The sequence below is a fragment of the Algiphilus sp. genome (assembly GCF_023145115.1).
GTDB lineage: Bacteria > Pseudomonadota > Gammaproteobacteria > Nevskiales > Nevskiaceae > Algiphilus.
This window is the reverse complement of the sequence record NZ_JAGLEJ010000040.1, coordinates 1-56,674: the sequence shown is the minus strand read 5'-3', so window position 1 is coordinate 56,674 and position 56,674 is coordinate 1. Positions and strand designations below refer to the sequence as shown.

Sequence of the window (56,674 nt, the reverse complement as noted above, 5' to 3'; positions counted from 1 at the left end):
GTTCCTCGGCGTCAAGCACGCGGTGCGCGCCATGCGGCCCGGCGGCGCGGCCGGGCGCGGCGGCAGCATCATCAACCTGTCGTCAGTGGCCGGGCTGGTCGGCTCGCCCGGGCTGTCGGCCTACTGCGCCTCCAAGGGTGCCGTGCGCCTGCTGACCAAGGCCACGGCCGTGGAGTGCGGCGCGCTCCAACTCGGTATCCGGGTCAATTCGGTGCACCCCGGCGTCGTGCGCACCGACATGGGCGCCAGCGTGGTCTCGGGGATGGCGCGGCTCGGCCTGGTGCCGGATGCGGAGGCTGCCGAGGGCCTGGTGCAGACGATGCACCCGATCGGCATGAGCGAGCCGGACGACGTGGCGCAGGCCGTGCTGTTCCTGGCCAGCGAGGCTTCGCGCAGGACCACCGGCGCCGAGCTGCTGGTCGATGGCGGCATGGCCGCGCAGTAGCGGGAGCGTGATGATGAGCAGAGTGCAGGGCAAGCGCTGTCTTGTGAGCGGCGCCGCGCGCGGCATCGGCCTGGCCGTCTGCGAGCGGCTGATCGAGGAAGGCGCGCAGGTCATGATGGCCGACGTGGACGCCGCATCCGGCGAGGCGCAGGCGCAGCGGCTGGGCGAGCATGCTGTGTTCCAGCCGCTGGATGTCACCCGCGATGAGCAGTGGGACTCGGCCCTCGACGCGATCGAGCGGCGCTGGGGCGGTGTGGATGTGCTGGTCAACAACGCCGGCATCGCCCTGATGGGCGACATTGAAAGCACCACGCCCGAGCAGTGGCAGCGCACGCTGGAGGTCAATCTGTCGGCGGTCATGCTGGGCACGCGCAAGGCCGTCGCGCGCATGAAGGGGCAGGGCGGCGCCATCGTCAACATGGCCTCGATCGAGGGTCTGATCGGCGAGCCCCTGGCGCTGGCCTACAACGCGGCCAAGGGCGGCGTGCGCCTGTTCACGAAATCAGCGGCCGTCCACTGCGCGCGCGCGGGCTACGGCATCCGCATCAACTGCGTATGCCCCGGCTTCATCGACACCGAGATGGTGCGCGGCGCGGTCGGCGGGCTGGACGCGGAGGCGGCAGGGCAGTTCCAGCAGGCGCTGATGGCGCGCGTGCCCATGGGGCGCCTCGGGCAGGCGCGCGAAATCGCCAACGCCGTGCTGTTCGTGGCCTCCGACGAGGCCAGTTTCATGACCGGCGCCGACCTGGTGGTCGACGGTGGTCACACAGCCTGCTGAAGACGCCGAGCGCTTAGCGGGCAGCAAGTACCACGCGGTTCAACACACAGGAGACGCAAGCATGCACACGATAACCGGAAAGACCGCCGTTGTGACCGGCGCCGGCAGCGGCATCGGCCGCGCAACCGCCCTGGCGCTCGCGCGCAAGGGGGCGGCCATCGCGCTGGCCGATATCGACGAGGCGGGCCTGCAGGAGACGGCCAGGCAGATCGCCGCCGACGGTGGGCGCAGCAGCCAGCACCGGGTCGATGTCGCCGATCGCGAGCAGATGGCCGCGTTCGTGCAGGCCGTCGAGGCCCGGCACGGGCGCATCGATATTGTCGTCAACAACGCCGGTATCGGCATTCTCGACGATTTCGCGGACGCGCCGCTGGAGGACTTCGCCAAGGTTGTCGACGTCAATCTTTGGGGCGTGGTCTACGGCTCCAAGCTGTTCCTGCCGGCGCTGCAGCGACAGGGCGGCGGCCACATCGTCAACATTTCCAGCCTGGCGGGCATCATTTCCACACCGGGCATGGTGTCCTACGGCACCACCAAGTTCGCGGTGCGCGGGTTCTCCGAGTCCCTGCGCGCGGAGCTGGCGCCGCACGGCATCGGCGTCACCTCCGTGCATCCCGGCATGATCCGCACCAACATCGCGAAGGTTAGCCGCTGCTCGGACTCCGCCATGCAGCAGCGCATGGTCGAATGGTTCGAACGCTGGGGGCGCCCTCCCGAGCTGGTGGCGAACAAGATCGTGCGCGCCATCGAGACCAACCGGATGCGGGTGCTGGTCACGCCGGAGACCTACGTCATGGACCTGTTCAAGCGCGCGACGCCGGCCCTTGCCGAGCGGGTCAGCGGGACGCTGATGCATCGCCTGCGCAACGTGGTCAACCCTGGCCGTCAGCAGCGCGACCGGGGACGCGACGGCGCAGCCGATGAACCCGGACGGCGAGCGGCCTGATGGACGAGGCTGCCGGCAGGCAGTCGGGAAGTTGACAGCAGCTGCCGCCTCGTGCACATTGAGCACGTAGCGCGGCAACGCGCTACGTGTTCCGGGCTGCCGCCGAAAGGATCCGAATAGGCAGGTGCCGGCTTCATCTAACTAACGTTCGGAGGCTCCCCATGCCAGCTACTCCGTCTTCCTCGAACCGCACCATGATTCCGCGTCTGCCGCGCGAACTGGAGTTCGACGACAAGATTCCCGTGTACTGGGCGAACGGCGATGTCTTCAAGTCGCGCTTCTTCGACGCCTTCTCCACGACGCTGCCGGAAGGCGAGAAGTTCTTCATTGTCTCGCTGCGCCAGTTCAAGGACGAACTGAAGAGTCCCGAGCTCCAGCAGGCGTTCAAGGACTTCGCGCGTCAGGAAGGTGCCCACGGCATGCTCCACAACGCCTACAACGCCCGGCTGCATCGCCAGGGCGCGGACGTGCCCGCAATCGAGTCATTCCTGAAGAAGTTCTTCGCGCAACACACGAGCCTGCTGTCCCCGCGCATGCAGATCACCTTGACTGCCTGCGCCGAGCATCTGACCGCCAGCATGGCGCACTGCCTGCTCGACAGGGGCAGTGATCTCATGAGCGGCGCGGACGAGCGCGTGCGCGCGCTGTACTTGTGGCATGCCGCCGAGGAGATCGAGCACAAGTCCGTGGCCTTCGAGGTCATGCGCGACGTGGCCAAGGTCGGGTACCTGCCCCGCGTCGCGATGATGCTCTACATCAGCGTGCTGTTCAACGCCCTCGTTTTTCCGATCCTCGAGCACCTGCTCCGTGTCGATGGCTGCACCCGCCGCGAGCGCGCCCGGTACTGGGCGCAGGGTCTGTGGTGGCTGTTCAAGCCCACGCGCGGTGGTTTCTTCCGCGATCTGGGCGGCCACTATCTGGCCTGGTTCAAGCCCGGCTTCCAGCCCTGGGATGCGGGCGAGCTTGAAGGCTACGACGCCTGGCTGCGCCACTACCAGGCCCATGGAGACGCGCTCGCCGCCGGCGAAGCCACCTATGCCGAACTGGCCGAAGCGGCGTAGGAGCGAGCCATGAGATTGAAGTCCTTCCAGGGCAGGCTCGCGGTGGTCACAGGCGCCGGCAGCGGCATCGGTCGGGCGCTGGCGCTCGATCTGGCCCGGCGGGGCTGCAGGGTGGCGGCCTGCGACATCCAGCCGGAGGCTGTCGAGGGGACGGTCGCGCTGGCCGGGGGTGCGCGTGGCGATCGGGTCAGGGGTTATGTGTTCGATGTGTCCGATCGCGAAGCGTTCTTCCGGCACGCCGACATGATCAAGGCGGACTTCGGGCAGCCCGCGAACCTCATCGTCAACAACGCCGGTGTCGCGCTCGGCGCGAGCGTGCGGGAGATGCGCTGGGAGGACTTCGAGTGGTTGATGGGCATCAACTTCTGGGGCGTCTGTTACGGCACCCAGGCGTTCCTGCCGCAGCTGATCGAATCCGGCGACGGGCATGTGGTCAACGTGTCGAGCATCTACGGCATGATCTCCGGGCCGCTGACGAGTGCCTACAACGCCGCCAAGTTCGGCGTTCGCGGCTACACCGAGTCGCTGCGTATCGAGATGCGGGCCGAAGGCCTGCCGGTCTCGGTGAGCTGCGTGCACCCCGGCGGGATCCGCACCAATATCGCCAACAGCTCGCGGCTGGCCACCAGTCGCGGGCCGGACCAGGCCGAATTCTCGAAATGGTTCGAACGCATCACGCTGACCACTCCAGCCAAGGCTGCGGCGATCATTGTCGACGGCATCCGGCGCAAGCGGCCGCGGATCCTGGTCGGCCCCGATGCGCATGTGATCGACCTGATGCAGCGCACCCTGGGCATCCGCTACCAGTGGGTGGCGGGTGCGCTGCTCAATCCGCTGATGTACGGAAAATCGAAGAATGCGGTAGCCGCATCGCCGCAACCCGCGCCGCCGGCGGCGGCCGAGAAGCCCGCAACAGAGGCGGAGGCGCCGCGCAAGCGCGCCGCCAAGGCCGCCAAGGCCGCGAAGCCGGCTGCGGGCAGCGCCAGGGCGGAATCGGGAGGCGTGGCCTGAGGCTCTATAGCGGAATCATCCTTGCGCGGAGCAGGGGCATGGCAGACGGCGGAGAAGCACTATGGCAGACGATGTGATGACAACCGATCAGGTCGCCCAGGGCGCACCGGTGCGGGCGAGCGCCAAACGGGGCGCGCGAGGCGGCGGCGCTCGACGCCCCGTTCCCCGGGTGCCGGATCACGAGGTGATCATCGTCGGTGCCGGGATTTCCGGCATGGGCCTGGCGATCGAGCTCCGCAAGGCGGGCATTGAATCGTTCCAGTTGCTCGAGCGCGCGGACGACGTCGGCGGCACCTGGCGCGATAACCGCTATCCGGGCATCGCGGTGGACATCACCTCGTTCACCTACTCGTTCTCCTTCGAGCAGAATCCGGACTGGTCGCGCGTGTTTGCGCCGGGCACTGAGCTGCAGCGCTACGCCCAGCGTGTGGCCGCCAAGTACGGCGTCTATCCCAAGGTCCGCTTCCGGACCGAGGTGGACAAGGCCGTTTTCCTCGAGGATCGGGATCTCTGGGAGGTCCAGCTCAAGGGCGGGGAGCGTCTGTATTCGCGCTTCCTGATCGGGGCCACGGGCGGCCTGATCTCGCCCAAGAAACCCGACATCAAGGGCCTTGAAAGCTTCAAGGGTACCGTCATGCACACGGGTTACTGGGACGACAGCATCGATCTGACCGGCAAGCGCGTCGCCGTCATCGGCACCGGCGCCACGGCGGTGCAGCTCGTGCCGTCGATCGCAACCAAGGTGGCCCAGCTCGATGTCTACCAACGCACGCCGATCTGGGTGCTCAAGAAGCCCGACGCGGAGATCCCGACCTGGCTCAAGTCCGCCTTCCGCACACTGCCGGTCCTGCAGAAAGGCGTGCGCGTCTGCACCGACGTGCTCAGCGAGGCCCTCATGGTGGGCGCGGTTATCTACTACCGGCAGATTCCCGGCCTGGTCCGCTGGGCGGAAAGCGCGGGCAAGAACAATCTGCTCGAACAGGTTCCCAACGATCCCGAGCTGCGTGCGAAGCTCACGCCGAGCTACGGTTTCGGCTGCAAGCGGCCGACCTTCTCGAACGATTACTTCAGGACCTTTACGCGCGATAACGTCGAACTGGTCACCGACCCGATCGAATGCGTCACCGAGCGCGGCATTCGTACCCGCGAGGGTACCGAGCGCGAGATCGATGTGCTGATCACCGCGACCGGTTATCGCGTGTTCGAGAAGGGCAACCTGCCGGCGTTCGAGGTCCATGGGCGAGACGGGCGCGAACTCGGCCAGTTCTGGGACGAGAACCGCTACCAGGCCTATGAGGCGGTCAGCGTGCCCAAGGTGCCGAACTATTTCGGCATGCTCGGACCCTACGGGCTTACCGGCACCTCCTACTTCAAGATGGTCGAGGCGAATGCCATCCATGCCGTGCGCTGCATCAAGGAAGCGCGCCGGCGTCGCATGACGCGGGTCGAGATCGGGCAGGGGCCGCACGAGCGCTACTTCCTGGACGTGCAGCGCCGCCAGCAGAGCACCGTGTTCGTCAATCACAGCTGTGCGTCGTCGAACAGCTATTACTTCGACAAGCATGGCGATGCGCCGATGCTGCGCCCGTCCACGACGATGGAGATGCTGTGGCGGGCCCAGCATTTTCCCATGGAGCACTACAGGTTCAGCCGCGCCGGGGCGGCTCCGGAGGTTGGGTCGCAGGGCCGCGCCGCGGTCGCTGCTGCATAGGTTCGATTCGGACAGGAGAGCATCATGGCACTCGCAAATCGAAAGATCGGCTACGACGAAGTCCTGCCGCGCGATCTCCACTTCGACATGACCGATGTCCCGAAGTACTGGATGAACCGTGATCCGTGGACCACGCACTGGTGGAATGCGCTGCTTGCGGCGGTTCCCGATGGCGAGCGCTGGGTGATGCAGTGCGTGCGCAGTCACATCGTCAAGCTCAAGGACGAGAAGGTGCGCAAGGCGGCTGTCGACTTCATCAAGCAGGAGCACTACCACGCGCGCGAGCACGACATCATGAACGCCGCCGTGGCCAAGCACGGCGTTCCGGTCTCCGAAGTCGAGCAGGCCTTCAAGAACATGCGCGCCTTCCTGCAGAAGATCCTCAGCGACGACATGCAGTTGTCGGTGATGGCGGCCGGCGAGCACTTCACCGGCACGATCTCGGCTGTGTTTGTCGAGCATCCAGAGATCTTCCGCGACTTCGATCCCAAGCTGGGAGCCATGATCGCCTGGCACATGATCGAGGAAACCGAGCACAAGTCGGTTTCGTTCGACGTGTATCAGGACGCCGTCGGCAGCTACTCCAAACGCATTGCCGGCATGATCCTGATGACGGGCATCTTCTTCTCCATCTCCGAATACCAGCGTCTGAAGCTGGTCGCCCGGGATGGCCAATTGTTCAACTGGCGCTCTGCGCTCAAGGCGCTGGACTTCCAGTTCCTCCGCCCGGGTTTCATGCGGCTGCTGGTCAAGCACTACCTGCCGTACTACCTGCCCAGCTTCCATCCCTGGGATCACGACAATCGCGAGGCGATCCAGGTCTGGAAGAAAACCTTCGACGCGACCGGCGACACGATGCAGGCCTTCAAGGCCTTCATCGCGGGGCGGCCGGAGCTAGAGGCCGCGGCCTAGGCCGGGAGCGGTGCTTCTCCGGCAGGGCGGGGCGTCACCGGCGCTGCCCTGCCGGCGGTCGCGCACGTCGAACTGCCTTGTTCGGCGGGCCTACACAATACCAATAAACGAGCGGAGTGCGTTCCATGCCCAAGGTGTCATCATTACGCAGCTACAGTCGCGGCGCCGCAGCGCTGGTCACGGGGGCGGGCAGCGGCATCGGCCGCAGCTTCGCCTGCGAGCTGGCGCGCCGCGGCAGCAGCGTGATCTGTGTCGACCTGCATGCAGAACGCGCCGAACAGACAGCGGCGCTGGTGGATCAGCTCGGCGGGCGCGGCATCGCCTACATCTGTGACGTCGGTGACCGGGCCCAGTTCTCCGAGTTGGCAGAGCAAGCGGACAGCCTGCTGGGCCGGCCGACCACGCTGGTAGTGAACAACGCCGGCGTCGGAGTCGGTGGGCGCATCGGCAAGATCAGTCTCGAGGACTGGCACTGGTGCCTGAACGTCAACCTCTGGGGCGTGATCCACGGCTGCCATTCCTTCGCGCCGCGCTTCCGCGACGCGGGCCACGGCGCCATCATCAACACGGCCTCGGCGGCCGGTTTCGCGGCAGCGCCGGAGATGACGACCTACAACGTCACCAAGTCGGCGGTGCTGTCGCTGTCCGAAACCCTCTCCGCCGAGCTCGCCGGCAGCGGTGTGCACATCAGCGTGTTGTGCCCGACCATCGTCCCGACCAACATCATCAACGAGAGCCGTTTCCCCTCCGAGCGCAAGGGCTTCGCGGCCAAGGCCATGGAGAGATGGGCCTTCACCGACAGCGGCGAAGTCGCGCGCATGACGCTGGACGCCTGTGATCGCAATCAGCTCTACGTGCTGCCCCAATGGGACGGTCGGCTCATGTGGCGCTTCAAGCGCGCCGCGCCCGTCTCCTATGCCCGTGCGCTGGGAATGGGCTACCGACTCGCGGCGGGCTGAAGGAGGAGGGCGGGATGGCCAGTGCCAGCGCAACGGCCGCCAAGGCGACCTTTCGCGCGCTCCTCAAGCGCGACTTTGCATCCGACGAGGCCGCGGTAAGCCACTTCCGCCGCGTGCTCGCATTTCCCTTTCCCGCGCCGGTGCCGCGTGGGCTGTCGGTCAACCAGGTCAGCATCGCCGGCGTGCCCTGCGAGCGGGTGGCGGTGCGCCGCCCCGAGATGACCATCCTGCACCTGCACGGCGGGGCGTTCATCGGTGGCAGGCTGCGGACCTATCGCCCCTTTGCCGGGGGGCTGGCCAAGCGGCTCAAGGCCGAGGTGCTCCTGCCCGACTACCGCCTCGCGCCCGAGCATCCCTTCCCGGCGGCCCCGGAGGACTGCCTGGCGGTGTACCGGAGCCTGCTCGAGTCCGGGGTGGAAGCGAACAAGCTGGTCGTTACCGGCGACTCGGCCGGAGGCAACCTGACCCTGGTCACCTTGCAGACGGCGCGGGATCACGGCATCGCCCTGCCGCGTTGCGGCGTGGCCATCTCCCCGGGTGCGGACGTCAGCGGTCGGCTGCCGAGCTGGCGCGAGAACGACCGGCGCGACGCCATGCTGTCATACGACACGATCCAGATCATGGCCAGGGCCTACCTGGGCGAGCACCCGCGCGACGACCCGCGTGCCTCGCCGCTCTACGGCGACTTCACCGGGCTGCCACCGCTGCTGCTGACGGTCAGCGACCAGGAGTGCCTGCGCGACGATGCCTACGCCGTCGCCGCCAAGGCGCGCGCACAGGGCGCGCGCGTGGAGATGCTGACGCGGCCAGACCTGCCGCACGCCTGGCCGGTGCTGAACGCGCTGATCCCCGAGGCGCGCGAGGACCTGCGGCGCATGGCCGACTTCATCGACAATCCGGCCTGAAGCCTCTGTGGCTGCGCCCGGAGGTTTCCTGCGCGATGCCGGCGCCCGCGGACACCCTCCGGAGCGTCATCGCTCCAGGGAATCTTCGTCACTCTCGTGCCGCATCGCAACATTGCATCCAAGCCTTGGACAGTGACCGAAGGAATGTGCTACGGTCAGCCTATCAAGCGTTTGGCAGGCGGCCTTAGACGCAAGAGCATTCTGAGAGTTACCCAAGACGAGGAGGAGCAAGGTGCATATTTCACACAAGTTGGTGCAGTCCATGCTGTGCGCAGGATTGCTGACTGCTGTCGCGCTGCCCGCCGCAGCCAAGGCGCCGCCGGATGAGGTCGCGAAGCTCGGCGAGGAACTGACGCCGGTCGGTGCCATCCGCGCCGGTAACGAGGACGGAACCATTCCGGCATGGGAGCCTCGTCCGCAGGAGGGTCCTCTCAAGGGCTTCTGGCCGAGCTATCCGGACCTCGAGGCGGAGGAGCCCAAGTTCACGATCTCCGCAGAGAACATGGACAAGTACGCCGACAAGCTCACGCACGGGCACAGGGAGCTGCTCGAGCGCTATCCGGATTCCTACCGGATGAATGTCTACCCGAGTCACCGCATCGCGAACTTTCCCCAGGAGATTCTCGACGGATCCATCGAGAACGCGGACAGCGCGGTGCTGGATACCATCGACGAGCCGCGCAATGCGTCTCTCGGCTTTCCGTTCCCGATTCCGCAATCGGGCGCCGAGCCTATCTGGAACCACAAGACGAAGTACCGCGGCGCCTCGGGTCGGCGCTACAACAACCAGATGATCGTTCAGCTCGACGGCGAATACACGTTTACCAAGATCGTCGAGGACGTCAAGTTCTTCTACAACAACATAGAGATCGAGCCACCGCTCGAGCTCGAGCCGGGCGTGACGTCGATCAAGTACGTCTCGGAGATCGTGGCCCCGCCAAGGCTGGCCGGCACCTTCATCCTCGCGCACGAGAAGGCGGGCACCGGGCCTCAGGGGCGCTCTGCCTGGCTGTATTCCCCGGCCCTCAAGCGTATCCGGCGTGCGCCCGCGGTCTGCTGCGACAACCCTTACGAGGGTACCGATGGCCACCAGTTCTACGATCAGGTCGACATGTTCAACGGCGTGCTCGAACGCTTTACCTGGAAGCTGATCGGTCGGAAAGAGATGTACATCCCGTACAACTCGTACCGGATCGCCGGCAACAAGATCGAGTACGCCGACATCGCGCACCCCCGGCACGTCAACCCGGAGCTGCCGCGCTACGAGCTGCATCGCGTCTGGGTGGTGGAAGCCGAGAACCGGCCCGACCTGCGTCACACGTTCGGCAAGATTCGCTTCTACCTTGATGAGGACACCTGGAACATCGTCGCACGCGACAACTATGACCATCAGGGCCAGTTGATGCAGTTCCAGGAAGGGCATCTGCTCTACGGCTCCAACATCATGGCGAGCACGACGATCCCCGAAGTGATCTACCACTTCAACAGCGGGCGCTATTTCGTCACCGCGATGGCCAACGAGGACAAGCCGTTCGATGCCACCGTGGATTTCCCGGACGGCTACTTCCAGCCTTCAGCCATTCAACGGCGCGCTGCGAAGTAAGCGGCGGCTGGAGGGGCGTTCCATCACGGTCTGCCCGCCAGCGAAGTGGTGCTGCGGGCGGGCACGGGTGATCGAGGCGCTCCGATGGGGGCAATCGGGGCGCCCGGTTGTCGACCTGACTTGACTGGTGAAGGTTTCGCGGCAGACGCAGCCCGCAACAAGATCGATCCATAACGATCCGGGGCATTTTCGAGGAGGAGACACAACGATGACGATGAAGAGAACGGGGCGGGTGGCCGCAGCGGCGCTCGTGTTCATGGTCTGCACCAGCGCGTCAGCGCGCCAGTTCGACATTGACCTGCTCGGACAGGACGTTACGGCGATTCTGAACAACAGTCTCACCGCGGGGGCGCAGTGGCGCCTCCATGACCGCGCGGGCTACCTGGTTGGCAAGGCCAACCGCAACCCGGACGTTTGCACTGGTGTCTTCCAGCTCTGCCAGGGCGTGGTCCGTGACCAGATCTATCCGGCCGAGCGCTTGCGCGACGCCCCGGGCCAGGCCTCGATGAACTTCGACAACGGCAATCTGAACTATGACAAGGGCGACATCGTTCAGGCACCGATCGTCCTGAATACGGACCTGAAGCTCCGCTTCTTCGGAGACTGGGAGCTGTTCGTGCGCGGGCGCGGCGTCTACGACCCGGTCAACTACGACTTCGTGGAGACGCATCCGAACAAGACCACCCCGGAAAACTTCGATGAGGTGGTCACGCGTGGCGATCCCTTCGGCAATCGCTATTTCGATGCGGTGCTCGCCCGGGGGGCGCTGGTGCGCGAAAAGCGATCGGACGAGATCGCGGATGAGTACCGGTTCTACGATCTGCTCGACCTGCATCTTACCGTGCCCTTCACGCTGCCGCTGGTGGATCAGGACGTCACGCTCCGCGTCGGCAAGCAGGTCGTGAACTGGGGCGAAAGCACGGTCGCGGTCATCAACAGCCTGTCCCAGGCCAATCCGGTGGACGCCACCAACATCTTCCGGCTTGGCAATGCCCTGCTGGAGGACCTGTTCATTCCGGTCAACATGGCCAACGTGTCCTCCTATCTGGGAGGCAACGTCACGCTGCAGGCCCACTACGCCTTCGAGTGGCAGCCGGTGGCCATCCCGGCACCCGGCACCTTCTTTTCCTTCCTGGATGCCGGAACGAACAACCTGGGCGATGAGCGCCTCAACGCCAGCTTCGGCCAGGCGACGGATGACCCGGATCAGCTCGGCACGGCCATCGCCAACCCTCTCGGCCTGGTGTCTTCGACCACGCTCTCCGTCGGTCGCAGGCCCGATGACGAGGCGCGCGATGGCGGGGAGTACGGTATCAGCCTGAAGTACTACGCCGACTGGCTGAACTACGGCACCGAGCTGGGCTTCTACTTCATGAACTACCACTCCAAGCTGCCCTATGTGGACGCCTATGCAGCGAACGCGAGCTGCATGCGTGCGGCGGGCAACCCGCAGGGGCGGAACGCCGAGAACACCATAGAGATCCTCACGCTCTGCCCGAATCTGGCCCTGGTGACGGGTGACAGCTATCCGCGAGGGGTCCTTCAGGCGGTGAACGATATCGCGGGCCTGCTGACCGCGCGGCCCGAGGTGCTCGGGACGCTGGGGCTTGTTGACAGCACGCCGCTCGACGCCATACCGGGAGTGGCGAATCTGCTGGTTCCGCAGCCGGGCCGGCCGAATAGTGAGGTCATTCCGCTGGACACGGCCGAGTTCCAGCTCACCTACCCGGAAGACCTCAAGATGTTCGGGTTCAGCTTCAATACCACGTACGGCAACTATTCCTTCCAGGGCGAGCTCGCGTACCGACCCGACCAGCCGCTCCAGGTCGCGCTGGTGGACGTGCTGTTCTCGGCGCTGCAGCCCACGCTCGGACACTGCAACGGCCCCGACGACGGCTGCGACGGAACGGTCGGGGCCGTGGGCTTCGGCGAGGACAGCGGAGGAACGCAGCTCGGAAACGGCCAGAACATCACGGGCCAGTACTTCGTCTACGACGGCAGCGACGCGACCGACGCCAACGGCAATACGTATTTCAATGACACCAGCTTCCTGCTCCTCGCCGGCGTTCCGTCACCGGCGCGCTCCTTTCCCAGCTTCCTGGTCCCGTATCGCGGCGGCACGCTCGGCGACGATCCGGCACCCAACAGTCGCATCCGCGGGTGGGAGGAATTCGACGTCGCGCAGTACACCCTGGGCGCAACCCGCCTCTACAGCCGGTCGGACTGGCCATCCCGGCTGATCGGCGCCGACCAGGTGCTGATGGTCTACGAGCTGGCCGCGACGCACGTGCTGAACATGCCGGCATTCCACGAGCTGCAGCTCGAAGGCCCGCTGACCGCGTTCACGCACGCGTCGGCCGGCGCCGACGGCAGCGGTGCGGACGGTTCGCAACTGGCCTGTTCGGCGAACATCGCCTGCACGATCGGCCCGGACGGGATCCGCTTCAACCCCTTCCAGGCGCCGCGGGATGCCTTTGCCGACGAGTTCTCGACCGGGTACCGCGTTGTATCGCGCATCCTCTACGAGTCGGTTCTGCCGTCCATCAGCATCGCACCGCTGCTGCTCTGGCAGCACGATGTCTACGGCAATTCGCCGGCTCCGTTGTTCAACTTCGTGGAGGGGCGCTACTCGCTGACTTCGATCCTGGAGTTCCGCTATGAAAAGGCGCTCACCTTCAACGTGGTCTACAACCTCTACGGGGGCGCCGGTGAGAACAACCTGATGGCGGACCGCGACAACCTGGGCTTCTACGTCAAGTATCAGTTCTGACCGGGGGAGAGTCATGAAAGAGATCGTGAAACTGAATTTCTGGCGCAGCGCGCCATCCGGCGCCGTATCCGGTACCGATGAAGCGCCGTGCCACGCGGGCATCCGCGCAGAAGCTGCGTCGCGGTCGCGAAAGGCGCCGAGGCTGACCGGTGCCGCCGGTCTGCTGGCCGCGGCGCTGGCGCTCGGCTGCACCGATCCGGACAGTCCCAACGGCGGCGGCAGTACCGGCTTCGCCAGGGCGCCCGAGCAATGCGCGCCCGGCAACGCCTTCGAGCCCCTGCGCGCGCCGCGGGCCGTCCTCGAGACCGGCATCAGCGGAGTGTGCGCACTCTGCTCGGTGATCGACGCGGAGGCCGCGGTCGACGACGATCCAACGAACTTCGCGACCTTCAACGTGCCCGTCTCGGTGGCCGGCACGACCTTCCTGTCCGTCTTCGATACGGCGCGCACGCACCCGCCTGGCAGCCGGATTGCTGTCGCAGTGGCTGGCGAGGAAGACGCGATCCCGCTAACGATCGGACTGAACCAGCAGATCAGGATCACGACCTTTCTGAACGGAGAGGAGCAGGAGTCGAGCACGCCCGACGCGGGGCAGGTTCCGATTACGCTGAGCCTGCTCGACCTGCCCACGATCCTCCCCACGCCGAGCAACCCCGGGCGGCGCACCGTCGGCGGGACGCTCAGCAAGGAATTCGATGAGGTGCGAGTGGATTTCGGTGGCGGCCTGCAGGTGCTCAATGCGTTGCGGCTGTTCGAGGTCTGCGTGAGAGACGGCTGATTGCGGGAAACCGCAGCGCTACCCCCTCGATGTGGTGCGCGGATCCGGCGTGTCCGGCCGCGTGATGGAACCTTTGTCTCCCGATGCGGGCACGGTCGGAAACTAGCCAGAATTACTTGCGGAGATCATGAATGCACGGTGAGCTAAAGGGCGGGTTCGCGAAGTGGTACGTGGACACCACCCTCCCGATCATCTTTCACAAGCGCGCGCGGCTGCTGATAGTGCTGTTGCTGACGACGCTCTTTCTCGGCTGGCACGCCACCCAGCTGAAGCTGGACGCCGGCTTCGAGAAGCAGCTTCCGCAGGGGCATCCCTACATCGAGACCTTCAAGGAATACCAGCGCGAGTTCGGCGGCGCCAATACGGTGTTGATGGCGGTCATGCAGAAGCCGGGGAACGGCGACATCTATCAGCCGTCCTTCATGAAGACACTGCGCAAGGCTACCGACGCGATGTTCTTCCTCCCGGGGATGGACCGATCGCGCGTCAGCTCCATCATGACGCCGGATGTGCGCTACCTGGAGGTGGTCGAGGGCGGGTTCCGCGGCGGCGATGTCGTGCCGGCGGATTTCAAGCCGACGCCGGAAATGCTGCAGAAGGTCCGGAGCAATGTGGAAAAGGCCGAGGTGATCGGCCGGCTCGTGTCCAACGACGAGCGGGGCGCAATGATCATCGGCGAACTGATCGAGCGCGATCCGGTCAGCGGAGAGAAGCTGGACTACTTCAAGACCGAGGGCCGGCTGGAACAGATCCGGCAGCGCTTCACCAGCCCGAGGATGTGGGAGTACCGGCTTCGCGAGGATTTCCCGCCGCTCAAGGCCGGCGACGTCGCGCACGTTTCGTACAGCGATCCGACCGGGGTACTGTTCCGCTTCTCCGACGTCGAGTTCCGCTACAAGGATGAGAGCGGCGACTTCGCCATGGCGACGCTCTCGGGTAGCGACTTCAAGGTGCGCGAGGCCGACAACCCCGACTACAACCCGTCGATCAGCATTCACAACATCGGCTTCGTCCAGATCGTCGGCGATATCGCGGAGAAGTCCGGCGAGGTCGTCGGCTTCTTCGCCCTGTCGATCCTCTTGGTCTGGATCGTGCTGGCGATATACACCGGGTCCTGGCTGGTTGCGCTACTGCCGCTGTCCTGCGGACTGCTGGCCGTGGTGTGGGAGCTGGGCCTGCTGCACCTGTTCGGCTACGGGCTCGACCCCTTCGCCATTCTCGTGCCCTTCCTGGTGCTGGCCATCAGTACCTCGCACGGCATCCAGATCACCAACTTCTGGCTGCTGGAGATCGCCAACAAGCAGCTGGACAGCTACGACGCCGCGATCGGAACCTACAAGCGCCTGGTCATTCCCGGCATCACCGCCCTGATCACGAACTTCATCGGCTTCGGCACGCTGCTGTTGATTCCCATCGGCATTGTCCAGGAGATGGCGATCAACGCCTGTTTCGGCCTGATCGCTGTGGTGGTCTGCAAGAAGTTCCTGCTGCCCTGTCTTCTGTCGTACGCACCCATCCGCAATCCCGAGAAGTTCCGCCGTCACCAGCATCGCCGGGACCGCGCGCTCGCGCCGCTCTGGCAGCTGGCGTCGGCCGTGATCCTCAAGCGCACGGCGGTCTTCGTGCTGCTGGCCACGGGCGTGGCCTGGGGCATTTCGCACCACATCAACCGTGATCTGGCCATCGGCGAATTGCACCCCGGCACGCCTGAGCTGCGTACCGATTCGACCTATAACCGCGACACGGCCGCCATCGTGGAGAACTTCTCCATCGGTGTCGATTTGCTGAAGATCATCGCCGAAACCGGGGCCGACGCCTGCATCGACCATTCCGTCGTCGGTCTTATCGACCGTCTGGCCTGGCGCATGGAGAACACGCCCGGCGTGCAGTCGACGCTGTCGCTGCCCAAGATGCAGAAAGTCGTCTACAACGCCTACAACGAGAACCACCCCAAGTGGAACGTGCTGCCGCGCGAGCCGGGTGCGCTGGTGGTGACGGTGCAGCCGTTCCCGAGCTCGACCGGTCTGCTCAACACGGATTGCAGCGCAATGCCGCTGTTCGTGTTCACGGCGGACCACAAGGCCGAGACTATCGACACCGTCATCGAGTCCTTCGAAGCCTTCGTAGACGAGATGCCCGAGGATGCGCCGGTGACCTTCGAGCTGGCGACCGGCAATGTCGGTGTGATGGCAGCGGCGAACGACGTGGTCGAGTCCACGGAGCTCACCGTGTTGTTGTGGCTCTATGCCGCTATCGGCCTCAGTATCTGGGTCTCCTTCCGCAATTTCACGAGCGTGATCTGCATCCTCACGCCGCTCATCATCGTGTCGTCGGTCTTCATCTACACGGTGATGGTCTTCCTGGAGATCGGGCTGAAGGTGACGAACATCGCCACGGTGGCTTTCGCGGCCGGCATTGCTGTCGACTACGGCATCTATATCTATTCGGTGCTGGAGGAGAACGTGAAGGAGCGGGGCATGACCATGCGCGAAGCCTATGCCGATGCGCTCGGTCAGACCGGCAAGGCCGTGGTCTTCACCGCGCTGGCGCTGTCGGCCAGCGTGGCCACCTGGCTGTTCTCCGGGCTTCGCTTCCAGGTGGATATGGGCATCATGCTGAACCTGATGATTCTCGCCAACGCCGTCGCCGCCATCTTCATGCTGCCAGCCTTCGCGGCCTTTCTGCTGCGGCCGCCACGAACGCCACCGGCTGAGTCCGACGCGGCCTCGTCCGAAGCGGACTCGAAGCCGGCATCGAGCTGATGGATAAGCGAGGCCGCGACCAGGGCCCCGGGTCGACGACAACCATAGCAAGTGAGCAATATTCCGTGACCAAGCATATGAACAATCTGATGGGCAAGCTGATGTGGGTCGTGGGCACGGTTGCAGCTGCAGTCGCGGTGGCCGCACCGGCGTCGGCGAGCAAGCCGACGCCGGCCGCGCTCGAGCCGCTCGCCACCGAGGCGCACATCAACGATGTGGCCGCAGCCGGTGAGAGGCTGATTGCCGTCGGCGAGCGCGGCATCATCCTCAGGTCCGAGGACGGTGAGCAGTGGACACAGGTTCCTTCACCTGTGAATGTGATGCTCAATGCCGTGACCTTCGCGGACGATCGGCACGGTTGGGCGGTCGGCCACGACGCCAGCATCCTGCACACGGCCGACGGCGGGGAGAGCTGGTCGGTGCAGGCCTATGGCAGCAATGGCGACGGCAACCCGTTCCTGGACGTTCTGTTCACGGATGCGGCGTCGGGCTACGCCGTCGGCGGCTTCGGGATGTTCATGGTCACGCAGGACGGCGGCAGGACCTGGAGCGACCTAGCCGATCCCACCCTCAGTGAGCGCGGGGTCCATCTGTACGATCTGCTGCAGCTGCCCGATGGGACCTTCGCGCTGGTCGGCGAGCTGGGGCTGGTGGCCACCTCGCCGGATGGGCTGAGCTGGGACATTCTCGATGCACCCTACGAAGGGTCGCTCTACGCCGCCCTGCCGCTGGGGCAGCGGGGGCTGCTGATGGTCGGCATGCGCGGCAACGCGTTCCGCACAGAGGATCTGTCCGAGCCGCAGTGGGAGGCCGTACCAACAGGCATCGAGAAGCCGCTGTTCGACCTGGCGCGTCTGGGCAACGGGCGGGTCGCGGCTGCTGGAAGGAGCGAGCAGGTGGTGGTGCTGGAAACGGGCAAGGCGCCGTCACGTCTCGAGCTGGCCACGCGATCGGGCGGTGTGAGAATGGATGATACCTTCACCGTGTTGCTGCGCTGGAAGGGCCGGCTGTACGCCGCGACCGACAGCGGGGTTCAGCCCATCGCGGCGCTACGCTGAGAGCTTGTGAAGAGCGCGTCCCGATTGACGGGGCGCGTCATGACTCGCGAAGCGAAGCAAGGGGCCTGTGTTGAATGGCATCGCTGGCTGCGAGCCGTCGCCGAAGCGCGGGATGTCAGGCGCAGGAAGCAATTCACCAACTCCGCGGCTGGCGGAAGTCCACGCCAAGCCATCCGCGCCAGGGCGTTTCATCGCTCTTGCGCCACGCCTCTGGCTAGCGCCGATGACAGAAGGACGGCGTCGCTTGTGGATTGAGCAGGACGGCTACGGTTCTTCGGCCGCGGTGGCGGGGTTCGCAGCGGTATCGCTTCCCCCCTGGGCGGCATACCGCGCAACGAAGGCGCGGAGCTTACGCGCGTGCAGCAAGCCGAAGATCCGGTTGATGGCCGGGACGACGCGTTCCATGATTCCCGGAATCTCGTCGTCGCGCAGATTGTCGAGCAGGGTCTGGAACATGCGCAGCTCCTGATCGAACAAGACGTCGGCGGACGCCTGCACGATTTCGATATGTTGCGGCGAGAAGCCGCGCTCGGCGCTCATGCCACTCTGGCGCAGAATGGCGAACTGACGGAGCAGGTCCTCTTCATCGCGCGTCAGTGGCTCGTCTTCGGAACGAATGAGCCCCATGTCCAGCAACTGGTCGTAGTCGTCATCGCTCAGCCCCAGCGCGCCCGCAAGCCTACGTCCGGGTGGGCGCGGGAGGCTGCGACGCGATTGCGTATCCATTTCGGCCAGGACACTGGCAAAAATCTCGCGCTGCCGCGAAGTGAATTCGTATTCCTGGTCGTTGTTGAGCAGCGACTTGATCGCCTTGAGCGGAAGGAACTGCTCGTCCTGAAGCACGCGGATGAGCTTGATCAACTCCAGGTGCCGGTCGGAATACCACGCCATGTTCCGGGCGGTGCGGTGGGGCGGCGGAAGCAGGCCTTCGCGGATGTAGTAGCGCACCGTTTCGCGGCTGGCGCCACTGCGCTTGACCAGTTCCGCCATGCGGTAAGTGGCTTTCTCGGCCATGTTCGAGTCAGGCTACCGAGCAGCGTTCATGAATGGCCGGTTAAGTTTACATGAACGGCCTCGGTCATGGTGTTCTGGCCAGCTTGCGGATGCCTTGTGTCAGGGCCACGCGCATCAGGCGCCGGATGAGCCCGCCGGTAAGGGGGATCACGCAATTGAAGCTGATCACCCAGCGAACCTCGGTGCCGCCGCCGCTCGGGGACAGCAGGATGACCGCCTGGTGATTGCGCAGCGGAGATCCGCGGGTGATCGCGTACGCGATGCGTCCCGGCGGCTCGAAGGCCGTGATCGTTTCATCGAAGTCCAGCGGCCACAAGCCGAGGGTGCGGACCGATGCGCGGCCGTTGACGTCACCCTCGCCATCGCGGGTGCGCTTGACGGGCACACCGAGCACCTTGCCGAGGTTCTCATGGTCGGCGAGCCGCGAGAACATTTCGTCCGGGGAAAGACCGACGTTCTCGACAATCTGTAGCTCTTGCACGATATTCTCACTCTCTTGTGATGTCGGATGCGCCCGGCGTGGGCGGGAACACCGAAATGCCCGGCGACCCGTCCCGGCCACCGGGCGCAGCGGTTTCGCGCCCGTTGCCTGTGCCGACCGCCATCTACCATCGGGCGGCCGGGACGGGGCAATGCGCCAGTCTACGCGGCCTGCTCGACGAGGTCGGACCTTTCCGGCAGCCCTGCGGCCTCGCGGAACCCCGCGTAAGCAGCGAGCGTGTCCCCGGTGGCAGCGAAAGCCTGCTTCCATGAACTGATCCTGGAGCGGTTGTCCGCGTCCCAGGGATGGAAATTGCGACCGTAGTACGGGAAGTAGTGCCCCAGCAGGCGCGTGAACACGCCCTTGCGGCCGAACTGGGTATCGAGGCAGCGCAGCGCCGAGCGCCAGTTGCGCAGCTGTCCATCCTTCCAGGCGAGGTACAGCATGTGGCCCTCGATCAGGGGCAGAAAGAGGGCGCTGGCGATCAGCATGCCGAGCACCCGCTGCGGATAGCTGCCGACCGCATCCTGGAATACATCGAAGGTCACCGATTTGTGCTCGGTTTCCTCGACGAAATGCCAGAACAGCATCGCCGCGATCTGCGGATCGGAGTCGTCGAGCATCTCGGGGTGATCGATGAAGACCGCCGCGATGGTGGCAGTGAAATGCTCGAAGGACGCCATCATGGAAAGATGCATGCTCGGCGGCGTGAGCCTTTCCAGCACGGCGCGGACCCGCTTGAAGTTGGCCTCCACCACATCCAGCGGCACGCCCTGCTGGATCAGCGCCCGATTCATGTCGTCGTGCTCGCGCGCGTGGTAGTGCTCCTGCTTGATGAAGGCGATGCCGGCCTTGCGCACCGACTCGTCCTTGAGCAGGGTGAGACTGCGTCGCACGCACTGCATGACCCAGCGCTCGCCGTCCGGCACTGCCGCCATGATGGAATTGAAGAAGTGGGTGGTCCAGGGATCGCCGTTGATCCAGTATCGTGGAACCTGGTCCCTGCCCAGATTGAAGCGCAGGTCGCGCGGTTCCACCTCGTCGTAGCCGATCTTTCGATTTGCAAGCGCCATCGTGAATCTCCTGCTGTGGGTAAACCTTCACGTCGTGCGGGGCTGCACTACGCAAAAAGGTAGCGCGCCAATGGCTCGGATGCAAGTGCCGGTGCGCCGCTTCGGCGGCGGCCTTGGCAGGGATGCGCTCGGCGCGGAAGCCCGCGGTCATGGCCGACCGGTGCAAGCGCGAGATCGCGGAGCCGGATTCGGACTGCCGGTCGGCGCACCGCCGCGGAGAGGGTGCCGCGACGGTGCACTGGGTGGACCGGGCGACACCGCTCTCGGGCTGATCGTGCAGCGTCGGCCAGGCCGCTCTCATCGATGAGCGCGCGCAGCATCGCTACATGGCCATTGTCGGCAACCGAGTCGGGTCACTCCACGAGCGCTTCGATTTCGACGCACGACGAACAGGGTCCTCATGTTTCGGCCATGGCTTTCTGTTGAACGTCAGTTGTGGTCGTCCCGACTGACCGGCGGGGCGCTGGCGAGGATCTCGTCGCGAGCACGGGCAGGCTGTGTCGCGGCCACGGATCGGGAGTCGGGATGGGCGCCGCGCGGCAAGCGGACTGACCGGAATGCATGAGGATTGCGAGCAGCGCCGAAACGCCGGGGCGCCGAAACGCCGGGGCGCCGGGGCGCCGGCCGAGACGCCGAGCGCAGCAGGAGAGTTCACATCCTCTCAGCCATCCGGCGCACGGGGTCGCTCGGCATTACAGGAACGCGACCAACCGAGATGGCGTGCCGGCCGATGCGCTACGTCGGCGGCAAGAAGGTGATTCTGCCCGGCTTCGATCCGGCCGGCACGCTCAGGACCATGGCCGAGCACCGCGCGACCGTCCAGTTCACGGTGCCGGCGATGTGGGCCGCGATCACGCAGGTGCCGGGCTTCGACAGTTTCGATCTGTCCTTCCCGGAAATGGCCGTGGGCGGTGGCGCGCCCTGCCCGTTGCCGATGATCGGGTTCCTGAACCAGCGAGGCGTCCCGGTCATCGAGGGCTTCGGCATGACCGAAACCGCACCGCTGTTGTCCATTCTCGACGCGGCCCACGCGACGAGCAAGGCCGGCACGATGGGGCGGATGGCGGTGCACGTCGATGCCGGCATCGTCGACGACTACGACCGTCCTGTCCCGACCGGCACCGTCGGCGAACTCGTGGCGCGCGGCCCGACATTTTCGCCGGTTGCTGGACGTGCCCGGACGCCACCGTCGAAAGTCTTCCGCAGCGGCTGGATCCACCCCGGGGATCTCGACCGCATGGATGAGGAAGGCTATATCGCCCTGGTTGATCGCAAGAAGGACATGATCATCTCAGGTGGCGAGAACGTGCATCCCATCGAGGTTGAGCCGGCGTTGTTCAAGAACCCGGCCGTTCTGGATGCCGCCATCATTCGCGGTCGTGATCCGGAATGGGGTGAGCGCGTGGTCGCCGTCGTGGTGGCCGACCCCTCGGGCGGGCAGGCACCGGAACCGGAAGAACTCATCACCTTGTGTCGTGAGCGACTGGTGCACTTCAAGTGCCCCCGGGAGGTCCACGTTGCCGACGAATTGCCATGTCATGCCACGGGCAACGTGCTCAAGACGGTATTGCGTGCGCAATACACCGGTGTCGTCGACGGCGTTGCGCTCCGCTGAACAGGCGCGGCCCGGAATCGGTGCGATGCCCCCACGCGAGGGCCGCTTCTTCCGAGTACCGGAGATCGGGGGCATGCTGCCGCGGCGGGTTGACGATCGATGTGGCAGGATCCCACGGCCCCCGGTTCCGGGAAGCGATAGCATGCGCTGTGCCTGACCGAACGGTTTCCTTCCATCGGGTGCCTGCCACTGCGCGAGCCGATGCCCGGGCGTCGCGCATCCGCTCCCCCGCCGTGAATCCAGCCAAGGCATTCTCGTCTTGGCTGGACGCGCAGCGTACCTGGAAGATGCCGCAGAAGCCGCATTGCTCCGCCTGCTGCCTCCGCCGGACCTGACCATCGTCCGGGAAGCGCTGAGCGCGGGGCCGGCCTCCATCCTGGCCGTACCCGCGGGTGCTACACGGGCTACGCCGAGACCGCCGACGCGCCGGACGTGGACAACCCTCGCTCCGGCATCCGCGACATCGTGCACGAGGACTCGCCGGCCGGCCGCCGGCTGAGGCCGCCCCTAGAGCGCCCCCGCTCAGCTCACCTTCCGGTTGTGTTCTTCCCAGAACGGCTTGCGCAGCTCGGTCTTCAGGATCTTTCCGGCGCCGCTGACCGGTAGCGACTCGTTCTGGAAGGACACGCTGCGCGGCTGCTTGTAGCCGGCGATGCGCTGCCGGCAGTGCTCGATGATCTCTTCGGCGGTCAGCGAAACGTCCGGCCCGGGCACCACCACCGCATGGACCGCTTCTCCCCACTGCTCGCTGGGCACGCCGATCACCGCGCATTCCTGAACGCCCGGGTGCTCGTAGATCGCGCCTTCGACTTCGACGCTGAACACGTTCTCGCCGCCGGTGATGATCATGTCCTTGGCACGGTCCACGATGTGGACGAAACCGTCCTCGTCCATGTAGCCGATATCGCCGGTATGCAGCCAGCCGTTGCGCAGGGTCTGCTCGGTCTGTTCCTTGAGTCCCCAGTAGCCCTGCATGACATTCATGCCGCGCGCGCAGACCTCGCCAGCCTGGCCGCGGGGCAGCTCGCGGTCCTCGTCATCCACGACAATGACTTCGACGCCGTAGGCGGGGCGCCCGGCACTGGTGAGCTTGGCGCCGCCCTCGACGTGGAAGCGCGGTTCCAGGAAGGTGATGACCGGCGCTGCCTCGGTCTGACCGTACCCCTGTGCGAGCTCGACGCCGGGCAACAGGGTCATTGCCTTCTTGAGCACCGCCTCGGGCATGGGCGAGGCGCCGTACATCAGCCGCTTCACGCTGCCGAGATCGTAGTCGCCGATGCGGCCGGAGCTCACCAGCAGGTTGACCATGGTCGGCACCAGCAACAAGTGCGTGACCCGGTGCCTTGAGGCCGTGTCGAGTACGGCCTCGACATCGAAGCGCGGCACGGCGACGTGCGTGCCGGCGCCCATCGTTACCGCGAAGGTGTTGGCCATGTCTGCGAGGTGGAACATCGGCGCGGCGTGCAGGTAGACCGACTGATCGTCGTAACCCAGGGCCGGCAGCACGTTGAGCGCGTTGTAGACGATATTGTCGTGCGAGAGCATGACGCCCTTGGACTTGCCGGTGGTGCCGCCCGTGTAGAACAGGCCGGCAAGATCGTCCCCGCCGGCGTCGGCGTCCGGCACGGGGGCGCTCTGCGCGAGCAGTCGCTCGTAATCGAGACAGCCCTCGGGGCAGGGGCCGTCGCCGATGAAGATCACGTGCTGGACGGCCGTGAGCAGTGGCCGCAGGGCGGGCAGCATCTGGGAGAAGGCGTCGTCGATCAAGAGTACAGCGCTCCCCGAGTCCTCCAGCGTGTAGGCGATCTCGGGGGGCGCGAGGCGGATATTGATCGGATTGCATGCGGCTCCTGCCCAGGCCACGCCATAGAGGTACTCGAGGTAGCGGTCGCTGTTGAGCGCCAGGATGGCGACGCGATCCGCAGCCCCGACGTCGAGCTCCTTGAGCGCCCCCGCCAGCCGCGCTACGCGCTCCTGGAACTGCTGCCAGGTCTGCCGGCGCTCGCCGAAGATGGTGGCAGTGCCGCTGGCGTTGATCTGGACCGCCCGGCGCAGGGTCTGGGTAATGAACACGATTCCTCCTCCACGTTCTGTGATTGCTTGCGATGTCGCCTAACGAATGTTAGATTGCCATGCAGTCGCGCATGAGCGCAAGCCTCCCCGGCTTCTGTGCCGGGGCCATGTGAGTCACGCACCGCGTGACGCCTGCCGGTTCTCGCCCGCGCGGGCGGTACGGGGGCAACGCGCGGATGGGGACGATGGGCGACGGAACCGTTATGCCGCGCAAGATTCATGACGTTTGGGCGCCCGGTCCGGGGTGCCGATGCCGCTTGGCCGTTAGGCTTGGCTGCGGGGCGCCGACGGCGTTCCGCGCGCCGGCCGGCAGCCGCGGACACGGTTTCCGCCCTTGCACCAACATTTCCCGAGCCGGCCAACGGCCGGCCACCAGGAGGCACGCGGGATGAAAGCCCTGCACGCGCCGCGATTCGAGGCCCCCGAAGCCATCGTCGCCGGCCTTGCCGAGCAGCAGTACGTCGCCGGCGCGCGCATTGCCACGGCGGTCTACCTCGGCATGCATCTGGAGAAACCCCTGCTGGTGGAGGGGCCTGCGGGCGTCGGCAAGACGGAGCTGGCCAATGCGCTGACCGGGATGCTCGGCGTCCCGCTGGTGCGCCTGCAGTGCTACGAGGGCCTGGACGAGGCCAAGGCCCTGTACGAGTGGAAGTACGGCAAGCAGCTGCTGTACACCCAGTTGCTGCGCGACAAGCTGAGCGAGCTGATGGCCGGGGCGGGGTCACTCGATCAGGCCATGGAGCGGCTGCTGGCGCACGACGATCTGTTCTATTCCGAGGCCTTTCTCGAGCCCCGGCCTCTGCTGCGCGCGCTGCGCGAGCCTCGAGGCTGCGTGCTGCTGATCGACGAGATCGACAAGGCCGACCCGGAATTCGAGGCCTTTCTGCTCGAAGTGCTGTCCGACTACCAGGTCTCCGTCCCGGAGCTGGGCACGCTGGCCGCCGTCACCCGGCCGATGGTGCTGCTGACCAGCAACGCCGCGCGCGAGCTGTCCGATGCGCTGCGCCGCCGATGCCTGCACCTGCACATCGACTACCCCGAGCCGGCGGTGGAGCGGCGCATCCTGCGTTTGCGCTTCCCCGAGCTGCCGGAGCGGCTCGGGGACAGTCTGGTGGCCTTCGTCCAGGGCCTGCGCGGCCTCGACCTCAAGAAGCTGCCGGCCGTCAGCGAGACGCTCGACTGGGCGCGCACGCTGATTCTGCTCAATGCCGGCGAACTGGGGGAGGATATGGTGCGCGACACTCTGGCCGCCCTGCTCAAGCACGAGGAGGATGTGACCACCGCCACCGCCGCGTTGCCGCAGGTGCTGCAGGCGGCGCGCGAGAGCGCCCGCCGTGCAGCGCACGCTTGAAGGGTTTCTCCGGGCGCTGCGCGGCAGCGGCCTGGAGTCAGGGCTATCGGAGCGCCTCGAAGCTTACCAGGCCGCCGTGCTGGTTGGTCTCGATGACCGCGGCCGGCTGCGCGAGGCGCTGGGGGCCACGTTGGCCAAGAACGCCGAGCAGCGCGCGCTCTTCGACCAGGTCTTCGAGCGCTTTTTCGCCTTCGACCTGTTCCAGCCCGAAGCCGGCGAGGCGGCCGGCGGCGTGGCCCCCGATGATGCCGCGCCTAGCGAGCAACCGGCCGATACGCTGCTGCGCATGATCGAGACCGGCGACCGCGCCGGATTGGCGCGGCGCCTGCGCCAGGCCGAAGAATCCGTTGGTCTGGCCGGGGGCTGGCTGCCGACGCAGCGCGGCCTGTACACGCGGCGCATGCTCGACGCCATGGGCGCGCCCGCCCTGGCAGCTGAGCAGATCGAGCAGGAGGCGGCAGCGGCCGACGGCTCCGCGCCGGCGCAGGCGCGCCTGCAGCGGCTGCGCCGGGGGCGCGAACGCCTGTTCGTCGAGGTGCGCGGGTATGTCTCCGAGCGCCTGCAGCTCAACGGCAGCGCCTCGCTCGAACAGCTGCGCGACGGTCTGCTTGCCGACGCTCCGCTGGCGCGCATCGACCGGCGCGACTTCGAGCGCATGCGCCAGCTGGTGCAGCGGCTCGCGCGCCGGCTGGCCGCACGCCATGCCCGGCGCCTGCGCCGCCAGCGTCGCGGCCGGCTCGACCTGCGGCGCACGCTGGCGCGCAATGCGCCCTATGGTGGGGTGCCCTTCGAAACCTGCTGGCGGCGGCGCCGCATCGACAAGCCTCGGCTCATCGTCGTCTGCGACGTGTCGCGCTCAGTACAGGCGCACGCACGCTTCCTGCTGCTGCTGGTCTACGGGCTGCGCGAACTGCTGCCGGATCTGCGCAGCTTCGCCTTCACCGATCATCTGGTCGACATCAGCGCCCGCTTCGACGCCGATCCGCCGCAGCTCGCCATCGAGGGCGTGCTCGACCAGGTCGGCGGCAGCGGTACCAACTACGGCAGCATGCTGCGCGACTTCGCGGTGCGCGAGCTGCCCGGGGTGGATCGCCGCAGCGCGGTGATCTTTCTCGGCGATGCGCGCAACAACCGTGCGGCCCCGGAAACCGCGGTGCTGCGCAGCCTGCGGCAGCGGGCACGGCGCGTGGTCTGGCTCAACCCCGAGCCGCGCAGCCATTGGGGCCTGGGCGACTCCGAAATGCTGCGCTATGCGTCGTGCTGCGACGCGGTGCACGAGTGCGGGACGCTCGGCCAGCTGGCGCGGGCGGTCGACCAGCTGCTGACCAAGGCTGCGTAGCGCGCGTCCGGCGCTGCGGCGCCCTCCTTCTTCCCTCCACCTGCTGATCGGAGTTCCCTCAGATGAACACCAATCCCCTCCTGCGCGGCACCCGCGTGCTGGATCTTTCACGCCTGCTTCCCGGCCCCTTCGCCACGCTGTACCTGGCCCAGCTCGGCGCCGAGGTCATCAAGATCGAGGAGCCGGGCACCGGCGACTACGCGCGGCAGATGCCGGGGCTGTTCGAGCAGGTCAACCGCGGCAAGAAGTCCGTGGTCCTGGACCTGCGTCAGGCCGCGGATGTGGAGCGCTTCAAGGCCATGGTGGCCAACGCGGACGTGGTTGTCGACACCTTCAGACCGGATGTGATGCCCAAGCTCGGCTGCGGCTATGACACGCTCAAGACCATCAATCCGCGCCTGGTCTACGCGGCCCTCACCGGCTACGGCCACAGTGGCCCCTACCGCGACCGGCCCGGCCATGACATGAACTATCGCGGCTACGCCGGCGAGCTGGAACAGAGCGGCCCTGCCGACGGCGCGCCGCTGGTCGGCGGTTTCCAGGTGGCCGACCTCGCCGGTGGCGGCCTGTCCTGCGCCATCGGCATCCTGGCTGCGCTGAACGGCGTGCGTGCCGGCGGGCCAGGCTGTTTCGTCGACGTGGCCATGCTCGACTGCACGCTGGCGCTGCAGGTCGCCACCCTCGCCGAGTTGCGCGAGCTGGGCCGGCCGCCGCGCCGGGGCGGCGGTCTGCTCTCCGGCGCCATGCCCAATTACCAGGTCTACGAGTGTGCCGACGGTCGCTACCTCGCCCTGGGGGCCTTCGAACGGAAGTTCTTCGTCAACTTCTGCAAGCTCGCCGGCCGCCCCGATCTGCTCGAACTGCCGCATGCGCCGGGTCCGGAGAGCCTCCCGCTGCGCGAAGCGGTGGCCGAGCTGGTCCGGACGCGCAGCCGGGACGAGTGGGAGTGCCTGCTCGCCGGCGAGGACACGTGTGCGTCGGCGATCCTGAGCATGGACGAGGTGCTGGAGAACGAGCAGGTGCGCGCCCGCGAGCTGATCCAGTGGGCCGAGGGCAAGCCGGCCTTCGGCATGCCCATCCGCTTCGACGGCGAGGCCCGGCCTGCGCTGGATCCGAGCCCGGCGCTGGGCGAGCACGACGAGGACCCGCCCGCCCGCTGAAGCGCATCCGTCGGCGCATCCCCTACCGCCCGCTGCAGCGGGTCGGCGCCGCGGCGCATCGCCATCTACGGGGCCTTGCTCCGCACGCGCCACACCGAGCGCGTTGCGGTCCGCGAGCTTGACGGGTTGGGGGGGGGGCAGCCCCGATTGTCGCGGAGACGGCAGGTACGACGCCGAAGGACCGCCACCGGCCACGGGCGACCGTTGCCGGCCCGGTCGGCATCAGGCTACTTCGGGGAGTAGGTCGGTTCCGAAGATCAGGCGTTCGCGGAAGGCCAGGTAATCCTGCGCGGCTTTCGCCGGGGTCTCCAGCATGGGGATGTGGCCGACGCCCCTGAGCACCGTCGCGCTGCTGTTGGGCAGCAGTTCGCGCAGCACGCGCACGCAGTCGACATGAATCAGGCGGTCTTCCTCACCCCAGAGAATGTGCGTGGGCGTGGGCAGTTCCTTGAGCCGTTCCTCCAGGTGCGGGGATTCCTCCAGAATGTCCGCGAACTGGCGCTGGCGCAGCGCGCTCGCGGCCAGCGCGCGGCGCGCCATCGCGTTGAGCACCAGAGCTGGGATCGGAGGCGGCCTGGACATGGCGTAGCGCAGGACGGTGCCGAATTGCTCGGGGGTCTGGGGCAGCAGCGGGTTGTGGCCGCCGGACTCGAGGGTTCTCAGCAACTCGCTTGGCTCGGCGGTGAAGATGCCGGCGCTGTCGATCAGCCACAGGCTGGCCAACTCGTCCGTGTACGTTGCCGCGTACAGTGCGGCGATATAGCCACCCATCGAATTGCCGCCCAGGTGCGGTTGCATCACTCCCAGGTCGGCGAGAAAGCCGCGCAGCCGCTCGACGTGGTCCTGGACGCGGTAGCGCAGCGCGGCTGGTGCCTCGCTTTCGCCGAAGCCGGGCAGGTCCGGCACGATGATGCGGAAACGGCCGCGCAGGTGGCGGCACATGCGGGTCCAGTTGGACTTGTCGCCGCCGAATCCGTGGAGCAGCACCAGCGGCGTCCGGTCGCCGCCGCTGTCGAGGTACACCCAGTTCAGCCCGCCGCTGCGCCGCTCGCGGCGTCTGAGCCCGGCGCAGATCTGTTCGGCGTGCGTCGCGACGTCGACCGCGGTGTCGGACAGCAGATTGGGGATGGTCTTCATGACAGTACTCCTTCGCTGGCGGCACTCAGCCGCCGTAGAGATCGCTGTAGCGCTCGCGCAGCGGCTGCTTCTGCACCTTGCCGGTGCTGGTCATCGGCAGCGTCTCGAGCTGGTGGATGGCCTTGGGGACCTCGAAGCCGCCGAGGTGGGCCTTGCAGTGCTCGAGCAGTTCGGTCTCGCTTGGTGAGCAGCCGGGCTTGAGGGTCACGAAGGCCGTGACCGCTTCGATCCAGCGCGCGTGCGGCAGACCGACGGCGGCGGCATTGGCCACGTCCGGATGCTGCAGCAGTACCGCCTCAACCTTCACCGAAGGCACGTTCTCGCCGCCGGTCTTGATCATGTCCTTCTTGCGGTCCTTGAACAGCAGCTGGCCGTCGTCGTCCCACATGCCGAGGTCGCCGGTATGGTGCCAGTCGAAGGCACGCGCGTTGGCGGTCGCCTCCGGGTCACGGTAGTAGCCGAGCATGACGTTGGGGCCGCGGTGGACGATCTCGCCGACCTCTCCGCGGCCGAGCAGGCGGCCTGCGTCGTCCATGACCGCGGTATCGTTGAGCACCGAGCTCACGCCCCAGTACGGCCCGAAGCGGCGCAGTTGCTCTTCCGGCCGGAAAGCCACCGTGAGCGGGTACATCTCGGTCTGCCCCGAGGCCAGCATGAAGTTGGGGCAGAAGCATTCGATCAGCCGCCGCAGCAGGCTCTCCGCCATCGGCGCCATCGCGTACAGGCAGGTGCGCAGGCTCGACAGGTCGCGCTGCGCGAGGTCGGGGTGCTCCAGCATTGCCTGATACATCAGTGGCAGGGCGAACAGGCGCGTGATGCCTTCGCGCTCGATGGCATCGAGCACCTCCGCTGGATCGAAGCCGCGCATCAGGATCGTGGTCGCGCCGGCCATCAGCGAGGTGCACAACAATGTGTGCTGGGCGCAGTGGAACAGTGGCAGCACGGCGTTGGCGGTGTCGTCGCGGTGCAGCCCCAGCTCGACGGCGTTGGCGAGCGCCGCCATCACCACCGCCAGATGGCATTGCATGACCCCCTTGGGGCGCCCGGTCGTGCCGCTGGTGTACATGATCTGGGCGACGTCGCGGTCGCCGATCGCGACCTCCGGCGCACGTGCGGACTGGGCTTCCCGCGCCGCGGTGAATTCGGCATAGATGCCATCGGCCGCGCCTTCCACGATGAAGCGGCTGCGCACGGGGATGTCGTCGAGCAGCTCGCGCAGACCGGGGCGGGCCAGCACGGCGGCGTCGACCAGCAGGCAGCTGGCCTGCGCGTGCTCGAGGATGTAGCGCACATCGTCCAGGCCCAAGCCAGTGTTGATCGGCACCCAGATCAGACCGGCGCGGTGGATGCCGAAGAAGGCAGTCACGAAATCGGCCGAATTGTTGCACAGCGTCGCTACCCGCTCGCCCGGTGCAGGGCCGGTCGCCAGCAGCGCGTTGGCGGCTGCCGACACGCGCTCGTCCAGCGCGCCGTAGCTCAGGCGCGTGCCGCCGTCCACCAGGGCCGTGCGTGCGGGATCGCGCTGCGCCGTGCGCCGCAGGAAGTCGCCGATGGCCACGCGCGACAGGATCGCGGGCGGTGGCTCAATGCCGCCCATTACCGGCGCTGGGCTGGGGGTCGTCGTTGCGGTCGTCATCGTCAGTTCCTCAGGTTGTCGTCCGGCTCACGAGTCGGCTCGGGGGCGGCCGCCTCCCGTTCGAAGTCTCCGCTGGGGGCTTGCCCGGCCCAGCCCGACATGCCGGGATAGACCTCGGCCCAGACGCGGAAGATGTCCTCTACCGGCACGTCGACATGGCTGCCGCGATCGCGCAGGTACTCCATGTGCTGGCGGCCGGAGCGGTCGATGGGATGAAACACCGAGTCCTCGATGCCGTCGAACTCCAGGGCGTGGATGCCGGCCTTGTCGCACAGGCTTCTGTTGAACGCCGGCGTGCACTTGCGCCAGCGCTGCTCAACCCACAGCTCGGTATAGCCGTGGTAGACGAACTCGTCCGTACCCATCATTGCGCGCAGGCGCGGGCTGGTGAGATGGTTGCGCACGTCGGCGAAGCGCAGGCGCGCCGGTATGCCGGCGGCGCGGGAGACGGCGGCGAGTAGTGTGGCCTTGCCGATGCAGAAGCCGGCGCCGGCTTCGAAGACCTCGCTGGCCTTGAAGCAGCGCCCGGACATTTCAATGGTGTAGGGGTCGTAGCGGAAACCGTCGCGCACCGCGTAGTACAGCGCCACGGCGCGCTCGCGGGCATCGCTCAGGCCCTCGGTCACACCCGCGGCCAGATCGCGGATGCCCGGATGATCGGCCTCGACATGCGGGCTGGGCGCCAGGCAGGCCGCGAGAGGGTCGGCCTGCTCCATGGTCCGGTCGGCCTGGCTCATTGCAGGCACCGGGGCACGGTGGCGAGGGGGAAGCCGTCGAAGGGCGTGGAACGGTTCGTGGGGACCGGCTTCCAGGTGTGGCGGGCGTTGGGTACGCCGCCGTCCACCCGGATGCTGGACCCGTTGATGAAGGCGGCGCCCGGCGACAGCAGAAACACGATGGCGGCGGAAACCTCCGCCTCGTTGCCGTAACGGCCCAGTGGCACCTTGTTCTTGAGCTGCCGCAGCTCGGCCTGCATGGCCTCGTCATAGGTGTCGAAACCGCTGGAGGCGATCCAGCCGGGCGCTACCGCGTTGACCCGCACACCGGACTGCGCCCACTCGCAGGCGGTGGTCTCGGTGAAATTGAGCATGCCGGCGCGCGCCGCCCCGGTATGCGCCATCGTCGGCATTCCGCCCCAGATGTCGGCGATGATGTTGACAATGCTGCCGCCGTGCGCCTCCATCCACTGGGTGTAGGCTTCGCGCGCGACGATGAAGCCGCCGGTGAGGTTGTTGCGGATCACTGCCTCCCAGCCCTTGGTGCTCAGGTCCCTGACCGCGGAGGGGTACTGGCCGCCGGCATTGTTGACCAGGCCGTGAATGCCGCCATGGCGCTCGATGACTTCGGCGATCATCTGGCGCACCATCGATTCCTCGCGGATGTCGCAGGCATGGCAGCTCACACGGCCGCCGGCGGCCTCGATCTCGCCGCGCACCGTCTCCAGTTTTTCGGGCTTGCGGCCGACGATGGCGACGCTGGCACCGAGGCTGGCGAGTTCGTGCGCGGTGCAGCGACCGATGCCACTGCCTCCGCCGGTGACGATCACGGTCTGATCCGCGAACAGATCGGAACGATAGATGGAACGGTATTTCATGAAAGCCTCCTCGACGGCTCGTTGAAGGGGTCAGCGCATCAGCACGTTCATCACGGCGACCGCGATGGGCTTGTCGGGCGCCGTCTGCCAGGCCTCGATGCGCAGATTGCTGACGCGCTTGCCGAGCTTGACCGGGTAGACATTGGCGTAGGTGTCCTGCGGGCGCCCGGAAAGCAGGTAATCGATGGCGAAGTCGATGGTCTTGGGGACGGCCAGCGCTTCGCCGCCCCACAACAGGTGCAGAATGCCGGCGCATTCCATGTAGCCGCCGATGGCGCCGCCGTGCAGGGCCGGCAGGGCCGGATTGCCGATGAGCTTCTGTTCGAAGGGCATCACGCAGGTGAAGGATTCACCGCGTACCTCCACGCGCAGGCCCAGCATGCGGCTGAAGGGCAGGGTCTGCGGCAGCGCGGCCCAGTCGCCGCGGCTGCGGATATCGGTGAGGGTGTCGGCGAGGTTCATGAGGGCTTCTGCGCTTCGGTGAAGGCGGGCTTGCCCGCGGTGAACATGAAGATGCCGACGCTGGTGGAGAGGGGGTTGTCGGCATCGTCGTCGTAGGCCTGGCCGCGGACGAAGGCCAGCTCCTGGGTGAGCTTGTAGCAGTTCGCTGACGCGTAGACCTTGCGATGCGGCTGTGCCGGGCGCAGGTAGTCGATGCGCAGGTCCAGCGTGGCCATCGGCACGAACTTCCTGGTCCGGAAGTACACCGAGAAGCCGAAGCACACGTCCATGAGCGCGGTGATGGCGCCCCCGTGCAGCACACCGCTGTCGGGATCGCCGACCAGATCGTCGCGGTAGGGCAGGGCGATGACGCAGCCGCTGTCGGAGGCCGATACGGCTTCCATGCCCAGTAGGCCGGTATAGGGGGCAATGGCGAGGAACTGGTTCCAGGCTTCGGGGCGGTTGTGGTCGGTCATATGGGCAATGTTCGGTAGGGAAGGGGGGTACGTTCGCGGGCCGGCCGGTGCGCCGCGCGGGCACACGGCCGACGGACGGGGGCACAGCGGTCTGGCGATCTCCTCCGTGCCTGCCTCAGTGACGCCGCCGAAGGCGGTTGGCGATGGGTGTCCGAGACGGTCATCCGGTCTTCACGAAGCGGCGGGCGACGCGAAGGCTCTTCGAGTCCTGCTGGAAGGGCTAGATTGCGATCCCGTGTGGCCCTGCGAGGCATCGGCCTGCGGCGCCACCTCGCTGGCCATGAGGCGGCGCAGCGTCTCGCGGAAGCACGTGTGGTCGATGGTCGAAATGGGCGAATCGTTCATGACGGTGCGGGGAAAGGGGACGGCGGAACGGTCGGGGCCGGTCAGGGTGCCGAAGCGCAGGCGCTGTCGGCGGTCTTGCCGTGACGGAAGGCCTTGAGCGCGCCGCTGTGCATGACGCGGCCCATCAGTGGCCGGCCGATGATGTCCTCGGCCAGGCGCGCGGCCTCGATCAGCGCCTCCAGGTCGATGCCGGTTTCGATGCCCAGCTCGTGGCACAGGAAGACCATGTCCTCGGTGCAGATGTTGCCCGAGGTGTGGCGCGCCTTGTGGCCGGCGAAGGGGCATCCGCCCAGGCCGGCGACGGAGGCATCGAACAGCGTGACGCCCATCGACAGCGCGGCGTAGACGTTGGCTCCGCCCAGGCCGCGGGTATCGTGCAGGTGCAGGCCGATCCTTGCCTCGGGCGCGAGCTCGCGCACCGCACCGATGCGGCGCTTGACCTCCTCGGGGCTGGCCCAGCCCATGGTGTCGGCCAGATAGAGCGGAGGAATCGGCAGCCCGCGATCCCGGAACAGGCCGATGGCGTGGCGGAAGGCGTCGAGCACGCTGTCCAGCGCCACCGGGCCGCCGAGATTGCAGCCCCAGGCGGTCAGCACGTAGACCTTCTGCACGGTTGCGCCATCGGCCAGATAGCGGTCCAGCCACGCTTCCTGCTCGGCGCGCATGTCCAGGGCCGTGCGGTTGTTGTTGCGCAGGGCGAAGGCATCGGTGAGGTAATACATCAGCGGCGCGTGGTTGAAGGCGCCCTCCACCGCGCGGGCCTTCCGGTAGCCGGACTCGTTAAGCCACAGCAGGGTGTAGCGGACCCCGGGCCTGCGCTCGAGCTCGGCGAACAGCTCGAGGGTGTCGGCCATCTGCGGCACCTTGCGCGGATTGACCAGCGAGCCGACCTGGATCTGGCGCAGTCCAGTGGCGGACAGCGCATCGAGCAACGCGATGCGCCGCTCGCGCGGGTAGGTGAGCGGCTCCATCTGAAAGCCCTCGCGCACACCCTCCTCGTGGAACTCGACGGACTTCGGAAAATCGCTCATCGCGGGTCTCCTGTTCGGGCTCAGCGGCGCTGAAAGGCGGGCTTGCGCCGGGCGCGCAGGGCCCGCCTGCCGGCGTTGGAGCTGGCGCGCGGTTCCCTGAGGCCCAGTGCGACGACGGATTGGCCGCTGATCGCGCGGGGCGGACACTCCGCCGCACTGGCGAGCGGGGCGTGGTCGCGGACGGTCTGGCCAAGCGGTGCGGCCGGTCGCAGCACGTAGCTGACCTTGATGGGGCCCAAGGGATCGGTGCGCTCGTGCTTCTGGTCGTCGGGCTTGAGCCGCTCCCGCGCGCATCATCGGGCGGTGTCGCGCAGAACACGCTGATCGTCGTTGAGCACCATGATTGCTTGCCTCGGATGGAGCGGAGGGCCGGGTCGCGTCGCGGCAATTGATGTAGTATACCGAACTATCGTTAGGTAGTTTACGCAAACCTGAACAACAGCAACATGAGGAGACCTACATGAGCGATATGCGCTATGACGGCAAGGTCGCGGTGGTGACGGGCGCGGGGCAAGGGCTGGGGCGCAGCCATGCGCAGTTCCTGGCTTCGCGCGGCGCCAAGGTCGTGGTCAACGATCTTGGCGGCGCCACCGATGGCAGCGGGGCTTCGCAGACGCCCGCACAGAAGGTCTGCGACGAGATCCGTGCGGCCGGCGGCGAAGCCATCGCCAATTACGACTCGGTCTCGACCGAGGCGGGTGCGCAGGCCGTGATCGGCACCGCCATCGACGCCTTCGGGCGCATCGACATCCTGGTCAACAATGCCGGCATCCTGCGCGACAAAGCCTTCAAGAATGCCACCGAGGCGGACATCCGCCCGGTCATCGACGTTCATCTCTACGGCACCCTCTGGTGCACGCGCGCGGCCTGGAACCGCATGCTGGAGCAGGGCTACGGCCGGGTGGTCAATACGACCTCGGCGGCCGGCCTGTTCGGCAACTTCGGGCAGACCAACTACGGCGCGGCCAAGATGGGCATCGTCGGTTTTTCGCGCGCCGCTGCCATCGAAGGCGCCAAGGCCAACGTCAAGGTCAACGTCATCGCCCCGGCCGCGCGCACGCGCATGACCGAGGAATTGCTCGGCCCGATGGCGGAGAAGCTCAATCCGGAGCAGGTGACGCCGGTGGTGGGCTATCTGGCGCACGAGTCCTGCGAGCCCAGCGGCGAGATCTTCAGTTGCGGCGGTGGCCGTGTCGGACGCATCTTCGTCGGCGCGATTCCCGGTTATTTCAATCCACAGCTCACGGTCGAGAACGTGCGCGATCATCTCGCCGAGATCCGCGACACCTCGTCCTTCGAGGTGCCGGCGAACGCGATGGACGAGATCGGCCTGCTGATGAAGGTCGGCACCGGCCGCTGATCGGTCGGCGGCGCAGGCGGTGCCAAGAGGAGGAGGAATGCCATGCTGATCCGAAGGGCTATGCGACAGGGTGTGCGATTCGGGCTGCGGCCGGTGTTCTCGTCGCGGGTGCCGCTGCTGGTTCAGCGCAGCTACATCGCCCTTGCCGCGACAGCCTTTCCGCGCGCTGCGGGCACGCAGGATGTCGAGCACTACCTGGGCGGCGTGCTGTCGCGCCGCATGATTCCGGCGTCCGCGCCCGGCGGCATGGCCGTGATGTACCTGCACGGTGGCGGCTATGTGCTGGGCTCGCCGGCCACGCATGCGGGATTGGTCTCGCATCTGGCACGGGCCGCAGGCTGCGAATGCTTCGTCGTCGACTACCGGCTCGCGCCCGAGCATCCCGCACCGGCGGCGCTCGACGATGCCGTCGACGCCTGGGCCGCCCTGACGCGCTCGCACTCGGCCGTGGCTCTGGCCGGCGATTCCGCGGGCGGCGGCCTGGCGCTGGCCACCGCCATCGCTGCCCGCGATAGGGGGCTGCCGGCGCCGCGCGCGCTGGCGCTGATCTCGCCCTGGGCGGACCTCAGCCTGTCGGGACTGAGCATGACCACCCATGCGACTCGGGATCCGATGCTCAGCCGTGACTGGCTCGCCTGCGCCGCGCGCCACTATGCCGGATCGGCGCTGACCGATCCACGGGTCTCGCCGCTGTTCGCCGAGCTCGGCGGTCTGCCGCCGACGTGTATCGATGTCGGCAGCGAGGAGGTCCTGTTCAGCGATGCCGCGCGCCTGGAGGGTCGGTTGCGTGAAGCGGGGGTGCCGGTGCAAAGACAGGTCTGGAACGGCCTCTGGCACGATTTCCAGCTGCACGCCGGCCAGTTGCAGGAAGCCGACAGCAGCATTGCCGGGCTGGGCGGCTTCCTGCGCAAGGCGCTGACGCAGCAGCCGACGGTCGCGGATCGCAGCCAGCCGCGCGAAGAACCGCAAGCTTCTCCGCAGGAGATTGCATCATGAACGCCCCGACATCCGCTGCAGCGCTTCATACGCGCGAGCACCATGACGCCGCACGCATGCCGCGGGTCATCATCCTCGGCGCCGGCATGTCCGGTCTGCTCGCCGGCATACGGCTGCGCAAGGCCGGCATCGAGGACTTCACCATCTACGAGAAGGGCCAGGATGTCGGCGGCACCTGGCGCGAGAACCGCTACCCGGGCCTGGCCTGCGATGTACCGGCGCATTACTACACCTACAGCTTCGAGCCCAACCCCGACTGGCATCACCGCTTTGCACGCGGCCCCGAGATTCAGAACTACATGCGGCACGTGGCCGAGAAATACGATCTGCGTCGCCACATCGTCTTTGGTGAAGAGGGCGCGCAGGCCCGTTTCGACGGTCGCCGCTGGCAGCTTGAGTTGCGCAGCGGCAGGCAGGACAGCGCGGAGTTCCTGATCGCCGCCTGCGGCTTTCTGCACCATCCGAGCGAGCCGGACATTCCCGGCCTCGACAGCTTCGCCGGCGCCCGCTTCCATTCGGCGCGCTGGGATGACAGCGTCGACCTCAAGGACAAGCGCATCGGCCTGATCGGCACCGGCTCCACCGGCGTGCAGATCGCCTGCGCGGTGTCGCGGTTGCCCTGCACGCTGAACGTGTTCCAGCGTACCCCCCAATGGGTCTTTCCGCTGCCGGATCGTCAGTACTCGCTGGTCGAGCGCGAGCTGGTCACGCAGGTTCCCGCGCTGGCGCGCCTGGCCTACGGCCTCTATGACGAGCTGTTCGACGCGCTGTTCTCCCGGGCGATGATCCGGCCTGGTCCGCAGCGCCGGTTGATCGAGGCCGCCTGCCACTGGAATCTGCGCCGCGTGCGCGATCCGGAGCTGCGCCGGCGCCTGACGCCGGACTATCAGCCGATGTGCAAGCGCATCGTGATGTCCTGGGAGTACTACGAGGCGATGCAGCGCCCGAACGTGAAGCTGGTCACCGAGGGGATCGAGCGCGTGGTGCCAGAGGGCATCGTCACCGTCGACGGTCACACGCATCCGCTCGATGTTCTGGTTCTGGCCACCGGCTTCAGGACCCACGAATACATGCGCCCGCTCGAGCTCATCAACGCGCAGGGCCTCAGCCTCAGCTCGCTGTGGGACGAACGCGGCCCGCACGCCTACAACAGCCTGGCGATTCCTCAGTTCCCCAATTTCTTCCTGCTCGGCGGTCCGAACAGCCCGTTGGCCAATGGCTCGGTGATTCTCTACACCGAAGCCCTGGTTGACTACGTCATGCAATGCATCGACCTGTACCGGCGCGGTGCGCTTGACACCCTGGCACCCACCCAGGCCGCCACCGATGCCTTCTATGACCAGCTGCGGCACGATATGGACGGCACGGTGTGGGTCACCGGATGCCAGAACTGGTACATCGGCAAGGACGGACTGCCCGAGGTCTGGCCGCGCCGCCCGCGCGAGTTCAACGCGCTGCTGGCGAGGCCGCGGCTGGAGGACTTCGAGATCTCGCGTCCCACGGTGGAGACCGCATAGCGGCCACGCCCGCGGACCTGCAGCACCGGTTCATCCGCCGATCGGCTGCGCGCTGATCACCCGCCTGCCGCGGAGCCGCTGCGCGTACCGGCGCCTGCCGCGCGACCTGTCGTCGCCGGCCCTATGGGCTCGAGGCCGGCCATCGCTGGCCGGCCACCGAGCGCTCGAATGGCGCCTCCTCAGGCGGTTTGCGTGAGCAGTTCGCGATAACGCTGGCGCAGCTCGTTCTTGAGAATCTTGGCCATCGCGTTCTTGGGCAGCTCGTCGACGAAGACCACGTGCCGCGGGCACTTGTAGTCGGCCAGGTGCTCGCGGCTGTAGGCGTTGATCCGCTCGGGGTCCAGCGCACCAGCGCCTGCTTCAGCGTCGCCCCGTGGCACGATCACGGCGAGGATGTCCTCACCCAGATCGGGATGTGGAATGCCGACGACAGCGGCTTCGAGGACCTCCGGGATGTCCAGCAGTACGCGCTCGACTTCGACGGCGAAGATGTTGTAACCGCCGCGCAGCACCATGTCCTTCTTGCGGTCGGTGATGTAGACGAAGCCTTCGGCGTCGAGGTAGCCGACGTCGCCGGTGTGCAGCATGCCGCTACGCCACAGCTCGGCGCTGAGGGCATCGTTCTTGTAGTAGTGCCGGTGCGAGACGTCGGAGCGAAAGCAGATCTCCCCGACCTCACCTTGCGGCAAGGGCCGATCGTCATCGTCTACGATCACGGCTTCGCAGCCGGCCGGCCGGCCCACGCACCCGGGTCGGTTCAGAATCTCCTGCGGGTCGGGGCCCAGCATGCAGGCGGCGCCCAGGCCACCCTCGGTAAGTCCGTAGGCGTTCAGCATGCGCACATCGGGCCAGACCTGCAGCATCTTGCGCACGGTGTCGGGCTGGATCGGTGCGGCGCCGAAGAACACGAACTGCAGGGAGCTGTAGTCATGCTGGCCCAGGCTGGGGTGCTTCATCGCCAGATTGAGCATGGTCGGCACCCCCATGATCGAGGTCGCGCGGTACTTCTCGATGCTCGCGAGCAGGGTTTCCGGATCGAAGCGCGGCAACGCCACCTGGGTGATGCCGGCGCGCGCGCACATCAGCATCAGCCCGTGACAGCCAGTGAAGCCGAACAGCGGAACGGCGTGCAGCAGGCGCTCGCCGAACAGTGCCGCCAGCGCCTGGGTGATGCTCGGCTGGCCGGGAGGTGCGGGCTGGTCGGCGAGATTGCCCTGCGGCACCAGCACGCCCTTGGGCATGCCGGTCGTGCCCGAGGTGTAGAGCAGGTCGGCCGGGTCCTCCATGTCCGGTGCGGGCTCCAGCGGCGGCACGTCGATGGGGCCCTCGTGGAGAAGGTCCCCCAGTGCCTCAAGGCCCTCCACCGGGGCGGTGCCGGTGACCAGCCAGCTGTGCAGCTTCAGGTCACTGCGGGATGAACCCGACAACGCGGCGAAGTGCGCGGTGTGCGCGTCGCCGCAGATCAGCGCGACGGCATCGCTGTGCGCCAACACGTATTCCTTCTCGGGCGCAGCCCAGCGCACGTTCATCGGCACCGGAATGGCGCCGAGCTTGTGGATGCCGAAGTAGCTTGCGGTGAAATGCGCTGCCTGCGCGTTGTCCAACGCCATTGCGACGGTGTCGCCGCGGCACACGCCGCGCTGATACAGGCGCGTGGCGATGCGCCCCGCCGCTTCGTCGAGCTCGCGGAAGCTGAGCTCACCATCGGCGGCGATGACGGCGGGCTTGTCGGGGGTCTGCGCGACGTTGCGCAGCAGCAGGTCGATGACGGCCATGGGGGTCTCCTCCTTGGGGTGTATCTCGCATAGCGAGGTCGATGTCCCTCCCGCGCAGGGGGGGGCGTCCGCGGCGGCGGACGGTGGGGTGAGGGCGGCCATTTCGGGCGCGAGATTCATTCTGGGCTACGGTTCGCGGCATGGCCGTTGGCAGGGCTGTGGTGAATGCGGTGCTAGCGTTTCGCGGAAACCGCTGCGCCGGGGGCGAACTCGCTGACGCGATAGCCGGCCTCGCGCGGAATCCGCAGGCGCGGTCCCTGCTCGGTCGCCACCAGCTCTGGCAGCACGCGCACCACAGGCTGCGCGCGCGCGGCGGCAACGGCCTCCGCGACGCTGTCGCTGTAGCCCAGACGCTGCAGGTTGAGCCGCGTGGGCGCGATGACGGTGCGCTGGCCGGCCTCGGCCTGCGCCAGCGCGTCGGCCGGGCGGATCCACACCGAGTCCACCAGCTCGTGGCCGTCGTGGCGCGCCAGCTGGCGCGCCGGGGGCGAGGCCAGGAAAAAGTGCGTGTCGAAACGCTTGGGCATCATCGTCGGGGTCACCCAATGGGCAAAGTGCACCAGCGACTCGCAGGCAAGCTCCAGGTTCTCCGCCCGCAGCATGTCGCCGATGCCCAGCTCGCCACGATCGAGCGGGCTGCGGTAGTGATCCAGGCGCTCCAGTCGTTCCGGGCCGATGAGCGCGCGGCTGCCACGCTCGCGCGCCAGCAGCAGGGCACATTCTTCGAAGGCCTCGCGCAGCGCGGCGATGCGTAGGGCGGCCTGCTCCTCGCTCAGGTCCTCGAGCCCGCTGGTGCGCTCGCGCGCCAGCGGCTCGCGGTCGCCGGGCGCGATCTTGCCGCCGGGGAAAACCAGTGCGCCGGAGGCGAAGTCGATCTCGTGATGGCGTACCACCATGAACACTTCCAGCCCCTGTGCGCCCTCGCGCAGCAGCAGGAGCGTGGCGGCTGGCTTGGCAGCGACCGGTGTGGAGGGGGAGGGTGTGGTCATGATGGCAGTGCTCCGGTGGGTCGCATGGTCCCGGGCGCATCGTTCAGCCCGTCGGTGGTCATGGCGTTCGCGCTCATCGGCGGCATCTTCAACGGCCCTTCCACTGCGGCTTGCGCTTCTCGGCGAAGGCCTTGGGCCCTTCGGCGGCGTCTTCGCTGGAATAGACGTGACGCTCGTAGTAGTCCCAGGCCGCCTGCAGGCCCGACTCGCAGCCCAGCGTGGTGGCGTCCTTGAGCACCTTCTTGCCGGCCATGACGGACAGCGGGGCAGCGTCGGCGATCTTGCGCGCCAGTTCGCGCGCGCGGGCCTGCACGGCGTCGTCGCTGTCCTCCAGGTAATTGAGGAAGCCGACAGCGTGGAGGCGCTCGGCCGGCAGCATCTCTCCGGTGAGCACGGTTTCCATCAACTGCGCCTGCGGCATCATCCACAGCAGCGGCACCGCCCAGGGCGAGCCGCGGCCGACCTTGACTTCGGTGATGCCGCCGCGGGTGCCGGCGAGGCCCACGCGCAGGTCGCAATTGAGAGCGAGCATCATGCCGCCGGCCGGGAAGTGGCCGTTGATCGCCGCTATAAGCGGTTTGCGCACCTTGCCGATGCCTTCGTTGCGCAGGTCGGCAAAGAACTCGAGAATGTCCTTGCCGGTTTCGGCTTTCAGGCGCGCCGCCTCGCGCAGGTCCATGCCGGCGCAGAAGGTGCCGCAGTAACTGCCGGTGAGGATGGCCACGCGCACCTCGGGATCGGCGTCGATGCGCTGCCAGGTGTCGGCAAGCAGGTGCGTGAGCTGCGGGGAGAGTGCGTTGCGGCGCTCGGGACGGTTGAGGATCACGGTCGCGATGCCGTCCTCGACCGTGTAGAGGAGTTCCTGGCTGTCAGTCATGGAGAGGTCTCATGGGAATGTGCGCCGCGCGCGGCGGCCAGGTCACGGAACCGCCGATGGCGGGCAATGGACGAAGCCGCCGCGGGGCCGATTGGGGCGGTCGCTCGCCGCGGGCCGGCAAGGATGCCTGCCGCGGAAAGGTCGGCAGCCCGTCGGGCGCTCATGGCGCGGGCACCCGGCTGAGCACGGTGGAGGCCCACGAAAGCCCGACCCCGAAGCCGGACAGCGCGACGTGGTGGTCCTCCGGCAGCAGGTGATCGGCCAGCACGATGGGGATCGACGAGCTGACGGTGTTGCCGTATTCAGCTGCATGGAACTGCGTGCGGTCGGCGAGGCCCAGCGCTTCGCCGATGTTCTCGACGACCACGCGGCTGCCCTGATGGAGGACCACCCGGTCGATCTGTTGCGGGTGCAGGCCGTTGATGCGCAGTGCCCGGCGCAGGCTGCCGGGAACCGCATTCATGGAAAATTGCAGAATGGCGCGGCCATCCATGAACAGCTTGCCGCTCGCGGCATCCACCTTCAGCGAGTCGGCGCGGCGTCCCTCGGTGCCGAAATCGAAGCGTCCCAGGCACCACGTCGGCTGGTCGCTCAGCAGCGTGGCGGCGGCCCCGTCGCCGAACAGCAGCGCCGTGCGCTTGTCATCCGGATCCACGATCTTCGAGTAAGGGTCCGCGGTGATCAGCAGTCCGTGGCGCAGGCCGTTGGACTGCATGAAGCTGCTCACGATCGACAGGCCGTAAACGTAACCGGAACAGCCCAGGCCGACGTCGAAGACGGCGCAGCGCGGCGTCAGGCCGAGTCGCGCATGGACCAGCGCAGAGCAGTGCGGCAGGCCGCGGCCGTCCGGGTTCTGAGTGACCACCACCAGGCAGCCGATCTGTTCGCGCTCGACCCCGCCGCGCGCGAACAGCCTTTCGGCAGCCGACGTGGCGAGGTCCGACGTGTCCTGTTCCGCCTCACGGCAAGCGATCCGCTGCACGCCGATGCGCCGCTCGAGGGTGGCCGGCGGCACGCCCAGCCGCTCGGCGCGCGCCGCATTGCCAATCCGCCAGGGCGGCAGGACGTAGGCGATGTCGGCGATGCCGATCATGGCGTGCCTCGGTCCGCGGACCTGCGCGGCCCGCGACGATGCACGGGGGGTGTCTCCGCCGGTTCCTGCGTCATTCAATAACTCTTGGGCAGGCCGAGCACATGCTCGCCGATGTAGTTCAGCAGCATTTCGTTGTTGATCGGCGCGATCTCCATCAGTCGCACCATGGGCCAGAGCGTCACCACGTCGTAGTCGCGGTCGAAGGCGTAGCCGCCGTGGGTCTGGATGGCTGCTTCCACTGCCGCGACCGCCGCACGCGAGGCGAGCAGCTTGGCCATGTTGGCGAGCGCGCCGGCATCTTCGCCGGTGTCGAAGCGCTCGGCGGCGGAGTAGGTCATCAGCCGCGCGGCTTCGAGCTCGGCCTTGGCGAGCGCCATGCGATGCTGCAGCGCCTGGTAACTGCCGATGGGTTTGCCGAAGGGCTTGCGGTCGCGGGCGTAGCTTGCGGCCTTGTTCAGGGCATAGTCGCCGATGCCGAGCGCGGCGGCGGCGGCGAGCAGGCGCTCCGAGTTGAGCCCCTCGAACATCAGTTTGGCGCCCTTGCCCGCCGCCCCGATCAGCGCGTCGGCAGGCAGGCGCACGTTGTCGAAGAACACCATGTACTGGCGCTCGGCGGTCTCGACCTGGATGTTCAACGGCTGGAGGGTGATGCCCGGGGTCTTCATGTCGACCACGAACAGCGACATGCCCTCGGTGCGGTGTTTGACATCCGAAGCCTTCTGCGTCCGCGCAATCACCAGCATGATGTCGGCGTCGCGGGCGCCGGAGATGAAGACCTTCTGTCCGTTGAGCACCCAGTCCTCGCCGTCGCGCGTGGCCAGCGTGCTCATGTCGAAGCTGTTGGTTCCGGCGTTGGGCTCGGTGATGGCGAAGCACAGCTTGACCGATCCGTCACAGGTCGGCGTCACGAACTTCCTGATCTGCTCCGGCGTGCCGTGTCGGACAATCGGTACGCGCCCCAGGCCGGTGACGACCAGGAACAGGGTCGGCACACCGCCCAGCGCGAGCGCTTCGGCCAGCGCCACGATCTCCACCACGCCGCCACCGGAGCCGCCGTATTCCTCGGGCACGGTCAGACCCAGCAAGCCGTACTCGCCCAGGGCCTTCCACATCTCGTCCGGGAAGCGGTCCTGATCGATGCACTCCCGGATATAGGCGCGCGGGTATTGCTCGGAGATGCCGCGTGTGGCTTCCTGCACCTGGTGGATGCGGTTGGCAAGGGATTCGTTCTGGAGAGATGGTTGGTTCATGGCGTCGTGGTCTTCGTGGTAGGGGCGGAGGGACACTCGTCTTGGTCCAGCGGCAGCCGGGCGCAGACGCTCGCAGGCACGCAAAGGCCGCGCGCCGTGCTCAGCGTGATCTCGAGGTCGACCAGCCCCAGCTCGGTCTCGCGATAGGCGCGCACGATCCGTCCCTCGACACTGAGCGTGTCGCCGGGATGCGCGCTGGCGACCATCCGCATCCGGCGGCGGCGGACCAGCGTCAGCGGCCCTCCCCAGTCGGTGACGAATCGGTCGATCAGCCCGTGGAAGAAGATCGTACTGGCGTAGATGTCCGGCTGGCCTTGAGCGCGTGCGTAGACCGGGTTGTGATGGCCCGGGAAGTAGTCCCAGGTCGTGGCCGCATTGAGAATGATTCGGGCGTAATCGATGGGGAAGTGCAGTGGCGGCAGCGCCTCGCCTTGCTGCACCTGACTCCAGCACTTCTGCGGGTAGTGCTCGTTCATGCGTCACTGCCCCCTGCTTCGTAGCGATAGAGCACATTGGTGATCGTCGCCACCGGCTGCTCGGCGGCATCCAGCAGCAGCAGCCGCGTGGTCACGAAATGGCCGCGCCCCAGGCGCGTGTGCTTTTCCGGCGAGATGTCGACCATCTCTTCGCACAGGCTCAGGCGCTCGCCCCAGTGCACGGGGCGGAACAGCTCGCAGTCGGTCTCCACATTGATCAGGGTGCGCCCGGGCAGCGGCACATCAATCGCCATGGTCGGCGCAGCGCTGCGTCCATCCGGTTTCCAGGGCAGCGGCATCATCAGGCTCATCAGCATGCCGCTGGGCGCCAGTGGCGCACCGAAGGCGTGACGTGCCCATTCGGCGTCCCAGTACGCCGGGTTGCCGTCTTCGCATAGTGCCGCGAAGTACTTGCAGCGCGATTCGTCCACCGCCGTGTCCACGGGCCGCGGCTCGCTGCGCCGCCCGACCCACGTGCGCGCCTCTAGATAGCTGCCCACGGTGGCGCCAACGTCGGTGGTATCGGGAGAGGCAGAGTTCATCGCGTCAGCTCCGTGAACGTCGCGACTGCCGGGGGGCGGACCGGGGGGCATTGGTCTTCATGAAGCGGTTGACGGCGGCCCTGGTGCCGCCGTAGACGGCCTCGCGCGGCTCGCCCTGTCGGCTGGCGTCGGAGCTGATCGACACGATGCTGTCTCGCTCGGCGGGAATCATCTTCTCGAGCGCGGCGCTCGTGCAGTTGAAGACGCTGAGATAGTTGACGCGGATGATCTTGTCCCAGAGTTCGGGCGTCGTCTGGGTGAAGAACATGGGCCGCTCCCAGCCGACGTTGTTCAACAGTACGTTGATCCCGCCGTGGCGCGCGTCGGCCTGATCCATCAATGCCTTGCCCTGATCGTGCTGCGTGATATCGGTCCCGACCACCCGCACCGCACCGCGCTCACGTGCCAGATCGGCGACCTTGCCAGCCTGTGCCTCGCCGATGTCGCCTATGGTGATGCTGTCCCCTTCCTCGGCGTACGTCAGGACGATGGCGCGCCCGATGCAGGAGCCTCCGCCGGTGACGACGACGGACTTGCCGGCAAGTTCGAGATTCATGAGCGGCTTGCTCCCTGCTGGCGCCATGACGGACGGGTTCTCGGTACGACCACGGCGCGAGCTGACGGCGGACGAAACCGACGCGATGCTTGACACCGCGCCACCCTTTAGGCTGTGATTCTATCAAATGATAGTTAGATTTCATAGTTGGACTGTGCCTCCGCTCGATGCAGCGGTTGAATGCCCGGAGAGTCGTGTATGCTGGGGGTTTGTTCAACTGCTACCCCATGGCCACCGTGACAAGAAAGAAGAGTGCGGCAGCCCGGAGCCGTGATTCAGCCGCAGAGTTGACGAGGGAACAGGTGCTCAAGGCGGCCGCCAGCCTTTTCAAGCGCCAGGGTTACGCGGCGACCACGCTCCGGCAGATCGCCGACGCTGCGGGCATCCAGGCCGGCAGCGTCTACTACCATTTCGAGTCCAAAGACCGGATTCTTGGAGAGATTCTGGATCTGGGGATCGATCTGGTTCACCAAACCGTGGTCGATCGGCTCGCGGCACTGCCCGATGATGCCTCGGGCCGGGAGAAGTTTGCGGCGGCTCTGGAGGGGCATCTCACGGGTCTGCTCCAGCACGGCGCATATACCTCGGCCAGCATCCGGATTTATGGGCAGTTGCCGGTGGAGTTGAGGCGTCCCAACCGGGAGCGCCGGCGCAACTACAGCGCCCTCTGGGACCGGCTTCTGGCCGAAGCGCAGGCGTGCGGCGAGGTGCGGGGCGGCGTAGACCTGCATCTTGCGCGATTGATCGTGCTGGGGACGATCAACTGGACGGTGGAATGGTTCGACGCAAGTCAAGGGGAGTTGAACGACGTCGTCCGGGAGATGGTGAACATCCTGTCGGACGGCTTGTTTGCGGCGCGATGACGCGTCACCGAAGGGGCGGGCAACCCAACGCTTGATGGCGATACAGGTCAAACCGTGATCGGACGAGTCCGATTCACCCGGCGCCCGCCGCGAGCGCCGATTCGGATCGGACTGCGATCGGGACGCTGGATCGGCGCACTGCGCGAGCGCCTGCGGCCGATCCCGAAGGCGGCAGCGGCAGGGTCCTTCGTGGCGATGCGGGGCGTGCCCAGAGTTGCCCAATCTCATCTGGAGCCTGGTGCAGGGTGTCGGCGGGGCGGTCGGTTTCGGCGCGCTGCCTGTAGGAGTGCTAGGAGCATGCGGCTTCAGCTCGCTGTCGAGCACGGGGAGGCGCTGGTGAATGACGGTGCGGACGGGCTCGCGGCACACTCGGCCTCACGCCGAGGTGGCTGAAGGGTCTGCACGTGCGCGCCATTGTCGATTCCGGCGGCGCCGCGATTTCCGACGTGGAGATTGGCCGTCCGGGGCGGCGCATCAAAGAGGCGAGCCTTCCGGGGTGGCGCGGCTACGGCCCTGCGGACAAGGTGCGTCGTCGCCCTGTTCGATTCGGTGGTGCGCTGCGGCCCCGCCCGTTTCCGGCGCCGAATCGACTGCTTGTCACAGCTGGAGGTCCGCACGCTCAGCAAGGTGGTGATCCCTTCGGTCACCGCATCTTCTCCATGCTGCACGGACGCCGTTGCGCGCCCGGATCCACCCTTTCGTCGACGCCGGCCGCAAGCGGCGCCGCTCATCCGGGGCGCAACGCGGGTGAAGGCGCAGCAATGCGCGGCATGCCCGACGCCGGTGATGCTCCATGGCAGATTCCAGTGGCGGGACTTCACCGGCCGGGGCCATGGCTGCCGCGGTCGCTGGCGGCTTCATCATGCCCGACCGTTCACCCGTCGGGGCTTTGCCCGCGGCGCTGCCCCAAGGTGGCGATCGACTATGCGTGCATGATCACCCAGCGGGTGCTGACGTCCGAGGCGCTGCGCGCGTCCGCGGTTCAGCGGGACGAGCCGGTCCCGATCGCCGTCGGCGCCGTGCTCGGCCTACTGGCTGTCGAGCTGCGGGTGCACATTCCGCTGTCCCGGGCCCGCGTGCCGCACTGAGGAGCGCGCCGGCGCAGGGTCACGAGCAGACTTGCACGGCGCCGTGATTGCTGCGACACTAACAACTGTTAGTTAGAACCAATCGTCGCATTCCGGCCCTCCCCGAGGGCGCTTGCTGGAGACTCCATGATCGGGATCACTTCCTTCGGGGCCTATGTGCCACGTGGGCGCCTCAACCGGGCGGTGGCAGCCAAAGCCCATGCCTGGGCCAATCCGGGCCTGGCGGCGCAGGCACGCGGCGAGCGCGCAATGGCTGGCTGGGACGAAGACAGCCTGACAATGGCGGTGGAAGCCGCGCGCCATGCCCTGGCCGGTCGCCGGGTCGCGCTGGGTGCGGTCTACTTTGGCTCGACGACACACCCGTTCAGCGACCGCCAGAACGCCGGGGTCGTGGCCGGCGCCCTGGACCTGCCGGAGGCGGTCGCCAGTGCCGACTTCGGCGGGTCGCTCAAGGCCGGCACCGCCGCGTTGCTCGCCGGGCTGGACCGCGTTGCCGCCGGACGCGAGGGCGAAGTGCTCACGGTGGCGGCGGAGCACCGCCGCGCGCGCGCCGGCAGCGTGCAGGAACTGATGTACGGCGACGCCGCGGCGGCCTTCACGCTGGGCAACAGCGATGTCATCGCCGAGCATCTGGGCAGCCACAGCGTGTCGACCGATTTCGTCGATCACTACCGCGCCGCCGGCCAGCCCTTCGACTACCACTGGGAGGAGCGCTGGCTGCGCGACGAAGCCTTCCGGAAGTGGTTGCCCGAAGCCATCCGGGACGGGCTCGCCAGGCTCGGCATCGAACCCGGCTCGGTGGATCACTTCGTGTTGGCCGAACCGGCACCCCGGCTGGCCGCCGTGGCCGCCAAGCACGTGGGCATTGCCGACGAAGCGGTCGCCGACGGGCTGCACGGCACCGTCGGGCAGACGGGCGCTGCGCACGCCTCGTTGATGCTTGCTGCCGCGCTGGAGAATGCCAGGCCGGGGCAAACCCTGGTGGTGGTCGGCTTCGGCCAGGGCTGCGATGTGCTGGCCTTCCGCATCACGCCGGAAATCGCGCAGCTGACGCCGCGCACTGCCGTGGCAGCCTGCCTGGCCCGGCGCCGGGAAGAGACCGACTACGCCAAGTTCCAGGCATTCAACGACGTCGTGACCCTGGAAAAGGGTCTGCGCGCCGAAGCGAATCCGCAGACCGCGCTGTCCGCCATGTATCGCAAGCGGCGCATGCTGCTGGGCCTGGTCGGCGGGCGCTGCCGCAAGTGCGGCACGCCGCAGTTCCCTGCTGCCCCGCGCTGTGTGAACCCGAGCTGCCATCACGCCGAGGAGATGGATCCGCATCGCTTCGCCGACGAGCCGGCGCGGATCAAGACCTGGTCGTGCGACTGGCTCACCTATACGCCCGAGCCGCCGGCGCACTACGGCATGATCGAATTCGAGTGCGGCGGCCGCTTCATGGCCGACATCACCGACTGGGACCTGGGGCAGGTCAGCGTCGGGCAACCCGTGCGCATGGTGTTCCGAGTGCGTGGCCGCGATGCACAGCGCGGCATGATCCGCTACTTCTGGAAAGCGGCGCCGCTGGCGACCGCGAAGGAGGCCTGAGATGGCTGAAGGTATCCGTGACAAGGTGGCCATTCTCGGCATGGGTTGCTCGCGCTTCGGCGAGCGCTGGGACATGGGCGCCGAGGAACTGATGGAAGAAGCCTTCGCCGAGGCCCTGACCGATGCCGGCATCGAGGCGCCCCGGATCGGGGCAGCCTGGCTGGGTTCCTGCATGGACGAGGTCAACATCGGCAAGTCGGCCACCCCGGCCTCGCTGTCGCTGCGGCTCGACAACATCCCGGTGACACGCGTCGAGAACTACTGCGCCACCGGAACCGAGGCCTTTCGTGGCGCGGTATACGCGGTCGCCGCCGGCGCCTGCGACATCGCGCTGGCCATCGGCGTCGAGAAACTCAAGGACACCGGCTACGGCGGTCTGCCGGGGCTGGAAATCGGCTCGCTGCCGCCGCTGTGGTGGCCCAACCTGTCGGCGCCGGGCGTCTTTGCGCAAGTGGCCAGCGCCTACATGGAGCGTTACAAGGTATCGCGCGACACCCTCAAGCGCGCGCTGGCTGAGATCTCGGCCAAAAGCCACGTCAACGGCGCCAAGAATCCCAAGGCGCACCTGCGCAAGCCGGTGAGCTGCGATGCCATCATGGGCGCGCCCATGGTTGCCGAGCCGCTGGGCCTGTTCGACTGCTGCGGTGTCTCCGACGGTTCGGCCGCGGCCATCGTCACCACGCCCGAGATCGCCAAGTCGCTGGGCAAGCATCCCGAGCAGATGGTCACGGTCAAGGCGCTGCAGCTGGCGCTTTCCAATGGTTCCGAGGGTGGCTACAACGACTGGGACGGTTCCTACATTCTGACGACCCGCAAGGCGGCACAACGTGCCTATGCCGAAGCGGGCATCAAGAAGCCGCGCCAGGAACTGTCGATGTTCGAAGTTCACGATTGCTTCTCGATCACCGAGCTGGTGACGATGGAGGATCTGGGTCTGTCCGAGGACGGCGGCGCCGTCAAGGACGTGATGGACGGTTTCTACAACGCCGATGGCCAGATTCCGTGCCAGATCGACGGCGGCCTCAAGTGCTTCGGTCACCCCATCGGCGCTTCCGGCATTCGCATGGTCTACGAGATGTACCTGCAGCTGCAGGACCGTGCGGGCGAACGCCAACTCAAGGATCCGCGCTACGGTCTGACGCACAACCTGGGCGGCTTCCCCCACCAGAACGTCGTCGGCATTTCCATCGTTGGCCGCTATCGGTGAGCCCGGTGAGCTTGGTTCTTTCACTCCGGCAGGAGCGCAGCGAATGAATCCTCTCGCGGCCATCGTCGCGGTGTCCGAGATGAAGCCCGGACGCTACCCGCATTACAACGGCATGGAGATGTACCGACGGGTCACCGCGCAGTTCCTGCGCGAATGGCCGCAACTGCGACCCTCGGATATCGGCGGTCTGCTGTCGGCGCCGGCTGGCATGGCCTCCGCCGATGGCGTCGACGTGTTCGCGCACGAGAAGATCGCCGAAGAACTGGGCATCGAGCCGAGTTTCAGCGAAACCATCAATGCCGGTGGCGGCACCTACGCGCTGATGCTGATCCGCGCGGCCTTGGCCATCGAGCGCGGACTGTGCGATTCGGTGCTCTGCCTGGGCGCCGGACGCTTTCCCAACGTGGGCAGCGGCATGGCCGAGATGATGAGCAAGCTCATCAGCCATCCCGAGTTCGAGTACCCCTACGGCACCTACATCCCGCCCATCTTCGCGCTCAACGCCACCCGCCACATGCACGAATTCGGCACCACGCGCGAACAGCTTGCACAGGTCGCGGTGTCGCAGCGCGAGTGGTCGCTCCTGCACCCGGATGCGCTGATGGCCCCGCAGGGGGCGCTTACGATCGACAAGGTGCTGTCCTCGCGCCCCATCGCCTATCCGTTCAATCTGCTCGACTGCTCGGTGCCCAGCGAAGGCGGCTCGGCGGTGCTGGTGGTGTCGCCGGGCATCGCCAGGCGTTATGCCGAGAAGCCCTGCTTCCTGTACGGCTACGGCGAGAAGCACACCCATTCCAGCATCAGCCAGGCGCATGACCTGACCACCCTGGGCTCCAGGCAAACCTCGGCCCAGGCCTACCGCATGGCGGGCGTCGGGCCCGAGGACATGGACTTCGCCCAGCTCTACGACTCCTTCAGCATCAACCCCATCATCTATGCCGAAGACCTCGGCCTTTGTCCCAAGGGCCAGGGTGGCGCGTTCTTCGCCGGTGGCCGCACCGCGCCCGGCGGCGAGTTCCCGGTCAATACCTACGGCGGGCTGATGTCCTTCGGCCATGTCGGCGATGCGTCCGGCCAGACCATGATCGTGGAAGCGGCACGCCAGGTCATGGGCATCGCCGGTGATGAGCGCCAGTTGAAGAAGGCCGATATGGGCGTCGTCCACTGCTACGGGGGCATGATGTCCGAGCACGCCACGCTCGTCCTGGGGAGCCAGTCATGAGCAACGCCACCGTCAACCCCAAGCCGGTTCCGGAGATCAGCGCACACAGCAAGCCCTATTGGGACGGCGCGCAGCGCGGCGAGCTGATGATCCAGCGCTGCCGCGGCACCGGCCAGCCGTTCATGTATGCGCGCTGCTGGAGCCCCTTCGACTTCTCGCCGGATCCGACCTGGGAAAAGGCCAGCGGGTCGGGCACGGTGTTCAGCTACACCGTCGTGTATCAGCCGCCGTACCCGGCCTTCAAGGCCGACTGCCCTTTCGTGATGGCCATCATCCAGCTCGATGAAGGCCCGCAGATGATGAGCAACATCCTCAACTGCGCCCCCGAATCCGTGCGCATCGGCATGAAGGTCAAGGTCTGCTTCGAGACCCGCGGCGACGGCTTCAGGATTCCGCAGTTCGAACCCGCCTGAACCTTTCCGGCGGAACAACCCGTTTCCCAGAAGAAGACTGACAAGCAGGAGCATCCCATGAGCGAAGAATCCATCGCCGCCGTCCGTGAAGCCGCTGAAGGCCTGACCCGGGGCATCTCGCGCGAATACTGGCTGCAGTGCGCCCGGGAAAACAGGTTCCCGCAGAAGCTCTGGGACGCGATGGCCGAAACCGGCCTGCTTGGCGTCTCCGTGCCCGAGGAGTACGGCGGCAGCGGCGGTGGTCTTTCCGAACTGATGGTGCTCAACGAGATCACCGCCCGCGCCGGCATCATCTCGCTGTTCTTCGTGCTCGGCAGCTTTGCCCGCATGCCGATCATCAGGCACGGTACGCCCGAACAGATCGCAAAGTTCGTCACGCCCACCGCCACCGGCGAGGGCAAGATGTGTTTCGGCGTGACCGAACCCAATGCCGGCACCAACACATTCCGCCTGCAGACCACGGCGCGCAGAAGCGATGCGGGATGGCTGGTCAATGGCTCCAAGGTGTTCATCACCGGCGCGAAGGACTCGACGTCGATGCTGCTGATCGCGCGCACCTCTCCGCTCGATCCCGAACGCCCGCGCGCCGGACTCTCCCTGTTCATTCTCGATTCGCACACGCCGGGGATCGAGTTCCAGCGCCTGAACATCGATGTGCTCGGGGAAAGCCAGTACCTGGTGTTCTTCAAGGATGCCGAGCTGCCTCCGGACGCGCTGATCGGTGAAGAAGGCAAGGGCATGAAATACCTGTTCGACGGCCTCAACACGGAGCGTCTGGTGTTGTCCTCGATGGCGGTGGGCCTGGGGAACCGCGCGCTGGACAAGGCGGTGGAGTATGCCAAGGAGCGCGCGCCGTTCGGCACGCCCATCGGCAGCTACCAGGGGCTGCAGCACCCCATGGCTCGCGCCAAGGCGCATGTCGAGGCCTCGCGCCTGGTCATGCAGGAAGCCGCCCGCACCTTCGATCGCGGCGAGGATGCCGGCCCGCTGTCGAACATGGCCAAGCTGCTGACCTCGGAAGCCTGCGACGAGGCGGTGGACATCGCCCTGCAGGCCCACGGCGGCTACGGCTTCGACCAGGATTATGACGTGATCACGCTCTGGCCCTTTGCCCGCCTGATGCGCGTGGCACCGGTCAACAACGAGATGATCCTCAACTACATCGGCGAGCACGTCCTCGGCCTGCCTCGCTCCTATTGAAGCCGCACAAGCCCCCCATCCTCCTTTCACGACCTAGCCCATGGCCAACGATCTGCCCGCGACCGCAGCGCCCTATCTGTTCAAGGAACGCTGGAACGAAAGCCCCTTCATGCAGGCACAGGGTCTGACCGCGGAGGAGGTCACGCCCGGCGAGGTGGCCCTCTACCTGAGGTCGCCCACGCCGGCTCAGCGCGGCGCCGGCGGACCGCCGGACGCGATCAACGGCGGCGTGATTTCCTACATGTTCGACGGCGCGCTGGGCTATGCCATCGTTTCGGCGCAGCTGCCGTTGCTGCAGGCTGCCGGCCTGTCCCTGGCCGCCTATTCGCAGGTGACGATAAACCTCGACATCACCTATCTCGCAGCGGCACGGGGCGAGCAGTTCAAGGCCATCGGCCGCGTGCTGCGCGCCGGCCGTGGCACGGCCTTCGCCGAAGGCGAGCTGCTCAACGAACGCGGCGAGGTCTGCGCCAGCGCAAAGGGCATCTGGCGCGTGTTCTTCCCGCGGCAGTAATCCTCCAGTCTTCGGTCGGGTCCGAACATGAAACAGGATTCTCTGCGCATCGGCTGTGCCTCCGGGTTCTGGGGTGACACCGAGCATGCCGCCGCTCAGCTGGTGCAGGGCGGCAACATCGACGTGCTGGTCTTCGACTACCTGGCCGAGATCACGATGTCGCTACTGACGCGCGCCAAGGCCAGGGACCCACGGACCGGCTACGCGCCTGACTTCGTCGGCGCGCTGCGGCCGCTGCTGCGCGAGCTCAAGGCGCGCGGCGTCCGCGTGGTCAGCAATGCCGGCGGCGTGAATCCCGGCGGGTGCCGCGAAGCACTGACCCGCGCCGCCGAAGCCGAAGGTCTGAGCCTGAAGATCGCCACGGTCGCCGGTGACGATCTGCTGCCGCAGGTCGAGGCGATGCGCGAGGCCGGCGTGCGCGAGATGTTCAGCGGCGCGCCGCTGCCCGCCAAGCTGGCCAGCGCCAATGCCTATCTGGGTGCCTTCCCGGTCGCGGCCGCACTCGACGCCGGCGCCGACATCGTCGTCACCGGCCGCTGCGTGGACAGCGCGGTGGTGCTCGGCCCCTTGATTCACGCCTTCGGCTGGAAGCCCGACGATCACGACCAGCTCGCCCAGGGCAGCCTGGCCGGTCATATCATCGAATGCGGCACCCAGTGCACCGGCGGCAACTACACTGACTGGCGGTCGGTTCCGGGCTGGGACAACATGGGCTTTCCCATCGCCGACTGCGCGCCCGACGGCAGCTTCGTCGTCGAGAAGCCCGCGCGCACCGGTGGCCTGATCGACCCATCCACGGTCGGGGAGCAGGTGGTCTACGAGATCGGCGATCCGCGCAACTATCTGCTGCCGGACGTTGCCTGCGACTTCAGCCGCATCCACTTGGAGGCGATCGGGGAGAACCGCGTGCGCGTGAGCGGCGCCCGCGGCCGGCCGCCCGGCGACCAGTGCAAGGTCAGCGCTACCTATGCCGACGGCTTTCGCGCCACCGCGCAGTTCATGATCGGGGGCACCGACGCGGCGGCCAAGGCGCAGCGGACCGGCGAGGCCTTGCTGGCACGCTGCCGGCGCCTGTTCGCGGAACGCGGACTGGGCGATTTCACGGAGACCCGTATCGAGGCCCTCGGTACGGAATCCACCTATGGCCCGCACGCGCGAGCACAGACCCGCGAAGTCATCGTCAGGATCGCCGCCCGCCACCCGGACAAGGACGCGCTGGAGATCTTCTCGCGCGAAATGGCGCCGATGGCGCTGGCCAGTGCGCCCGCCATCACCGGCTTCTCCGGCGGCAGGCCCAAGGTCACGTCGGTGATCCGCCTGTTCTCCCTGCTCTGGCCCAAGGCACGCGTTCCGGTCAGTGTCGAGCTCGACGGCGAGCCCGTCGCCTGCCCGCAGATGCGCGGAGCGGAGCCGCAGGCTTTGCCGGCGGAGGAAACACCCGTGCCGCCGCCGGCCGATGCGTTGGCCGACGGCGCGCGCAGCGTGCCGCTACTGCGTCTGGCCCAGGGTCGCAGCGGTGACAAGGGCGACAGCGCCAACATCGGCATTCTGGCGCGGCGCCCCGAGTACCTGCCGTGGATTCGCGCGGCGCTGACCGAGGAGGCCGTTGCCCGGTGGTTCGCCCACCTCGTTCAGGGGCCGGTGCACCGCTACGAGTGGCCAGGCCTGAGCGGGTTCAATTTCCTGCTGGAACGCGCGCTCGGCGGCGGCGGCATCGCCTCGCTGCGGATCGATCCGCAGGGCAAGGCCTACGCGCAGATGCTGCTCGACTTCCCGGTGACGGTGCCGGCAAGCCTTGAGGTCCCGGAATGACGGGTGCGCCGATCCGACGGCTGCTGGTGGCCAATCGCGGCGAGATCGCCGCGCGCATTCTGCGCACTGCCAAGGCCCAGGGCATCGAATGCGCCATCGTGCGGCACGCCGCCGAGGACGGCGGCCTGGCACCGCAGCTCGCCGATGCCGTCGTCCCCATCGAAGGGGCAACGCCGGTTGCGGCCTATCTCGACGTGGCGCAGATTGTCCAGGCCGCGCGCCGCTGGGGCGCCGATGCGGTGCACCCCGGTTACGGGTTTCTCTCGGAGAGCCCGGCGCTGGCGCGCGCGCTGGATGAGGCCGGCATCCGCTTCGTCGGCCCGCCGCCCGCCGTCACCGAGCTGATGGGCGACAAGGTCAGCGCGCGCCGTTTCGTCGCCGAGCACGGCTTTCCGGTGGCGCCGAGCGCCATCGAGGCCGATGACCCGGGCAGCTTCACACAGCGCGCGCTGGCCGTGGGCCTGCCGATCCTGATCAAGCCGGCGGCCGGCGGCGGAGGCAAGGGCATGCGCATCGTGCGCAGCGCCGAGGTGCTGGACGCCGAGCTGGCGGCCGCGCGGCGCGAGGGGGAGCGCTACTTCGGCGACGGCCGACTGTTCGTCGAGCGCTATGTCGAACGGCCACGCCATATCGAAGTGCAGGTGCTCGGCGACCAGCACGGCAGCGTCGTGCACTTCGGCGAGCGCGAGTGCTCGGTGCAGAGACGCTTCCAGAAGATCATCGAGGAGACGCCCTCGCCGGCACTGGACGCCGGCACGCGCGCACGGATCTGCGAGGTCGCGGTCGGCATCGCGCGCGCCGCCGGCTATGTCGGCGCCGGCACCGTGGAGCTCATCCTGGGCGCCGACGGCGAGTTCTACTTCCTGGAGATG

General features: G+C 67.1%; 50 protein-coding genes (1 of these 50 cut by a window edge). 31 read left to right on the top strand and 19 right to left on the bottom strand.

Going from position 1 to position 56,674, the window contains the following annotated elements:
• The 14 genes from KAH28_RS13825 to KAH28_RS13760 all read left to right on the top strand — a co-directional run.
• Positions 1-445, top strand: partial view of a glucose 1-dehydrogenase gene (locus KAH28_RS13825; RefSeq protein ID WP_290577559.1) — the 3' portion only. The gene continues 386 nt to the left of window position 1, outside the view; only the last 445 of its 831 coding nucleotides appear in the window; the start codon falls outside the window, past its left edge; the stop codon is at positions 443-445.
• A gap of 13 nt (positions 446-458) precedes the next feature.
• Entirely contained in the window at positions 459-1,223 is a 765-nt protein-coding gene (locus tag KAH28_RS13820) for a glucose 1-dehydrogenase (RefSeq protein WP_223055024.1), read from the top strand.
• 61 nt (positions 1,224-1,284) lie between these two features.
• Positions 1,285-2,169 carry an SDR family NAD(P)-dependent oxidoreductase gene (locus tag KAH28_RS13815; RefSeq protein WP_223055025.1) on the top strand — a complete coding sequence of 295 codons (885 nt, stop codon included), beginning with the start codon at positions 1,285-1,287 and terminating at the stop codon, positions 2,167-2,169.
• Positions 2,170-2,363: 194 nt separating this feature from the next.
• Entirely contained in the window at positions 2,364-3,230 is an 867-nt protein-coding gene (locus KAH28_RS13810) for a metal-dependent hydrolase (protein WP_290577556.1), read from the top strand.
• A 9-nt stretch (positions 3,231-3,239) separates the two neighbouring features.
• The gene (locus KAH28_RS13805; RefSeq protein WP_290577554.1) at positions 3,240-4,241 is read left to right on the top strand and encodes an SDR family NAD(P)-dependent oxidoreductase; all 1,002 of its coding nucleotides are present in this window, start codon (positions 3,240-3,242) and stop codon (positions 4,239-4,241) included.
• Between the two features lie 61 nt (positions 4,242-4,302).
• Entirely contained in the window at positions 4,303-5,952 is a 1,650-nt protein-coding gene (locus KAH28_RS13800; RefSeq protein WP_290577552.1) for an NAD(P)/FAD-dependent oxidoreductase, read from the top strand.
• A 24-nt stretch (positions 5,953-5,976) separates the two neighbouring features.
• Positions 5,977-6,864 carry a metal-dependent hydrolase gene (locus KAH28_RS13795; RefSeq protein ID WP_290577551.1) on the top strand — a complete coding sequence of 296 codons (888 nt, stop codon included), beginning with the start codon at positions 5,977-5,979 and terminating at the stop codon, positions 6,862-6,864.
• 125 nt (positions 6,865-6,989) lie between these two features.
• Positions 6,990-7,823 (top strand): SDR family NAD(P)-dependent oxidoreductase, encoded by an 834-nt coding sequence (locus tag KAH28_RS13790; RefSeq protein ID WP_290577549.1) that lies wholly within the window; start codon positions 6,990-6,992, stop codon positions 7,821-7,823.
• Positions 7,824-7,837: 14 nt separating this feature from the next.
• Entirely contained in the window at positions 7,838-8,728 is an 891-nt protein-coding gene (locus KAH28_RS13785) for an alpha/beta hydrolase (RefSeq protein WP_290577547.1), read from the top strand.
• Between the two features lie 262 nt (positions 8,729-8,990).
• The gene (locus KAH28_RS13780; RefSeq protein WP_290577801.1) at positions 8,991-10,331 is read left to right on the top strand and encodes a DUF1329 domain-containing protein; all 1,341 of its coding nucleotides are present in this window, start codon (positions 8,991-8,993) and stop codon (positions 10,329-10,331) included.
• A 208-nt stretch (positions 10,332-10,539) separates the two neighbouring features.
• Complete coding sequence (locus KAH28_RS13775) at positions 10,540-13,101, top strand: DUF1302 family protein (RefSeq protein WP_290577545.1); 2,562 nt, start codon at positions 10,540-10,542, stop codon at positions 13,099-13,101.
• Positions 13,102-13,114: 13 nt separating this feature from the next.
• Positions 13,115-13,879, top strand: a complete 765-nt coding sequence (locus tag KAH28_RS13770) for a hypothetical protein (protein ID WP_290577543.1) — start codon at positions 13,115-13,117, stop codon at positions 13,877-13,879.
• Positions 13,880-14,010: 131 nt separating this feature from the next.
• The gene (locus KAH28_RS13765) at positions 14,011-16,641 is read left to right on the top strand and encodes an efflux RND transporter permease subunit (protein WP_290577541.1); all 2,631 of its coding nucleotides are present in this window, start codon (positions 14,011-14,013) and stop codon (positions 16,639-16,641) included.
• A gap of 77 nt (positions 16,642-16,718) precedes the next feature.
• Positions 16,719-17,699 (top strand): YCF48-related protein, encoded by a 981-nt coding sequence (locus tag KAH28_RS13760; RefSeq protein ID WP_290577540.1) that lies wholly within the window; start codon positions 16,719-16,721, stop codon positions 17,697-17,699.
• 264 nt (positions 17,700-17,963) lie between these two features.
• Here the strand turns inward: KAH28_RS13760 and KAH28_RS13755 are convergent, their stop codons facing one another.
• The 3 genes from KAH28_RS13755 to KAH28_RS13745 all read right to left on the bottom strand — a co-directional run bounded on the left by KAH28_RS13755 (position 17,964) and on the right by KAH28_RS13745 (position 20,267).
• The gene (locus tag KAH28_RS13755) at positions 17,964-18,713 is read right to left on the bottom strand and encodes a MerR family transcriptional regulator (RefSeq protein WP_290577539.1); all 750 of its coding nucleotides are present in this window, start codon (positions 18,711-18,713) and stop codon (positions 17,964-17,966) included.
• Between the two features lie 64 nt (positions 18,714-18,777).
• Positions 18,778-19,464, bottom strand: a complete 687-nt coding sequence (locus KAH28_RS13750; RefSeq protein ID WP_290577537.1) for an SRPBCC family protein — start codon at positions 19,462-19,464, stop codon at positions 18,778-18,780.
• On the bottom strand, positions 19,356-20,267 hold the full coding sequence (locus tag KAH28_RS13745; protein WP_290577535.1) for a metal-dependent hydrolase: 912 nt from the start codon (positions 20,265-20,267) through the stop codon (positions 19,356-19,358). Before KAH28_RS13745 ends, KAH28_RS13750 begins: the two co-directional genes overlap by 109 nt.
• Before the next feature lie 730 nt (positions 20,268-20,997).
• Here KAH28_RS13745 and KAH28_RS13740 point away from each other — a divergent pair.
• Positions 20,998-21,882: an AMP-binding protein gene (locus KAH28_RS13740; protein ID WP_290577533.1), complete on the top strand. Its 885-nt coding sequence runs from the start codon at positions 20,998-21,000 to the stop codon at positions 21,880-21,882.
• Between the two features lie 522 nt (positions 21,883-22,404).
• Here KAH28_RS13740 and KAH28_RS13735 read toward each other — a convergent pair.
• Positions 22,405-23,955, bottom strand: a complete 1,551-nt coding sequence (locus KAH28_RS13735; RefSeq protein ID WP_290577531.1) for a long-chain-fatty-acid--CoA ligase — start codon at positions 23,953-23,955, stop codon at positions 22,405-22,407.
• Positions 23,956-24,343: 388 nt separating this feature from the next.
• Here KAH28_RS13735 and KAH28_RS13730 point away from each other — a divergent pair, with 388 nt between their 5' ends.
• From KAH28_RS13730 to KAH28_RS13720, 3 genes are all read left to right on the top strand, one after another.
• Entirely contained in the window at positions 24,344-25,306 is a 963-nt protein-coding gene (locus KAH28_RS13730; RefSeq protein ID WP_290577529.1) for a MoxR family ATPase, read from the top strand.
• On the top strand, positions 25,290-26,645 hold the full coding sequence (locus KAH28_RS13725; RefSeq protein WP_290577527.1) for a VWA domain-containing protein: 1,356 nt from the start codon (positions 25,290-25,292) through the stop codon (positions 26,643-26,645). Before KAH28_RS13730 ends, KAH28_RS13725 begins: the two co-directional genes overlap by 17 nt.
• 62 nt (positions 26,646-26,707) lie before the next feature.
• A complete protein-coding gene (locus KAH28_RS13720; RefSeq protein ID WP_290577525.1) occupies positions 26,708-27,805 on the top strand; it encodes a CoA transferase in 1,098 nt (365 codons plus the stop codon).
• A gap of 222 nt (positions 27,806-28,027) precedes the next feature.
• On the opposite strand, the gene KAH28_RS13715 is transcribed toward KAH28_RS13720, so the two are convergent.
• From KAH28_RS13715 to KAH28_RS13685, 7 genes are all read right to left on the bottom strand, one after another.
• Entirely contained in the window at positions 28,028-28,942 is a 915-nt protein-coding gene (locus KAH28_RS13715; protein ID WP_290577523.1) for an alpha/beta hydrolase, read from the bottom strand.
• A 25-nt stretch (positions 28,943-28,967) separates the two neighbouring features.
• On the bottom strand, positions 28,968-30,539 hold the full coding sequence (locus tag KAH28_RS13710) for an AMP-binding protein (protein WP_366918201.1): 1,572 nt from the start codon (positions 30,537-30,539) through the stop codon (positions 28,968-28,970).
• 41 nt (positions 30,540-30,580) lie between these two features.
• Positions 30,581-31,315 carry a transglutaminase domain-containing protein gene (locus tag KAH28_RS13705; protein ID WP_290577519.1) on the bottom strand — a complete coding sequence of 245 codons (735 nt, stop codon included), beginning with the start codon at positions 31,313-31,315 and terminating at the stop codon, positions 30,581-30,583.
• A complete protein-coding gene (locus KAH28_RS13700) occupies positions 31,312-32,172 on the bottom strand; it encodes an SDR family oxidoreductase (RefSeq protein WP_223055049.1) in 861 nt (286 codons plus the stop codon). The genes KAH28_RS13705 and KAH28_RS13700 overlap by 4 nt, the downstream gene beginning before the upstream one ends.
• A gap of 30 nt (positions 32,173-32,202) precedes the next feature.
• Entirely contained in the window at positions 32,203-32,634 is a 432-nt protein-coding gene (locus KAH28_RS13695; RefSeq protein ID WP_223055050.1) for a PaaI family thioesterase, read from the bottom strand.
• Positions 32,631-33,089 carry a PaaI family thioesterase gene (locus KAH28_RS13690; protein ID WP_223055051.1) on the bottom strand — a complete coding sequence of 153 codons (459 nt, stop codon included), beginning with the start codon at positions 33,087-33,089 and terminating at the stop codon, positions 32,631-32,633. Before KAH28_RS13690 ends, KAH28_RS13695 begins: the two co-directional genes overlap by 4 nt.
• Positions 33,090-33,475: 386 nt before the next feature.
• Positions 33,476-34,465 carry a hydroxymethylglutaryl-CoA lyase gene (locus KAH28_RS13685; RefSeq protein ID WP_223055053.1) on the bottom strand — a complete coding sequence of 330 codons (990 nt, stop codon included), beginning with the start codon at positions 34,463-34,465 and terminating at the stop codon, positions 33,476-33,478.
• Between the two features lie 460 nt (positions 34,466-34,925).
• Between KAH28_RS13685 and KAH28_RS13680 the strand changes: the two genes are divergently transcribed.
• Genes KAH28_RS13680 through KAH28_RS13670 form a run of 3 tightly spaced genes read left to right on the top strand, consistent with a single transcriptional unit; the run spans position 34,926 to position 38,338 of the window.
• Entirely contained in the window at positions 34,926-35,825 is a 900-nt protein-coding gene (locus KAH28_RS13680) for an SDR family oxidoreductase (RefSeq protein WP_223055054.1), read from the top strand.
• A gap of 42 nt (positions 35,826-35,867) precedes the next feature.
• Positions 35,868-36,821, top strand: coding sequence for an alpha/beta hydrolase (locus KAH28_RS13675; RefSeq protein ID WP_223055055.1), 954 nt, complete (start codon positions 35,868-35,870; stop codon positions 36,819-36,821).
• A complete protein-coding gene (locus KAH28_RS13670; protein ID WP_290577517.1) occupies positions 36,818-38,338 on the top strand; it encodes an NAD(P)/FAD-dependent oxidoreductase in 1,521 nt (506 codons plus the stop codon). Before KAH28_RS13675 ends, KAH28_RS13670 begins: the two co-directional genes overlap by 4 nt.
• A 179-nt stretch (positions 38,339-38,517) precedes the next feature.
• On the opposite strand, the gene KAH28_RS13665 is transcribed toward KAH28_RS13670, so the two are convergent.
• From KAH28_RS13665 to KAH28_RS13630, 8 genes are all read right to left on the bottom strand, one after another.
• Complete coding sequence (locus tag KAH28_RS13665; protein ID WP_290577515.1) at positions 38,518-40,113, bottom strand: class I adenylate-forming enzyme family protein; 1,596 nt, start codon at positions 40,111-40,113, stop codon at positions 38,518-38,520.
• Between the two features lie 173 nt (positions 40,114-40,286).
• Complete coding sequence (locus KAH28_RS13660) at positions 40,287-41,102, bottom strand: hypothetical protein (RefSeq protein WP_290577513.1); 816 nt, start codon at positions 41,100-41,102, stop codon at positions 40,287-40,289.
• A gap of 88 nt (positions 41,103-41,190) precedes the next feature.
• Positions 41,191-41,979, bottom strand: coding sequence for an enoyl-CoA hydratase-related protein (locus KAH28_RS13655; protein ID WP_223055059.1), 789 nt, complete (start codon positions 41,977-41,979; stop codon positions 41,191-41,193).
• Between the two features lie 160 nt (positions 41,980-42,139).
• Positions 42,140-43,072, bottom strand: coding sequence for a ketoacyl-ACP synthase III (locus KAH28_RS13650; protein ID WP_223055060.1), 933 nt, complete (start codon positions 43,070-43,072; stop codon positions 42,140-42,142).
• A gap of 74 nt (positions 43,073-43,146) precedes the next feature.
• Entirely contained in the window at positions 43,147-44,322 is a 1,176-nt protein-coding gene (locus KAH28_RS13645; protein WP_223055061.1) for an acyl-CoA dehydrogenase family protein, read from the bottom strand.
• Complete coding sequence (locus tag KAH28_RS13640; RefSeq protein WP_223055062.1) at positions 44,319-44,798, bottom strand: MaoC/PaaZ C-terminal domain-containing protein; 480 nt, start codon at positions 44,796-44,798, stop codon at positions 44,319-44,321. The genes KAH28_RS13645 and KAH28_RS13640 overlap by 4 nt, the downstream gene beginning before the upstream one ends.
• Positions 44,795-45,340, bottom strand: coding sequence for a MaoC family dehydratase N-terminal domain-containing protein (locus tag KAH28_RS13635; RefSeq protein WP_223055063.1), 546 nt, complete (start codon positions 45,338-45,340; stop codon positions 44,795-44,797). The genes KAH28_RS13640 and KAH28_RS13635 overlap by 4 nt, the downstream gene beginning before the upstream one ends.
• Positions 45,341-45,344: 4 nt before the next feature.
• Positions 45,345-45,896 carry an SDR family oxidoreductase gene (locus KAH28_RS13630; RefSeq protein ID WP_223055064.1) on the bottom strand — a complete coding sequence of 184 codons (552 nt, stop codon included), beginning with the start codon at positions 45,894-45,896 and terminating at the stop codon, positions 45,345-45,347.
• Between the two features lie 302 nt (positions 45,897-46,198).
• Here KAH28_RS13630 and KAH28_RS13625 point away from each other — a divergent pair, with 302 nt between their 5' ends.
• From KAH28_RS13625 to KAH28_RS13580, 10 genes are all read left to right on the top strand, one after another.
• Entirely contained in the window at positions 46,199-46,759 is a 561-nt protein-coding gene (locus KAH28_RS13625; protein WP_223055065.1) for a TetR/AcrR family transcriptional regulator, read from the top strand.
• Positions 46,760-47,163: 404 nt separating this feature from the next.
• On the top strand, positions 47,164-47,847 hold the full coding sequence (locus KAH28_RS13620) for a hypothetical protein (protein WP_290577512.1): 684 nt from the start codon (positions 47,164-47,166) through the stop codon (positions 47,845-47,847).
• Positions 47,848-47,973: 126 nt separating this feature from the next.
• Positions 47,974-49,434 (top strand): 3-oxoacyl-[acyl-carrier-protein] synthase III C-terminal domain-containing protein, encoded by a 1,461-nt coding sequence (locus tag KAH28_RS13615; protein WP_290577511.1) that lies wholly within the window; start codon positions 47,974-47,976, stop codon positions 49,432-49,434.
• A gap of 1 nt (position 49,435) precedes the next feature.
• Positions 49,436-50,641 carry an acetyl-CoA acetyltransferase gene (locus tag KAH28_RS13610; protein WP_223055068.1) on the top strand — a complete coding sequence of 402 codons (1,206 nt, stop codon included), beginning with the start codon at positions 49,436-49,438 and terminating at the stop codon, positions 50,639-50,641.
• A gap of 43 nt (positions 50,642-50,684) precedes the next feature.
• Complete coding sequence (locus tag KAH28_RS13605; protein ID WP_223055069.1) at positions 50,685-51,863, top strand: hypothetical protein; 1,179 nt, start codon at positions 50,685-50,687, stop codon at positions 51,861-51,863.
• The gene (locus tag KAH28_RS13600) at positions 51,860-52,276 is read left to right on the top strand and encodes an OB-fold domain-containing protein (RefSeq protein ID WP_223055070.1); all 417 of its coding nucleotides are present in this window, start codon (positions 51,860-51,862) and stop codon (positions 52,274-52,276) included. Before KAH28_RS13605 ends, KAH28_RS13600 begins: the two co-directional genes overlap by 4 nt.
• A gap of 57 nt (positions 52,277-52,333) precedes the next feature.
• On the top strand, positions 52,334-53,476 hold the full coding sequence (locus tag KAH28_RS13595) for an acyl-CoA dehydrogenase family protein (protein ID WP_223055071.1): 1,143 nt from the start codon (positions 52,334-52,336) through the stop codon (positions 53,474-53,476).
• A gap of 40 nt (positions 53,477-53,516) precedes the next feature.
• On the top strand, positions 53,517-53,990 hold the full coding sequence (locus tag KAH28_RS13590; RefSeq protein ID WP_223055072.1) for a PaaI family thioesterase: 474 nt from the start codon (positions 53,517-53,519) through the stop codon (positions 53,988-53,990).
• A 27-nt stretch (positions 53,991-54,017) separates the two neighbouring features.
• Positions 54,018-55,802, top strand: a complete 1,785-nt coding sequence (locus tag KAH28_RS13585; protein ID WP_223055073.1) for an acyclic terpene utilization AtuA family protein — start codon at positions 54,018-54,020, stop codon at positions 55,800-55,802.
• The coding region (locus KAH28_RS13580; protein ID WP_290577510.1) for a biotin carboxylase N-terminal domain-containing protein at positions 55,799-56,674 on the top strand (876 nt) is incomplete at its 3' end. The genes KAH28_RS13585 and KAH28_RS13580, both read left to right, overlap by 4 nt.

What these genes read in the sequence shown, in the direction of transcription:
- KAH28_RS13750 (WP_290577537.1), bottom strand. Translation starts at nt 19,464, where the DNA reads ATGGAAGCAGGCTTTCGCTGCCACCGGGGACACGCTCGCTGCTTACGC.
- KAH28_RS13760 (WP_290577540.1), top strand. Translation starts at nt 16,719, where the DNA reads ATGAACAATCTGATGGGCAAGCTGATGTGGGTCGTGGGCACGGTTGCA.
- KAH28_RS13800 (WP_290577552.1), top strand. Translation starts at nt 4,303, where the DNA reads ATGGCAGACGATGTGATGACAACCGATCAGGTCGCCCAGGGCGCACCG.
- KAH28_RS13795 (WP_290577551.1), top strand. Translation starts at nt 5,977, where the DNA reads ATGGCACTCGCAAATCGAAAGATCGGCTACGACGAAGTCCTGCCGCGC.
- KAH28_RS13670 (WP_290577517.1), top strand. Translation starts at nt 36,818, where the DNA reads ATGAACGCCCCGACATCCGCTGCAGCGCTTCATACGCGCGAGCACCAT.
- KAH28_RS13790 (WP_290577549.1), top strand. Translation starts at nt 6,990, where the DNA reads ATGCCCAAGGTGTCATCATTACGCAGCTACAGTCGCGGCGCCGCAGCG.
- KAH28_RS13615 (WP_290577511.1), top strand. Translation starts at nt 47,974, where the DNA reads ATGATCGGGATCACTTCCTTCGGGGCCTATGTGCCACGTGGGCGCCTC.
- KAH28_RS13605 (WP_223055069.1), top strand. Translation starts at nt 50,685, where the DNA reads ATGAATCCTCTCGCGGCCATCGTCGCGGTGTCCGAGATGAAGCCCGGA.
- KAH28_RS13765 (WP_290577541.1), top strand. Translation starts at nt 14,011, where the DNA reads ATGCACGGTGAGCTAAAGGGCGGGTTCGCGAAGTGGTACGTGGACACC.
- KAH28_RS13700 (WP_223055049.1), bottom strand. Translation starts at nt 32,172, where the DNA reads ATGAAATACCGTTCCATCTATCGTTCCGATCTGTTCGCGGATCAGACC.
- KAH28_RS13610 (WP_223055068.1), top strand. Translation starts at nt 49,436, where the DNA reads ATGGCTGAAGGTATCCGTGACAAGGTGGCCATTCTCGGCATGGGTTGC.
- KAH28_RS13755 (WP_290577539.1), bottom strand. Translation starts at nt 18,713, where the DNA reads ATGGCCGAGAAAGCCACTTACCGCATGGCGGAACTGGTCAAGCGCAGT.
- KAH28_RS13595 (WP_223055071.1), top strand. Translation starts at nt 52,334, where the DNA reads ATGAGCGAAGAATCCATCGCCGCCGTCCGTGAAGCCGCTGAAGGCCTG.
- KAH28_RS13645 (WP_223055061.1), bottom strand. Translation starts at nt 44,322, where the DNA reads ATGAACCAACCATCTCTCCAGAACGAATCCCTTGCCAACCGCATCCAC.
- KAH28_RS13785 (WP_290577547.1), top strand. Translation starts at nt 7,838, where the DNA reads ATGGCCAGTGCCAGCGCAACGGCCGCCAAGGCGACCTTTCGCGCGCTC.
- KAH28_RS13715 (WP_290577523.1), bottom strand. Translation starts at nt 28,942, where the DNA reads ATGAAGACCATCCCCAATCTGCTGTCCGACACCGCGGTCGACGTCGCG.
- KAH28_RS13720 (WP_290577525.1), top strand. Translation starts at nt 26,708, where the DNA reads ATGAACACCAATCCCCTCCTGCGCGGCACCCGCGTGCTGGATCTTTCA.
- KAH28_RS13590 (WP_223055072.1), top strand. Translation starts at nt 53,517, where the DNA reads ATGGCCAACGATCTGCCCGCGACCGCAGCGCCCTATCTGTTCAAGGAA.
- KAH28_RS13805 (WP_290577554.1), top strand. Translation starts at nt 3,240, where the DNA reads ATGAGATTGAAGTCCTTCCAGGGCAGGCTCGCGGTGGTCACAGGCGCC.
- KAH28_RS13650 (WP_223055060.1), bottom strand. Translation starts at nt 43,072, where the DNA reads ATGATCGGCATCGCCGACATCGCCTACGTCCTGCCGCCCTGGCGGATT.
- KAH28_RS13730 (WP_290577529.1), top strand. Translation starts at nt 24,344, where the DNA reads ATGAAAGCCCTGCACGCGCCGCGATTCGAGGCCCCCGAAGCCATCGTC.
- KAH28_RS13740 (WP_290577533.1), top strand. Translation starts at nt 20,998, where the DNA reads ATGCGCTACGTCGGCGGCAAGAAGGTGATTCTGCCCGGCTTCGATCCG.
- KAH28_RS13660 (WP_290577513.1), bottom strand. Translation starts at nt 41,102, where the DNA reads ATGACCACACCCTCCCCCTCCACACCGGTCGCTGCCAAGCCAGCCGCC.
- KAH28_RS13690 (WP_223055051.1), bottom strand. Translation starts at nt 33,089, where the DNA reads ATGACCGACCACAACCGCCCCGAAGCCTGGAACCAGTTCCTCGCCATT.
- KAH28_RS13635 (WP_223055063.1), bottom strand. Translation starts at nt 45,340, where the DNA reads ATGAACTCTGCCTCTCCCGATACCACCGACGTTGGCGCCACCGTGGGC.
- KAH28_RS13810 (WP_290577556.1), top strand. Translation starts at nt 2,364, where the DNA reads ATGATTCCGCGTCTGCCGCGCGAACTGGAGTTCGACGACAAGATTCCC.
- KAH28_RS13780 (WP_290577801.1), top strand. Translation starts at nt 8,991, where the DNA reads ATGCTGTGCGCAGGATTGCTGACTGCTGTCGCGCTGCCCGCCGCAGCC.
- KAH28_RS13665 (WP_290577515.1), bottom strand. Translation starts at nt 40,113, where the DNA reads ATGGCCGTCATCGACCTGCTGCTGCGCAACGTCGCGCAGACCCCCGAC.
- KAH28_RS13600 (WP_223055070.1), top strand. Translation starts at nt 51,860, where the DNA reads ATGAGCAACGCCACCGTCAACCCCAAGCCGGTTCCGGAGATCAGCGCA.
- KAH28_RS13710 (WP_366918201.1), bottom strand. Translation starts at nt 30,539, where the DNA reads ATGGGCGGCATTGAGCCACCGCCCGCGATCCTGTCGCGCGTGGCCATC.
- KAH28_RS13675 (WP_223055055.1), top strand. Translation starts at nt 35,868, where the DNA reads ATGCTGATCCGAAGGGCTATGCGACAGGGTGTGCGATTCGGGCTGCGG.
- KAH28_RS13655 (WP_223055059.1), bottom strand. Translation starts at nt 41,979, where the DNA reads ATGACTGACAGCCAGGAACTCCTCTACACGGTCGAGGACGGCATCGCG.
- KAH28_RS13745 (WP_290577535.1), bottom strand. Translation starts at nt 20,267, where the DNA reads ATGGCGCTTGCAAATCGAAAGATCGGCTACGACGAGGTGGAACCGCGC.
- KAH28_RS13630 (WP_223055064.1), bottom strand. Translation starts at nt 45,896, where the DNA reads ATGAATCTCGAACTTGCCGGCAAGTCCGTCGTCGTCACCGGCGGAGGC.
- KAH28_RS13820 (WP_223055024.1), top strand. Translation starts at nt 459, where the DNA reads ATGAGCAGAGTGCAGGGCAAGCGCTGTCTTGTGAGCGGCGCCGCGCGC.
- KAH28_RS13585 (WP_223055073.1), top strand. Translation starts at nt 54,018, where the DNA reads ATGAAACAGGATTCTCTGCGCATCGGCTGTGCCTCCGGGTTCTGGGGT.
- KAH28_RS13695 (WP_223055050.1), bottom strand. Translation starts at nt 32,634, where the DNA reads ATGAACCTCGCCGACACCCTCACCGATATCCGCAGCCGCGGCGACTGG.
- KAH28_RS13685 (WP_223055053.1), bottom strand. Translation starts at nt 34,465, where the DNA reads ATGAGCGATTTTCCGAAGTCCGTCGAGTTCCACGAGGAGGGTGTGCGC.
- KAH28_RS13640 (WP_223055062.1), bottom strand. Translation starts at nt 44,798, where the DNA reads ATGAACGAGCACTACCCGCAGAAGTGCTGGAGTCAGGTGCAGCAAGGC.
- KAH28_RS13705 (WP_290577519.1), bottom strand. Translation starts at nt 31,315, where the DNA reads ATGAGCCAGGCCGACCGGACCATGGAGCAGGCCGACCCTCTCGCGGCC.
- KAH28_RS13815 (WP_223055025.1), top strand. Translation starts at nt 1,285, where the DNA reads ATGCACACGATAACCGGAAAGACCGCCGTTGTGACCGGCGCCGGCAGC.
- KAH28_RS13775 (WP_290577545.1), top strand. Translation starts at nt 10,540, where the DNA reads ATGACGATGAAGAGAACGGGGCGGGTGGCCGCAGCGGCGCTCGTGTTC.
- KAH28_RS13680 (WP_223055054.1), top strand. Translation starts at nt 34,926, where the DNA reads ATGAGCGATATGCGCTATGACGGCAAGGTCGCGGTGGTGACGGGCGCG.
- KAH28_RS13770 (WP_290577543.1), top strand. Translation starts at nt 13,115, where the DNA reads ATGAAAGAGATCGTGAAACTGAATTTCTGGCGCAGCGCGCCATCCGGC.